This window comes from Levilactobacillus bambusae (genome assembly GCF_003124125.1).
GTDB classification, from domain to species: domain Bacteria; phylum Bacillota; class Bacilli; order Lactobacillales; family Lactobacillaceae; genus Levilactobacillus; species Levilactobacillus bambusae.
The window spans coordinates 27,210-84,880 of record NZ_QCXQ01000003.1 but is presented as its reverse complement, the minus strand read 5'-3'; the positions used below and the strand labels follow the sequence as shown (position 1 = coordinate 84,880).

The 57,671-nt window shown below is 43.2% G+C and carries 60 protein-coding genes and 2 CRISPR repeat arrays (1 of these 62 only partly in view); of the genes, 45 read left to right on the top strand and 15 right to left on the bottom strand.

Going from position 1 to position 57,671, the window contains the following annotated elements:
• The 6 genes from DCM90_RS06900 to DCM90_RS06875 all read left to right on the top strand — a co-directional run.
• Window positions 1-1,383: the 3' portion of a flippase gene (locus tag DCM90_RS06900; RefSeq protein ID WP_109250639.1), read on the top strand. 36 nt of this gene lie to the left of the window's left edge; only the last 1,383 of its 1,419 coding nucleotides appear in the window; its start codon lies off the left edge, out of view; it ends in the stop codon at window positions 1,381-1,383.
• A 283-nt stretch (window positions 1,384-1,666) separates the two neighbouring features.
• A complete protein-coding gene (locus tag DCM90_RS06895; RefSeq protein ID WP_109250638.1) occupies window positions 1,667-2,848 on the top strand; it encodes a hypothetical protein in 1,182 nt (393 codons plus the stop codon).
• Complete coding sequence (locus DCM90_RS06890) at window positions 2,841-3,473, top strand: YveK family protein (RefSeq protein WP_109250637.1); 633 nt, start codon at window positions 2,841-2,843, stop codon at window positions 3,471-3,473. The genes DCM90_RS06895 and DCM90_RS06890 overlap by 8 nt, the downstream gene beginning before the upstream one ends.
• Before the next feature lies 1 nt (window position 3,474).
• Window positions 3,475-4,689, top strand: a complete 1,215-nt coding sequence (locus DCM90_RS06885) for a hypothetical protein (RefSeq protein ID WP_109250636.1) — start codon at window positions 3,475-3,477, stop codon at window positions 4,687-4,689.
• Window positions 4,690-4,731: 42 nt separating this feature from the next.
• Window positions 4,732-5,550 carry a hypothetical protein gene (locus DCM90_RS06880; RefSeq protein WP_109250635.1) on the top strand — a complete coding sequence of 273 codons (819 nt, stop codon included), beginning with the start codon at window positions 4,732-4,734 and terminating at the stop codon, window positions 5,548-5,550.
• 118 nt (window positions 5,551-5,668) lie between these two features.
• The gene (locus DCM90_RS06875) at window positions 5,669-7,999 is read left to right on the top strand and encodes a hypothetical protein (RefSeq protein ID WP_109250634.1); all 2,331 of its coding nucleotides are present in this window, start codon (window positions 5,669-5,671) and stop codon (window positions 7,997-7,999) included.
• A gap of 515 nt (window positions 8,000-8,514) precedes the next feature.
• Here DCM90_RS06875 and DCM90_RS06870 read toward each other — a convergent pair.
• The 4 genes from DCM90_RS06870 to DCM90_RS06855 form a co-directional block, all read right to left on the bottom strand.
• Window positions 8,515-8,961: a hypothetical protein gene (locus DCM90_RS06870; protein WP_109250633.1), complete on the bottom strand. Its 447-nt coding sequence runs from the start codon at window positions 8,959-8,961 to the stop codon at window positions 8,515-8,517.
• Window positions 8,962-9,103: 142 nt separating this feature from the next.
• Window positions 9,104-10,546: a 23S rRNA (uracil(1939)-C(5))-methyltransferase RlmD gene (gene rlmD / locus DCM90_RS06865; RefSeq protein ID WP_109250632.1), complete on the bottom strand. Its 1,443-nt coding sequence runs from the start codon at window positions 10,544-10,546 to the stop codon at window positions 9,104-9,106.
• A gap of 41 nt (window positions 10,547-10,587) precedes the next feature.
• Complete coding sequence (locus tag DCM90_RS06860; RefSeq protein ID WP_109250631.1) at window positions 10,588-11,652, bottom strand: YdcF family protein; 1,065 nt, start codon at window positions 11,650-11,652, stop codon at window positions 10,588-10,590.
• Between the two features lie 283 nt (window positions 11,653-11,935).
• Window positions 11,936-12,205, bottom strand: a complete 270-nt coding sequence (locus tag DCM90_RS06855) for a hypothetical protein (protein WP_109250630.1) — start codon at window positions 12,203-12,205, stop codon at window positions 11,936-11,938.
• Between the two features lie 200 nt (window positions 12,206-12,405).
• Between DCM90_RS06855 and DCM90_RS06850 the strand changes: the two genes are divergently transcribed.
• The 10 genes from DCM90_RS06850 (at window position 12,406) to DCM90_RS06805 (ending at window position 21,459) form a co-directional block, all read left to right on the top strand.
• Window positions 12,406-13,065 (top strand): ABC transporter ATP-binding protein, encoded by a 660-nt coding sequence (locus tag DCM90_RS06850; protein ID WP_165815243.1) that lies wholly within the window; start codon window positions 12,406-12,408, stop codon window positions 13,063-13,065.
• On the top strand, window positions 13,058-13,855 hold the full coding sequence (locus tag DCM90_RS06845) for an ABC transporter permease (RefSeq protein WP_225365998.1): 798 nt from the start codon (window positions 13,058-13,060) through the stop codon (window positions 13,853-13,855). Before DCM90_RS06850 ends, DCM90_RS06845 begins: the two co-directional genes overlap by 8 nt.
• A gap of 80 nt (window positions 13,856-13,935) precedes the next feature.
• Window positions 13,936-14,817 (top strand): oxidoreductase, encoded by an 882-nt coding sequence (locus tag DCM90_RS06840; protein ID WP_109250627.1) that lies wholly within the window; start codon window positions 13,936-13,938, stop codon window positions 14,815-14,817.
• A gap of 205 nt (window positions 14,818-15,022) precedes the next feature.
• On the top strand, window positions 15,023-15,829 hold the full coding sequence (thiM, locus tag DCM90_RS06835) for a hydroxyethylthiazole kinase (protein ID WP_109250626.1): 807 nt from the start codon (window positions 15,023-15,025) through the stop codon (window positions 15,827-15,829).
• An 18-nt stretch (window positions 15,830-15,847) separates the two neighbouring features.
• A complete protein-coding gene (gene thiD, locus DCM90_RS06830) occupies window positions 15,848-16,669 on the top strand; it encodes a bifunctional hydroxymethylpyrimidine kinase/phosphomethylpyrimidine kinase (protein ID WP_109250625.1) in 822 nt (273 codons plus the stop codon).
• Complete coding sequence (gene thiE, locus DCM90_RS06825) at window positions 16,666-17,340, top strand: thiamine phosphate synthase (RefSeq protein ID WP_109250624.1); 675 nt, start codon at window positions 16,666-16,668, stop codon at window positions 17,338-17,340. The genes thiD and thiE overlap by 4 nt, the downstream gene beginning before the upstream one ends.
• A 338-nt stretch (window positions 17,341-17,678) precedes the next feature.
• The gene (locus DCM90_RS06820; protein WP_370738409.1) at window positions 17,679-18,326 is read left to right on the top strand and encodes a sugar transferase; all 648 of its coding nucleotides are present in this window, start codon (window positions 17,679-17,681) and stop codon (window positions 18,324-18,326) included.
• The gene (locus tag DCM90_RS06815) at window positions 18,327-19,106 is read left to right on the top strand and encodes a DUF4422 domain-containing protein (protein WP_109250623.1); all 780 of its coding nucleotides are present in this window, start codon (window positions 18,327-18,329) and stop codon (window positions 19,104-19,106) included. It begins immediately after the preceding gene.
• A gap of 173 nt (window positions 19,107-19,279) precedes the next feature.
• On the top strand, window positions 19,280-20,398 hold the full coding sequence (glf, locus tag DCM90_RS06810) for a UDP-galactopyranose mutase (protein WP_109250622.1): 1,119 nt from the start codon (window positions 19,280-19,282) through the stop codon (window positions 20,396-20,398).
• A gap of 74 nt (window positions 20,399-20,472) precedes the next feature.
• Window positions 20,473-21,459 carry an LCP family glycopolymer transferase gene (locus DCM90_RS06805; protein WP_109250621.1) on the top strand — a complete coding sequence of 329 codons (987 nt, stop codon included), beginning with the start codon at window positions 20,473-20,475 and terminating at the stop codon, window positions 21,457-21,459.
• 75 nt (window positions 21,460-21,534) lie between these two features.
• Here DCM90_RS06805 and DCM90_RS06800 read toward each other — a convergent pair whose 3' ends face one another.
• The 3 genes from DCM90_RS06800 to DCM90_RS06790 all read right to left on the bottom strand — a co-directional run bounded on the left by DCM90_RS06800 (window position 21,535) and on the right by DCM90_RS06790 (window position 23,878).
• A complete protein-coding gene (locus DCM90_RS06800) occupies window positions 21,535-22,335 on the bottom strand; it encodes a hypothetical protein (RefSeq protein ID WP_109250620.1) in 801 nt (266 codons plus the stop codon).
• 11 nt (window positions 22,336-22,346) lie between these two features.
• On the bottom strand, window positions 22,347-23,465 hold the full coding sequence (locus DCM90_RS06795) for a hypothetical protein (protein ID WP_109250619.1): 1,119 nt from the start codon (window positions 23,463-23,465) through the stop codon (window positions 22,347-22,349).
• A 143-nt stretch (window positions 23,466-23,608) separates the two neighbouring features.
• The gene (locus DCM90_RS06790; RefSeq protein WP_109250618.1) at window positions 23,609-23,878 is read right to left on the bottom strand and encodes a type II toxin-antitoxin system HicB family antitoxin; all 270 of its coding nucleotides are present in this window, start codon (window positions 23,876-23,878) and stop codon (window positions 23,609-23,611) included.
• Between the two features lie 240 nt (window positions 23,879-24,118).
• Between DCM90_RS06790 and DCM90_RS06785 the strand changes: the two genes are divergently transcribed.
• The 3 genes from DCM90_RS06785 (at window position 24,119) to DCM90_RS06775 (ending at window position 25,192) form a co-directional block, all read left to right on the top strand.
• Window positions 24,119-24,658, top strand: coding sequence for a sigma-70 family RNA polymerase sigma factor (locus DCM90_RS06785; RefSeq protein ID WP_109250617.1), 540 nt, complete (start codon window positions 24,119-24,121; stop codon window positions 24,656-24,658).
• An 88-nt stretch (window positions 24,659-24,746) separates the two neighbouring features.
• Window positions 24,747-24,947 carry a DUF1659 domain-containing protein gene (locus tag DCM90_RS06780; RefSeq protein ID WP_109250616.1) on the top strand — a complete coding sequence of 67 codons (201 nt, stop codon included), beginning with the start codon at window positions 24,747-24,749 and terminating at the stop codon, window positions 24,945-24,947.
• Between the two features lie 11 nt (window positions 24,948-24,958).
• Complete coding sequence (locus DCM90_RS06775; protein WP_109250615.1) at window positions 24,959-25,192, top strand: DUF2922 family protein; 234 nt, start codon at window positions 24,959-24,961, stop codon at window positions 25,190-25,192.
• A gap of 109 nt (window positions 25,193-25,301) precedes the next feature.
• Here DCM90_RS06775 and DCM90_RS06770 read toward each other — a convergent pair whose 3' ends face one another.
• Window positions 25,302-26,201 (bottom strand): LysR family transcriptional regulator, encoded by a 900-nt coding sequence (locus DCM90_RS06770; RefSeq protein WP_109250614.1) that lies wholly within the window; start codon window positions 26,199-26,201, stop codon window positions 25,302-25,304.
• 164 nt (window positions 26,202-26,365) lie between these two features.
• On the opposite strand from DCM90_RS06770, the gene DCM90_RS06765 reads away from it, so the two are divergent.
• Entirely contained in the window at window positions 26,366-27,202 is an 837-nt protein-coding gene (locus DCM90_RS06765; protein ID WP_133244329.1) for a hypothetical protein, read from the top strand.
• Window positions 27,203-27,710: 508 nt separating this feature from the next.
• Here the strand turns inward: DCM90_RS06765 and DCM90_RS06760 are convergent.
• Together DCM90_RS06760 and DCM90_RS06755 are read right to left on the bottom strand one after the other, a co-directional pair.
• Window positions 27,711-27,971 carry a hypothetical protein gene (locus DCM90_RS06760; protein WP_109250612.1) on the bottom strand — a complete coding sequence of 87 codons (261 nt, stop codon included), beginning with the start codon at window positions 27,969-27,971 and terminating at the stop codon, window positions 27,711-27,713.
• Between the two features lie 124 nt (window positions 27,972-28,095).
• On the bottom strand, window positions 28,096-28,653 hold the full coding sequence (locus DCM90_RS06755; RefSeq protein WP_133244328.1) for a Rossmann-fold NAD(P)-binding domain-containing protein: 558 nt from the start codon (window positions 28,651-28,653) through the stop codon (window positions 28,096-28,098).
• Window positions 28,654-29,582: 929 nt separating this feature from the next.
• On the opposite strand from DCM90_RS06755, the gene DCM90_RS06750 reads away from it, so the two are divergent.
• The 3 genes from DCM90_RS06750 to DCM90_RS06740 all read left to right on the top strand — a co-directional run bounded on the left by DCM90_RS06750 (window position 29,583) and on the right by DCM90_RS06740 (window position 31,775).
• The gene (locus DCM90_RS06750; RefSeq protein ID WP_109250610.1) at window positions 29,583-30,143 is read left to right on the top strand and encodes a TetR family transcriptional regulator; all 561 of its coding nucleotides are present in this window, start codon (window positions 29,583-29,585) and stop codon (window positions 30,141-30,143) included.
• Window positions 30,144-30,573: 430 nt separating this feature from the next.
• Window positions 30,574-31,083 carry a MarR family winged helix-turn-helix transcriptional regulator gene (locus DCM90_RS06745; RefSeq protein WP_109250609.1) on the top strand — a complete coding sequence of 170 codons (510 nt, stop codon included), beginning with the start codon at window positions 30,574-30,576 and terminating at the stop codon, window positions 31,081-31,083.
• A 191-nt stretch (window positions 31,084-31,274) separates the two neighbouring features.
• The gene (locus DCM90_RS06740) at window positions 31,275-31,775 is read left to right on the top strand and encodes a MarR family winged helix-turn-helix transcriptional regulator (RefSeq protein WP_165815242.1); all 501 of its coding nucleotides are present in this window, start codon (window positions 31,275-31,277) and stop codon (window positions 31,773-31,775) included.
• A 587-nt stretch (window positions 31,776-32,362) separates the two neighbouring features.
• On the opposite strand, the gene DCM90_RS06735 is transcribed toward DCM90_RS06740, so the two are convergent.
• Window positions 32,363-32,587 carry a hypothetical protein gene (locus DCM90_RS06735; RefSeq protein WP_109250607.1) on the bottom strand — a complete coding sequence of 75 codons (225 nt, stop codon included), beginning with the start codon at window positions 32,585-32,587 and terminating at the stop codon, window positions 32,363-32,365.
• A 273-nt stretch (window positions 32,588-32,860) separates the two neighbouring features.
• Between DCM90_RS06735 and DCM90_RS06730 the strand changes: the two genes are divergently transcribed.
• The 18 genes from DCM90_RS06730 to DCM90_RS06645 all read left to right on the top strand — a co-directional run bounded on the left by DCM90_RS06730 (window position 32,861) and on the right by DCM90_RS06645 (window position 49,402).
• The gene (locus DCM90_RS06730) at window positions 32,861-33,700 is read left to right on the top strand and encodes an alkaline phosphatase family protein (protein ID WP_109250606.1); all 840 of its coding nucleotides are present in this window, start codon (window positions 32,861-32,863) and stop codon (window positions 33,698-33,700) included.
• Window positions 33,701-33,789: 89 nt separating this feature from the next.
• Window positions 33,790-35,043: a NupC/NupG family nucleoside CNT transporter gene (locus DCM90_RS06725; RefSeq protein ID WP_109250605.1), complete on the top strand. Its 1,254-nt coding sequence runs from the start codon at window positions 33,790-33,792 to the stop codon at window positions 35,041-35,043.
• Window positions 35,044-35,651: 608 nt separating this feature from the next.
• Complete coding sequence (locus DCM90_RS06720; RefSeq protein ID WP_109250604.1) at window positions 35,652-36,962, top strand: NCS2 family permease; 1,311 nt, start codon at window positions 35,652-35,654, stop codon at window positions 36,960-36,962.
• Window positions 36,963-37,038: 76 nt separating this feature from the next.
• Complete coding sequence (rihC, locus tag DCM90_RS06715; RefSeq protein ID WP_109250603.1) at window positions 37,039-37,956, top strand: ribonucleoside hydrolase RihC; 918 nt, start codon at window positions 37,039-37,041, stop codon at window positions 37,954-37,956.
• 158 nt (window positions 37,957-38,114) lie between these two features.
• Window positions 38,115-38,846 carry a 16S rRNA (guanine(527)-N(7))-methyltransferase RsmG gene (gene rsmG, locus DCM90_RS06710; protein ID WP_109250602.1) on the top strand — a complete coding sequence of 244 codons (732 nt, stop codon included), beginning with the start codon at window positions 38,115-38,117 and terminating at the stop codon, window positions 38,844-38,846.
• 18 nt (window positions 38,847-38,864) lie between these two features.
• A complete protein-coding gene (gene noc, locus DCM90_RS06705; RefSeq protein ID WP_109250601.1) occupies window positions 38,865-39,683 on the top strand; it encodes a nucleoid occlusion protein in 819 nt (272 codons plus the stop codon).
• Between the two features lie 15 nt (window positions 39,684-39,698).
• Entirely contained in the window at window positions 39,699-40,475 is a 777-nt protein-coding gene (locus tag DCM90_RS06700) for a ParA family protein (protein WP_109250600.1), read from the top strand.
• Window positions 40,456-41,343, top strand: a complete 888-nt coding sequence (locus tag DCM90_RS06695; protein WP_109250599.1) for a ParB/RepB/Spo0J family partition protein — start codon at window positions 40,456-40,458, stop codon at window positions 41,341-41,343. Before DCM90_RS06700 ends, DCM90_RS06695 begins: the two co-directional genes overlap by 20 nt.
• 17 nt (window positions 41,344-41,360) lie before the next feature.
• Window positions 41,361-41,564 carry a DUF951 domain-containing protein gene (locus tag DCM90_RS06690; RefSeq protein ID WP_109250598.1) on the top strand — a complete coding sequence of 68 codons (204 nt, stop codon included), beginning with the start codon at window positions 41,361-41,363 and terminating at the stop codon, window positions 41,562-41,564.
• A gap of 2 nt (window positions 41,565-41,566) precedes the next feature.
• A complete protein-coding gene (ychF, locus tag DCM90_RS06685; RefSeq protein ID WP_109250597.1) occupies window positions 41,567-42,667 on the top strand; it encodes a redox-regulated ATPase YchF in 1,101 nt (366 codons plus the stop codon).
• Window positions 42,668-42,683: 16 nt separating this feature from the next.
• Window positions 42,684-43,463 carry a DUF1129 family protein gene (locus DCM90_RS06680; protein WP_109250596.1) on the top strand — a complete coding sequence of 260 codons (780 nt, stop codon included), beginning with the start codon at window positions 42,684-42,686 and terminating at the stop codon, window positions 43,461-43,463.
• 211 nt (window positions 43,464-43,674) lie between these two features.
• A complete protein-coding gene (gene croR / locus DCM90_RS06675; RefSeq protein ID WP_109250595.1) occupies window positions 43,675-44,364 on the top strand; it encodes a response regulator transcription factor CroR in 690 nt (229 codons plus the stop codon).
• A gap of 22 nt (window positions 44,365-44,386) precedes the next feature.
• Window positions 44,387-45,577, top strand: a complete 1,191-nt coding sequence (locus DCM90_RS06670) for a sensor histidine kinase (protein WP_109250594.1) — start codon at window positions 44,387-44,389, stop codon at window positions 45,575-45,577.
• Window positions 45,578-45,614: 37 nt separating this feature from the next.
• The gene (locus tag DCM90_RS06665; RefSeq protein WP_109250593.1) at window positions 45,615-46,889 is read left to right on the top strand and encodes a D-alanyl-D-alanine carboxypeptidase family protein; all 1,275 of its coding nucleotides are present in this window, start codon (window positions 45,615-45,617) and stop codon (window positions 46,887-46,889) included.
• Between the two features lie 193 nt (window positions 46,890-47,082).
• Window positions 47,083-47,895: an AzlC family ABC transporter permease gene (locus DCM90_RS06660; protein ID WP_109250592.1), complete on the top strand. Its 813-nt coding sequence runs from the start codon at window positions 47,083-47,085 to the stop codon at window positions 47,893-47,895.
• 9 nt (window positions 47,896-47,904) lie between these two features.
• Complete coding sequence (locus DCM90_RS06655; RefSeq protein ID WP_109250591.1) at window positions 47,905-48,261, top strand: AzlD domain-containing protein; 357 nt, start codon at window positions 47,905-47,907, stop codon at window positions 48,259-48,261.
• A 44-nt stretch (window positions 48,262-48,305) separates the two neighbouring features.
• The gene (locus DCM90_RS06650; protein ID WP_165815241.1) at window positions 48,306-49,160 is read left to right on the top strand and encodes a C39 family peptidase; all 855 of its coding nucleotides are present in this window, start codon (window positions 48,306-48,308) and stop codon (window positions 49,158-49,160) included.
• 11 nt (window positions 49,161-49,171) lie between these two features.
• Entirely contained in the window at window positions 49,172-49,402 is a 231-nt protein-coding gene (locus DCM90_RS06645) for a hypothetical protein (RefSeq protein WP_109250589.1), read from the top strand.
• Between the two features lie 265 nt (window positions 49,403-49,667).
• Here DCM90_RS06645 and DCM90_RS06640 read toward each other — a convergent pair whose 3' ends face one another.
• Window positions 49,668-50,849: a class I SAM-dependent methyltransferase gene (locus DCM90_RS06640; protein WP_109250588.1), complete on the bottom strand. Its 1,182-nt coding sequence runs from the start codon at window positions 50,847-50,849 to the stop codon at window positions 49,668-49,670.
• Window positions 50,850-51,057: 208 nt separating this feature from the next.
• On the opposite strand from DCM90_RS06640, the gene DCM90_RS06635 reads away from it, so the two are divergent.
• The gene (locus DCM90_RS06635) at window positions 51,058-51,924 is read left to right on the top strand and encodes a hypothetical protein (RefSeq protein WP_109250587.1); all 867 of its coding nucleotides are present in this window, start codon (window positions 51,058-51,060) and stop codon (window positions 51,922-51,924) included.
• Between the two features lie 127 nt (window positions 51,925-52,051).
• Here the strand turns inward: DCM90_RS06635 and DCM90_RS06630 are convergent, their stop codons facing one another.
• Window positions 52,052-52,345 carry a HigA family addiction module antitoxin gene (locus DCM90_RS06630; RefSeq protein ID WP_109250586.1) on the bottom strand — a complete coding sequence of 98 codons (294 nt, stop codon included), beginning with the start codon at window positions 52,343-52,345 and terminating at the stop codon, window positions 52,052-52,054.
• Between the two features lie 205 nt (window positions 52,346-52,550).
• Between DCM90_RS06630 and DCM90_RS06625 the strand changes: the two genes are divergently transcribed.
• Window positions 52,551-53,642 (top strand): AI-2E family transporter, encoded by a 1,092-nt coding sequence (locus DCM90_RS06625; protein ID WP_109250585.1) that lies wholly within the window; start codon window positions 52,551-52,553, stop codon window positions 53,640-53,642.
• Window positions 53,643-53,712: 70 nt separating this feature from the next.
• Window positions 53,713-54,405, top strand: coding sequence for a 2,3-diphosphoglycerate-dependent phosphoglycerate mutase (locus DCM90_RS06620; RefSeq protein ID WP_109250584.1), 693 nt, complete (start codon window positions 53,713-53,715; stop codon window positions 54,403-54,405).
• 264 nt (window positions 54,406-54,669) lie between these two features.
• Window positions 54,670-55,183: direct repeats of the CRISPR family, unit length 26 nt; unit sequence GTACTCCCCATGTATATGGGGATGAT.
• Window positions 55,184-55,375: 192 nt separating this feature from the next.
• Here DCM90_RS06620 and DCM90_RS06615 read toward each other — a convergent pair.
• Together DCM90_RS06615 and DCM90_RS06610 are read right to left on the bottom strand one after the other, a co-directional pair.
• Window positions 55,376-55,921, bottom strand: a complete 546-nt coding sequence (locus DCM90_RS06615; RefSeq protein ID WP_109250583.1) for a PadR family transcriptional regulator — start codon at window positions 55,919-55,921, stop codon at window positions 55,376-55,378.
• 63 nt (window positions 55,922-55,984) lie between these two features.
• Complete coding sequence (locus DCM90_RS06610) at window positions 55,985-56,521, bottom strand: phenolic acid decarboxylase (RefSeq protein WP_109250582.1); 537 nt, start codon at window positions 56,519-56,521, stop codon at window positions 55,985-55,987.
• 166 nt (window positions 56,522-56,687) lie between these two features.
• Here DCM90_RS06610 and DCM90_RS06605 point away from each other — a divergent pair, with 166 nt between their 5' ends.
• Entirely contained in the window at window positions 56,688-56,906 is a 219-nt protein-coding gene (locus tag DCM90_RS06605) for a hypothetical protein (protein ID WP_109250581.1), read from the top strand.
• A gap of 155 nt (window positions 56,907-57,061) precedes the next feature.
• A CRISPR array of direct repeats spans window positions 57,062-57,333; the repeat unit is 28 nt; unit sequence GTATTCCCCATGTACATGGGGATGATCC.
• Window positions 57,334-57,671: the final 338 nt, after the last annotated feature.

Sequence of the window (57,671 nt, the reverse complement as noted above, 5' to 3'; positions counted from 1 at the left end):
TATCAGATTTTTATTCTAATAGTGCCTCTTGTAACTACTACTTATTTAGCCCGAGTGATTGGACCAACGGGTGTTGGAATTAATTCATATACAAATTCGATTATTCAATATTTTATATTATTTGGCAGCATGGGAGTTAATTTATATGGTAACCGACAAATTGCTTTTGTAAGGGATAATGAAGAAGAACTAACGGCTACCTTTTATGAAATCTTTTTTATGAAGTTAATAACTGTCTTAATTGCATATTTAGCTTTCTTACTTTTTTTATGGTTAATTGGGAGTTACCGTATATACTATCTTGCTCAATCAGTCTCACTCATTGCTGCAGCGTTTGATATTTCCTGGTTTTTTATGGGTGTAGAAAATTTTGGTGTAACGGTTTTTCGGAATTTCTTAGTTAAAATTGTGACACTTATTAGCATCTTTACTTTTGTAAAGTCATATAGTGATCTAGCTGTTTATATATTAATTTTATCCTTATCTTTGCTAGTCGGTAATTTATCATTATTTCCAAATTTGCATCGATACATTGGTAAATTTAATATCCAAGATCTTCATCCCTTTAAGCATGCACTTCCAGCCCTATCTTTATTTATTCCCCAGGTAGCTACACAAATATATTTAGTTGTGAATAAAACGATGCTGGGTGCAATGACATCCGTAGTTGCATCTGGATATTTTGATCAATCAGATAAAATCATAAAGATGGTCTTAGCAATTGTAACTGCAACTGGGACGGTAATGCTACCTCATGTTGCAAATGCCTTTATGAAAGGTGAAAAAGAAAAAACAAAACAATATTTATATAAAAGTTTTTCTTTCGTTTCAATGTTAGCCATACCGTTAATGTTGGGATTAATTGTCATTGCAGATGAGTTTGTACCATTATTTTTCACTAATAAATTTCTGGAAGTAAGTAACCTGTTGAAAGTTGAGGCCATTGTTATTGTTCTTATTGCATGGAGCAATGCAATTGGTACCCAATATCTACTACCTACGAATCAGACAAAAGATTATACTCGCTCGGTTGTGTGTGGGGCGGTAGTAAACATACTTGCTAATATTCCGTTGATTATAATGTGGGGTGCTTTAGGATCAGCAATTGCCACAGTTCTTTCAGAACTTACAGTTACAATTTATCAGTTTTTAGTTGTTAGAAATCAGCTTGATTTTGGAAAACTATTCCATGACGTGCAAAAATACTTAGTTGCAGGAATAGCTATGGTTGGAGGAATTTTGGTGTTAATACAACGCCTTCCTAGTTCATGGTTATATCTCGGAATAGAAATTCTAGTTGGAATTTTAATTTATTTTATTTTTTTAATCATTCTGCGTGTAGATATATTTAATTCTGCAAAAAAAATATTAAAGAAACTATAGCAAGTTGTGTTCTAAGGTAACTCGTTATCCAAGGTGTAGGGATAACGAGTTATTTAGTTTTAAATGAGATTATGTTGGAGTTATGAATAGAATATTAAGGTTGGCTAATTTAGATGAGATTACCTTGAAATGATAATCTACTTACGATAATGTTAGTTAGGATTATTTTTCAGACTTAATTTTTATTGCTAATTATGTTATACATAAAATTACATTTATAGTTAATGATATTAAAAATAGAACACTGAAATTTATAGTTTGAATATTTAGGGGAAAACTGAGAATGAAAAAAAAAGAAAATGTGTTACGAACCAAACCCAAAAGGCTAAAGATTGTTATCTTTAGCATACTTTTAATACTTGGATCTTTTACATTATATGGATTTTTAATTGGGGATGCACAAGATTCTACGGTGACTATTAGGCAAATTGATGAAGATGGAACGTTAATAAAAACTCCAACAACACTCGTAGGACGTTTTTTACAAAAATTCAGTTTTGATACAACGATTTCAGGGTACTCACCAGTTACACATCAAGAATTAACGATGCGCTACCCCAGAATGAATAAGAAAATGACAAAGGTATACCGTCCAAAAATGACGTACCAAGATATCCAAAAGAGATTATCCGATAGTAAGTTCTTAGGTAGCTATTATGATGTTTTGTCTTCTCAACCAGTAAATGGTGTGCAATTTGATGACACTGACACAAAATATAATCGTATGAGGATTATCACTAGTAATGATGGAAAAACATGGAATAAACTGAATATTAATTATCCTAATGTTCCTGTGCGTGATGATACATTATTATGGACAGGAAAAAAGTTATTTATTTATACTACATATGGCATGTTTTCAACATCTAACTATAAAGATTGGAAAGGAAATGTGTATAGAAATGAAAAACTTTGGGACTCCTTTAAGTCAGTTTGGGCACCGAATGTAATTGACTCCGCTAGTGGTAAAAATTATTTAGTTGTGACGGGAAATGCAAAAAAACAAAGAACAAGAAAGACTTATATTGCGCCCATTAATAAAAGTACTGGAAAAATAAGTGCTGTTCCAACTCGGTTAACCATTGAAAATGGCCCCACAAATGTACAATCTAGTTATGTGAGCTTAGTTGGCCAAACATATTATCTTGTTTTATTAACAACCAAAGGCCATGTCGAATTATTTAAAAGCAATGATTTAATGGGTTCATTTCAAAAAGATGATGAAATAAAATTAACCTCGAAGAAATGGACTTATAGGTCACCGCAGTTATTAAGTGTAAATGGTCAAAAAAGGTTGTACTATACCTTGATTCGCCAACGTGATGGTGCATCTTTGGGTATGCGATATAGGGTTATCAATAATCATCAGATTGGACAACAGAAAAAAGTTTCCAATAATTTTTTAACGCAAAACTTTAATCTAAGGACAAATAATGAAGCAAAAGGAATGAGCCATATTGATTAAAATAGATTTATCGAAAAAAATAAAGCTTATTCGTCAATGGTGGTTATTTGTTATGATGTGTGGTGTACTGGGAGCCCTAATTGGTGCGGGACTAAACTTTTGGATGGTAAAAACAACTTATATGTCTACCATGCAAATGAATATTTACCACCCGCGAGATGAATTTAAAAGTTCTAATGCTTTTCAAAAACAGAAACAACAAGATATTAAGAATATACGTGATTACGGTATCATGATACATTCACCAGGCTTATTGAAAAAGGTTAAAAAAGAAAGCTTATATAACGGACAAAAAGTTAATTTAATTAACTTGTCTCAATCTTTAACTTATAGTATCAAACCCAATACAACAAAGATCAACGTATCTGCAGTATCTACTTCAATCCCAGTGGCCCAAACATCTGTTAAGGCACTTGCTAAACAGCTGATGTACACATTAAAGATGGCAGACAGTAGCTTACAAATTTCTGTTAGATATGGTCGTCATTATAGTTCACCAACAATTAAACATGGAAAGCTGAGTACAATTGCATATAGCACTTTTACGGGGCTAACAATGGGCATTTGTTATGTTATTTTAATGGAATTAGATGTTTTTTCTATACGGTTTAAGAGGGGGCATTAAAGTGCGTAAAATGTTAAATTTAAGTGATACTGGTAATGTTTTTTCGCCGCAAAATGGAAGAATATTATTTTGGATTGCATTCTGCAGTTACGTATTTTTAAGATCTCTTCAAACAACTATGTTTAGTGGATTAATTCCACATATTGTTAGCCCAACTATATCATTGCTAGTTGTAATTTGTATTATAAGCAAAGTCGTGATTTTTGATGAGTTTACTTATCGCCAACTACTTGTTGTTGTATTGTTACTATTTATTACGCTAATTGCATCTAGGACGTCTCAAGTACATAGTATTATCTATGTGGTTTTGCTAATTGTTGGGAGCTTTGGTATCGAATTTCGTAGTATTGTTAAAATATATTTTTGGTTGACGATTATGGTTATTTCAATAGCTGGTATGGGGGCTCTGTTCCATCTGATTCCGAATTATATTATTCATACTACAAAAGGAACTCGATATGCATTTGGTTTTGATTATACGACAGACTTTGCTGCTCACTTATTTTATTTGAGTACGGCTTACATATATTTACGATCATTAAAGATTAATTTGCTTGACTGCTTCTTACTGGTTGGTGTCACATTTTTCATTCAAGTGTTTACACTGACAACAACGGATACTCTAGCTATGATGTTATTATTTGTGGTGGTTGTGATATATCTGAATCAAAATAAAATCAGACGCCATTTTAATTGGTTGACACGGCTATTATCTTTTTCGTATATAAGTACATTTGCATTTGCTGGAGTAATTATAGTGTTAACTTTTTTTTATAATCCATCTAGACGATTTATGGTTCATCTAAATGATATTTTGAGTGGCCGTTTAGGACTAGGACATAATGCGTGGCTGGCCAATGGAGTGTCATTATGGGGACAGCCAATTTCCATGAACGGGTGGGGAGGCGCGCGAAATGACGCAATTCATGGCGTTTTAGAAACCCTTACCTATTTTTATATTGATTCTGCATATATATATGCAATTTTAGTCTATGGTTTTATAATGTTTGTTGTTTTAACATTTGGTTTTTCAGGTAAGATGTATGAACGAATTAATAATCATGATCTGTTATTTGCATTAATAGTTATGGTTATTACATTTAGTGCCATGAGTGATCTACATTTTTTAGATGTTTCCTATAATGTCTTTCTTTTTAGTTTCTTTGCATATTTTTCTAATAAGGTTACGCCAATAACAAAAGTTGAAGAATTATGATTGTTATATGTCGGCTTAGACAAGATAAGGTGATGTCTTTATATGCTAAAGGTAATTAGTAATGCAATTTGGCAGTTTCTAACTAAACCTCTTATTGATAAACCAAGGTTAAATCATCAAACCTCCCAATCCAACAATGACGATGTTTTGTTAGAAACTAAAAATGGGATAAATGAATTTATTTTTGTTAGTCGAAGTGATAAATTTCATTCGAAAAAGAGAAAAAGAAATAAACAGTATAAACGCTGGGTTTTTATGATTGTATTTTTCTTATGTATTATAGTTGGTTCAGTGATTGGTTTTTATCGTTACTCTATAAATATGAATATTACGGATACTCAGCATTTAATTCAGCGAATGTACACCAAAGATAACAGTGATATAACCGCTTATGCCAATGAAAAAAACTTAAATAAATTGAGAACTAGAATAAATAATATGCCAAATAATCGGGCAACTCTGAAAGTGAAAAAAGAGTATACGACTCTTAATAGTATGGTCAACATCACTACACAATATCAAGAATTATTAAATAAAAAGGGAAGATTAGGTCAAACCGTCACTCAGAGAAAACTAAATGATATTTTAAAGCAATTAAGCTCTCAGAAAGTATCAGGCAAACATGATTTTATACTGAAGTATGAAGATAAAATTATAAAAGATAAAAAAATTATCAAACACGCAAATGAAATGCATGATTTGCTACATACCGAGATCAATGAACAAAATTTGAGCTTTATAACAGCAGACCAAATTAATGCGTGGAAAGAATTACTAATCTACAGTAATAAGTCGCAACTAGAACATGATGACAAAATAAAATTGGAAAATCTGCAGGATAGATTAAGTGGAATAGCATAATAGAATAAATATAGTAATGCAATTGATTCAATATTTTGGAAAAGACCAATATTTTAAAATTGGTCTTTTCTTTGTACTAAATCGTAAAAAATTATATTTAAGGTGGTGAAAAGTAAAAATGTTTTTTTCTAAAAAGAAGTATTTTTATCTAGGAGTAGTTTTATTTATTCTCATTGTGTTAATAGTTTCTTTTAAGTTTTCAGGGAAAGGAATAAAACAAAATTATCTAGATACTACATTAGAAATTACTAGTAAACAGGAAATGAAACTTTCTAGTAGCGACCGACAAAAAATTAAAGGGCGGGAAAATAAATACAATAAAACTTTGAAAAATTATCATTTAGCTAAGAGAATTAATGTAAAAAATAATCATGTATGGTTAATGAAGTATGCACAAAAAGGGCATGCAAATAAATATATATATTGGGTTGACACAAACGAGCCGACTGAAATACATATGACAAACAAAGAAAATAAACTGATAAACCTGTGGGTTAGGCCACAACCTCAAATTATTTCAGATAATCAGAAAATTAATATTTCACCACAAGTAATAAAAGTAAACTTTCGCCATGGTTTTGAGGAGGATTCTTCAGCAACTTTAAAAAAGTTAATTAATAGTATTGATCCTAATCGACCAACTACGATTTTATTTAATAAGGGTACATATATTCTAAGCAATAAAATTTTCTTGCACTCTAATTTATCATTGAAAGGTCTTTCACGAAATGAAACGATCCTCGGTGTTAAGGTCGGGAGTCAACCGCTAAATTTTATTTTTCCATCTGCTGTTAACGGAAAAAACGGTGGGATAAAAAATATTACATTCTCAAAATTAAGGTTGGTTGGGGCTATTGGCATGAATAGAAACCAGTCAGATTTTAGAGTGGTTCAAGCTTCGCAATTACCAAAATCGTTGGGTAATAATGAGTCAGCTGTGCACTTACAAGCTAATCATGCTGATGTTCAAAATCGTATTATTGGCATGGCATTTAATAAAATTAATCTCAGTAGTACCACAACTTACACTATACGTGTTAAGTACTTAATTCCACGAAACAGTGCTGCTACTCAATCGCTAATTATTCAACATGGAAATGGACGAAACGATCCATGGATTAATAAAAAATTTTCTATCCAAAATGATGGAAATTGGCATACAGCTAAGTGGAAAATTCGGGGAACTAATGATACTAATATTTACGTTGGACTAAATGGGTTGTTGAATAGAAACATTGAAGGCTATATTGGAGAGGTATCTATTAAAGATGCAGCCGGATCTGAAGTTATGCCAAGTGGTGGAAAAATACAATCAAATAGTAATTTTTATCCTTGGTATAACGGAGCAAATGGGCCAGCTTCGGCATCTATTTCCCTAAGCGTCTTACATGCCCAAAACGTTAAGTTGTATGATTTAACCTGTTCAATGGTGCAACCAATTAACGGTCATTTTATAGATATTGATGGGTCACAGAATGTGGCGTTAAATCATATCTTATTTTTAGGAAATAATCCAGTTGGACGATTAGGTGATTTAAATAAAGAGTTAATTCAAGTAGATTATGCTATGAAGTGGGCACTAAGTTATCAGTGGTCACCAAATGAAATAGATCAAAATGTTTATGATAATTTAGCGTCCAACAATATTTCAGTTAGTAATTCTCAATTCAAACCCATATATAATAGCCACCATGAAATATATGGGTTTAGTGGCTTGCCTATTGGGGAACATACAATAAATGATCAACAATTAATTCATGATGTTAAGTTCATGAACAATGTTATTGTAGACCCCATTCCACAAAATAACATTGGGGTTTGGAATTATTCTAATAACTCTATTATTCATTTTGAAGGTATAAATAATTTAAAAATTAAAAATAATATTTTTCGACAATCTAATAGTGATGAAAGCGTAACTAGTCAGCATTGGATTTCGGTTTTTAAACCATCTACAAGCTTGACGTCTGACTTTAAAAATATTGTCATATCAAATAATAAATTTATTAATACAGCATCAAAATCCTCGTTAATTGATGTTAACGACAATGAATTAATGAATCATACAAAGTTAGGGGCACCATTACTGACTAACGGGAAAATCATTGATAATGAACTAGATTTAAATAAGAGTATGGATGCCTATAATATTTTATCTAGAATAGATAAAGATCAGTGGAAGTTCATAAATAATGACAGAAAAAATAAAATGATAACAAGAAAAAACTTTATAAAAGTAACAGCGCTAATTCAAATTCAAAAACCAAATGGAGTGGTTGCCAAGCAGTATGGTGCAGACACGTACTTTGTAACTGATTTAAATGACCTGGTTGATCAAGCGATCAAACGTTTACCAACGAAGGTACAGACTAAAATCAAAAGTGAAGGAAAAATGCATATTTCCACTAATCAAGACGGTATTCAGATTATATTTACTAGCTCTAAGTAAACACATGAAATAGGTACATTGAAATTTAAGCTTGATGATTATTGTTGTTGGTGTGAGGATCTGGTTTCACTGCTTTTCTCACTTCAACTATCCGGCTACTGATATTGATATTATTGATGAAACACTTAAAGACCAGCCTAAAACTAAATACCGCTTATCAGTTATTATACCGGTTAACGGTCACGGTGCAGCTTAATGACCAAGAATAAATATAATATTGCATATTTTGTTTTAAAAGAAATAACTAGGTAACTTGACCATATTGAATACGTGGATCATACTTTGAAATTCAAGCACTCCAACGGGAATCCATATGAACAAGAAAAAACTAAACTAGGCTACGTATGGCTTCAGTAACTATCGTCTATAAGTTGTTAGTCATGTTCAATTATATAATTAATGCAAAAGGAGACCTTCAATCACTTAGTGATTGAAGGTCTCCGATGTTTTACCCACAACTATTAATAAAGTACATGAATTTTAAAGGGATGTTTTTGCGTGCACCTATTTTGTGTTTACAAGTAATGGGCTTCTTCTAGTAATTTCTTTGATCGATCATCCGCCGGCACGTAGCCTTTATTGAACGAATGTTTAAAGTACATCATATTATATAGGAAACCCCATAGCAGACCAAATACAATGGATGCAATCCCAGTTTCCCAGGCGATTAGCTGCTGTTGGTTAAGGGTCATGAGGGCAATCATCGTTGCGCCCACTTGGACCCCAATCATACAAAACATGTTATACCAATCGGCCCGGAAAATAGCGGGTGCAAATGGGACGAGAAATAGGGCGGAGATTAAGCTGGTCCAACTAAAGCCAACCTTGGCAATTCGCATGTTACCGTCGGATTTATTAACGATGGTTGCGTAATTGGGTGGGATTGGTAAACCATTGGGACCAGAACCGTTATTTTGATTATTGGGGTCTTGGTTGTTCCAATTCCCAAATGGATCTTGCATGTGAACGCCAACTTTCTAATAAAATACTTTATCTTAATTAGTCTACCACGTTTGAAATTTTAGAGCGAGTGACTCATCATTCCCGGTTAGTTTATGGCAAAGAATCCCTCATCGATTATGATCAGGGATTCTTTCGCTATTTTTAACGTTTGGTAAACTTGACCACTGCTTCGCACCGTGCGGTTTGGGGCATCATGTCGACGGATTGAATGTAGTCAACCCGGTAGACGTCAGTGAGCTTAACTAAGTCGCGGGCTAACGTTGAAGGGTTGCAGGAAATATAAGTGAATTTATCTGGAGCGGCGGCTAGAATAGTTTCGATTAGGTTGTCATCTAATCCGGTTCGGGGTGGATCGACCACAATGGCGTCCGGCCGAAAACCGTCAAAAATCCACTTTGGCAATAGTTCCTCGGCGGTCCCAACTTCATAGTGGGCGTTTTGAATGCCATTGAGTTTGGCATTGGCATTGGCATCTGAGACTGCCTCTGGTGTCACATCCATTCCCCGGACTTCGTTCACCTGACGGGCGAACGATAGTCCAATGGTGCCAACTCCGGAGTAAGCATCCACGACGTTGTCAGTCGTGGAAAGCTCCAGTGCTTTGGCGGCTTCGTGGTATAACACTTCGGTTTGAGAGGGGTTAAGCTGGAGAAAAGCCCGGGCCGAGAGGTTAAAGGCTAAGCCGTCTAGTTCTTCGACAATTGTTTCGGCCCCCGCCAGGGGAACGGTTTCATCGCCCCAGACTAAGCTCGTTTCACCAGGGTTAACGTTTTGCATCACGGAGGTTACTTCGGGCAGCTCCGTTGCAATTCGGGCTAATAGCTCCCGCTTTTTAGGCAGTTTTTTAGAGTTGGTAATGAAGACTAGCTGGCAGTCATCAGTGTTAGCGGCCGCCCGCACCACCAGGGTTTTAATAATTCCAGATTTTTCTTCTTCGTTGTAGATCGGAACTTCTAGGTCCTGCAGCATTGCAACGATCTGGCGCATAACGGTCATGGTAATGGGCATCTGAACGGAGCAGGTCGCCATATCGACTAGGCGGTGACTGTTGCGTTCGTACATCCCGGCCCTTACTTGACCATCAAGTTTACGGACCTGAAACTGGGCCTTATTTCGGTATTCATACGGATTTTCCATTCCTAAGGTTGGCCGAAGCTCATAGTGTTCGTAGCCGCGGGGACGATATTTTTCTAGCGATTGCTTGACCACATCGCGTTTGAACCGTAGCTGAGCGGGGTAGCTCATGTGTTCCAGCTCAAATCCGCCCACTTCATCAGCGTAGGCGTCCCGGGGCTCCACCCGATCGGGACTGGTTTTCCGAAGCTTATGAATTTTTCCGCGCAGAAAATTCTTCGCAATGTCCGTTACTTCGACTACGGCTACTTCATTTGGAAGCAGTCCGGGAACAAACATGGTTTTGTGCTTGTAATAGCCAATTCCCTCGCCGTTAATTCCGAGTCGTTTGATGGTTAGGGGAAACCGTTGGCCAACTTCGACCTGGACGTCTTCTTGCTGTTTTTGGGGACGCTCACGGCGGGAATATCGGCCGTGAGATTGATTTTTTTGTTGATAATGGTTTGCCATACTTTGCCTCAATTCTTTAAGTTCTTGGCTATTATACCAGACTAATTAGCCTGCGCCCATGCTAATCCAGCAGCGAGCAAGGCGAAAAAGAGAATGGCTAAAAAATGCCACCGTCTATTTTCCATAAAGATAGCGATGTATTCGCGAATAACCGCATCGGGAATGAAAAACCATGACGTTCTTGCACCAATGCCATCGGCGCGGAGGCCGACTTGGCGGGCCAAGCGACCAGCTCGGTAGGTATGATAATTATTGGAAACAAAAATGACGTTCGGGGCGTCAATCCCGCTCTGATCGATTAATGCCTTTGAATTTTGCATGTTAGCAGCGGTATTTTTCGAAGCTGTTTCAGCGATTCCGTCGGCCGCCGGTAACCCGTGTTGTTCGGCGTAGTTGAGCATGGCTTGACCTTCGGGGATGGTTTCATCGCCCCCCTGGCCGCCGGAAAAGATCATGGTGGGGTGCTTTCCCGTTTTATCAACCTGTTTACGGTAAAAGGCCAACCCGCGCTGAATTCGTTGGGCAAGGAGCGGTGTCACTTGGTTACCGTTCATTAGGCCAGCCCCGAGCACAATGATAAAGTCCTGATTCAGCTTGGGACGGTTAAATTGGTACAGAATAGCAACGGTTAAATAGTTGTAGAACCAAAATAGGACGTAGACTAAGACCAAATCGGAAAAATCAGCGAGAAAAATACCTAAAGTAGTCGGTAAAATGTGGGTTAAGGCGTGCATGATTAAAGGGGTGATTAAGATGGCGAACCCGATTATGAGGGTGAGGGTATTAGCCAGAGTGTGGCTTTCACGCCGCCACATTAAGATCCCGTTCCAGATGAGTAAAAAGGCCTGAATCGAAAAGAGCAGTAAAATAATGAAGAATAAACCAAAAAAGATGAGGAGGGATAAATTAATAAACCATGTCACTTGGGTGCCGATGATGGTCAGGGCTAGACAAAATAGCAGGGAGTAAAAGAACAGGTTAAACCACAGACCGTCACTCAACTTAACCTTAGTGTGCCGGTAACGAAAGAAAAAAATTGCAAAGGCCGCAATTGGAATAATCCAGGCGTAATAAAGTTCTGGCGAAAAGTAGTAAGCAGAATTCATGTGAAGCTCCCCCTTTAGAATAGTTTTACTTTAAGAGTAGCATAATCCCAATAAAAAAGGGTTTGAAATACTAGGTCCGCTTCGCTCAGAAAACATAAATCCGCAGCTTCGCCCGAAGCCCCTCATCCAAAGTACGGATGCCTTCGTGCCGGTAGTTACGTGACATTTGTCAAGCCAAATTAAAATAGGGACCATCCCAAAACACGCGCAAAAGGCGTTCGTATTACGGGATGGTCCCTATTTTGCCAGGCTTAAACGAATAATGTCGCAGCCTTGTTTTGATTTAATTTAGTGCCAGGTTAGCATCATCGTTGTCGATCATCCACCCGGAGTTAACCAGGGCATGACCAATTTTGGTAATGGGCACCCAAATTTCGTTTTTAGCGATATCCTTTAATGTTTGCCAAAACAAATGATCTTGCTTGGATTTCTTGGGGATTGTGACGGTGACAAGCTGTTGATCTTCAGTTATCGCCGTAAGTTCAGTCTTATTAACGGTTACTAAGCGAACCGAAATAATGTCGTCTGCGTGCTTTGTATCATCGATTAACAATGGAGTCACCTCGTTTTTATATTCAAATCTATCATAGCGAATAGATATTATGGATTCCCGAAGAAAATGTTACGAAAGTATGATTATTTGTCCGGGCCTGGTGGCAGAAAAAATGAGCGGAATACTTTGTTTACCCACCAATAACACGTACAATATGGATAGTCCTTTGTAATGATTCTAATTGAGTTTTGGAGGGAAAGATGATGAGCCTAATTGATTTAGAAAACGTCGGCTTTCAAGCTGACGGCCAAACGATACTGAAGGATATCAGCTTTAGCGTAGAAGAGCAAGAAATTGTCACGATTACTGGAGCATCGGGAAGTGGGAAGTCAACCCTGGTCCGGATTTTATCAACGTTACAGTCCCGAACATCTGGGACCATCACCTATAAGGGAAAGTCGATTGATGACTACGATCCCATTCAATACCGGCGGGAAGTTTCGTATTGTTTTCAGCAACCCTCGTTATTTGGGGATACGGTAAAGGATAACCTGCAGTTCCCCTACGACATCCGGAATCAGGCCTTCGATGTCAAACGGGCGCAGGAGGCATTGACCGCGGTCGATTTGAACTCGAACTACTTAGACAAAGCGATTACTGAATTATCTGGCGGAGAACGGCAACGGGTAGCGATGTTACGTAACGTCATGTTTTACCCGCAGGTCCTGATTATGGATGAAGTTACCGCCGGCTTGGATGAAGATAATAAACAAATTATTCATAAAATGATGACTCGGTTTAACCAGAACGACCATATTACGTTAATTATCATTACACATGATCAAGATGAAATGGACCATGCCAAACGGTTGATTACCATTGAGAACGGTCAGTTAAAGGGGGATGAACGTCGTGAATAGTAGCAGCCTACAGATTTCAAATACGTCATTAATTTTGGCAGCGGGGCTAGTCCTCATTGCGTTATACATTGGCTACCGAGAGAAATTAGGCATCGACCGCGATATGATCATCGGCGTTCTTCGTGCCATTGTCCAACTGTACATTGTGGGGTACCTATTAAAGTACGTCATTAAGGTGGACAATATTTTCTTAACCGTTGTGCTGATGTTAATCATTATTTTTAATGCGGGTTACAATGCGATGAAACGGAGCCAGGGAATTCCCAATACCCTGTGGATATCCATTGGCGCCATATTCATTAGTACGGGTGTGACGGTAGGTGCAATGGTTCTAACCCACGCACTAAAGTTCATTCCAGCCCAGATGATTCCCATTACTGGGATGATGGCTTCCCAATCCATGGTAGCGATTGGACTTTGCTACCGCAATTTGAATACTAACTTCCACGATGAACGGCAGCAGGTGCTCGAAAAGCTTTCGTTGGGCGGTAACATTAAACAGTCTTCCATGCATATTCTGCGGGAAAGCATAAAAACGGGGATGCAGCCAACCGTTGATTCAACTAAGACCATGGGAATTGTAACCCTTCCCGGAATGATGAGCGGGTTGATTTTTGCGGGGATTGATCCCGTCTATGCCATTGAATACCAGATTATGATTACCTTTATGCTGCTTGCCGCTACGAGTCTCGGCTCCGTGATGGCGGTGTACTGGTCATATAAAGGGTTCTATAACCGGGAAGACCAGTTAGTCCTGCCCACCTCAGCACCTAAGAAAAAGCACCATTAATTAATCGTGGCTACGGGTGAATCGTGATATGATTAAGTTGGTTTTGTAAGACCTTACATGAACGATTTGGAGGGATTTTTATGGCACAACGTAAAGTAGCATTGGTAACGGGGGCTTCAAGCGGAATTGGATATGCAATTGCAAAGGGCCTCCACCGAAATGGGTTTACGGTATACGCTGCGGCCCGGCACGTTGACCGGATGAATCGATTGGATGATATCGGAATCAATACCCTATATTTGGATGTCACCAACCAGGAAAGTGCAGAAGCGGCCGTTAAAACCATTACGGATCGGGAAGGCCGGTTAGATGTTCTTGTCAATAACGCGGGTTATGGTCAGATGGGTGCCGTTGAGGACGTTTCACTGGCTGACGGGCAAAAACAGTTTGATACGAATCTGTTTGCCGTGGCTCGGATGATTAAGCTAGTGCTGCCCATCATGCGGTCACAAAACTCGGGCCGAATCATTAATATGTCATCGGTGGCCGGCCGGGTTCCGGCGCCCATGTCTGCCTGGTACGTTAGTTCCAAGTATGCCCTAGAAGGCATGAGTGACACGTTGCGACAGGAGCTGGAGCCATTCGGAATTCCGGTCATTCTAATTGAGCCCGGATTTATTAAAAGCAGCTGGAGCCAAATTGCGACCGACTCCTTAAGGGCAACATCTGGTAATGGTCCGTATGCAGACATGGCTCAGCGGGCCGCCGCCTTTTTTGGGGCTGCGGAAGATTTTGCTTCTCAACCTCGCGTGATTGCCCGTCTGGTAGATATGGCGGCAGTCGCTAGAAGGCCTAAGACGCGTTATCATGCGGGTTATGGGAGTAACTTAGTGACCCTCCGTAAGTTTATTCCGGATAAGGTATTGGATAAGCTTACGAAAGAGGCGGTCGACCTGGCCCAAAAGGCTGCGGAAGATGGGGCGACCGTGGGGGAAGTGAACGTTGCGGCAGACCATGATTAATAAGGAATTTAATTAAAAAGCTGAATTTGACCACCCCATAAAAATCGGGTATCCTTGACCTATTAATAGTGCGGCAAGGCGGAATGCTTGTCCGCTACTAACGCATCGTTTAATTGGTTTATATCTAGGTAAGGTCAACGCACGCCGTTAGTCACACGTAGAGCGTGACTAACGGCGTGTCTCTGTTTAGGGGGATCAATTCAAAATGAAAATCGAATTATTAGAAGAACTACGGGAACAAAACCCAGTGATTTTTAACATTTCCAACTTTGTAACGGTTCAGGACGTTGCAAACGGGATTAATGCCATTGGGGCAAGCCCGATTATGTCCGAAGAGGTTTTAGAAGCCGAGGAAATGGTCAAGATGGCGGGTGCTGTTTGCCTTAACTTTGGTGCTTTTACGCAGCCCCAAATTAATCAAATTCGGACGGTCGGGAAGCTGGCCAATGAGTTTCATAAGCCCTTGATCTTGGATCCGGTTGCTGTTGGCGCCGTCAAGTTTCGGCAGGAAACGATTTTTGGCCTGTTATCGGATTTTCATCCGGATATTATTCGGGGTAACGCCGGTGAAATCGCGGCCCTAGCCGAACTTGAATGGAATGCTAAGGGAATCGATGCTGGAGATGGTACCGGCGACCTAACCGAAATTGCGGTGGCCTGTGCCAGAAAATGGCACTGCATTGTGATGCTTTCGGGGACCATCGACTACGTGACGGACGGCCAAACGGTTGTCCGCATTGAAAATGGGACGCCACTCTTTCAACTCCACGTAGGTTCAGGCGATATGGTGTCCAGTATTGTGGCAGCGTTTGCGGCTGTCTCAGCTGACAACTTGTTTGAAGCAGCCCAAACCGGGGGCCTCGTCTTTGCGGCTACCGGTGAATTAGTGGCTAACCATTTGTTAGACGAAGATGCAGATCACTTGCGGCCCGGAACCTTTGCGGTGGAGTTAATGGACATGCTGCATAACGTTACCGTGGCGGACGTTGAAGCCGTTGCTGAATTTGACTAGAAGGCGGGGCGATTCTAAATGATAAATGATTTTCCGCAAACCCTAACGATTGCAGGTACGGATAGCGGCGGCGGTGCTGGAGTCATGGCCGATATCAAGACCATGCAGGAGCGGCACGTCTTTAGTACGGCCGTCATTATTGCGGTCACCGCGCAAAACACCCTTGGGGTTCAAGACTTTATGGCCCTACCGGAGAAGCTGGTCAACGAGCAGTTTAGTTCGGTAGCGGATGATTTTGAGATTAAGGCATGTAAAACGGGGATGCTAGCCGACAGCGCCCACGTTATGATGGCCGTCAACAATCTGAAAAAGTATCATTTTGGCTATCTGACCGTTGATCCCGTCATGATTGCAAAGGGCGGGGCACCCCTATTAGCTGAGGATGCCATTCAAACGGTTCGAGATGAATTACTGCCGTTGGCAACGGTGCTCACACCGAATCTGCCAGAAGCCGAGAAATTAGCCGATATGACCATTCAAACGGATGATGATATGATTACTGCTGCCAAGAAGCTGCAGCAATTAGGTGCAAAGAACGTGATCGTGAAGGGGGGCCACGAGGCTGACCCAGACAAAGCCAGCGATTTTGTCTTACTAGAGGGCGGCAAAAACTTTTGGCTGACCTCGCCCCGAGTGGATACCAAACGGACACACGGTACGGGAGATACGTTATCATCCTGCATTACGGCGGAATTGGCCAAGGGGGCCGACGTTGAGACAGCGATTCGGACGGGGAAGGCTTTTGTTGAAGCGGCCATTAAAAATACGATTCAAGTGGGTCACGGTCACGGCCCGCTTAACCACTGGGCTTATCTACAGGAGGGGGCGGACGCACAATGAGTTTAATTTTCCACCCCAATATGCTACGCGCCTACTTTATTTGTGGGACGCAAGACGTTCCTGATTATCAATTAGATGCGATCGTGTCAGAAGCCATTAAGGCTGGAATCACGGCGTTTCAATATCGGGATAAGGGCAACAGCCGGTTATCCAGCGAGCAACGGTTGGATTTAGGCCAAACGCTCCGGGAGAAATGTCGGGCCGTTGGTATTCCGTTTATTGTTGATGACGATATTGAACTCGCAAAGGCGCTCGATGCCGATGGGATTCACGTGGGCCAATCCGATCAGCGGGTTGAGCAGGTCATTGCCGAGGTTGGCGACCGCATGTTTGTGGGCCTATCCTGCTCCACACTCGCCGAAGTTGATCAGGCTAACCTACTTGATGGGATTGCTTACTTAGGCAGCGGTCCGGTATTTCCAACGCAGTCGAAGGCTGACGCAGACCCAGTAATTGGGCTGGATGGGTTAACCGACTTAGTGGACGACTCTAAGGTGCCCATTGTGGCCATTGGTGGGATTACTGAAGCAAACCTGAAGCAGGTTGCCCAGACTGGAGCTGCCGGGGTTTCAGTGATTTCAATGCTCACCCAGAGTTCCGATATGGATCAAACGGTTCAGCGAATGTTAGCTGCGTTTCCAGAAGATGAAAGTTATAAGTTAAGTGAATAAATGTGTCAATAACTAGGCAACGCTAAGAATTCGATTTCAAGTTAATTTTGAAATCGAATTCTTTTTTGCGTGCTTGTTTTTTTCATTACAAATGTGTAACATTATTTTATGAAAGTCTTAATGTACCAACGGTTGTTAATCATCTTGTTAATTTATGGTCGTAACTATTACCCGATGAAATAGATAATTATGGTAAAATACTTGGGTAGTACATTTTGAAATTAATGGTTAACCAAATATAATGCAATATGAATTTTAGGTATTTTTAAAGAGATAGCGGTTATGTTGATTTAGGGATGTTGAGGAAGATAAAAAATTATTAATAGGGGGGGACTTTTTTGGTAGATGAATTTAAAATGAATAAGGATAAAAGCTTCTATAATGGTGCAAAAAGATGCGTAGATATATTTTTTTCAACTTTTGCGTTAATTTGTTTAAGTCCGGTTTTCTTGGCTGTTAGTATTGCGTACAGTATTAGTAAGGAAGATCACGGATCTATTTTCTATCAGCAAACGAGGATGGGACTTCACGGGCAAACCTTTAAAATCCTGAAGTTTCGGTCAATGGTTGTCGATGCGGATAAAAAATTAGAGGCAAATCCGGTTTTGTATCAAAAGTATATTCGCAATAACTTTAAGTTGCCGGCTGATGAAGATCCCCGGATTACTAAGTTGGGAAAGTGGCTGCGAAAAACTTCATTAGATGAAATTCCACAATTTATTAATATCCTCAGGGGTGAGATGTCGCTTGTGGGGCCTCGTCCCGTTGTGGCTGATGAATTAAAGCAATATGATGATGTTGAAAAGCTGTTATCTGTAAAACCGGGAGCAATGGGACTTTGGCAAGCACGCGGCCGGAGTGAAATTGGTTATCCAGAACGGGCCAACATTGAAATGGAATATGTTGACAATCGGGGCCTATTCTTCGATTTTAAGGTTATTATCATGAATTTAATTAATATTTTCATTCAGCGGGGAGCTTATTAAATGAATGCGAAAATCCTCGTAGCAGCCCATAAGAACGTTAAAATGCCCGTAAATAATCCAATTTATACCCCCGTTTTTGTTGGGGCTGCCCTTCATCCTAATTTGACAACGGATTTTCAACGTGATGATGAGGGCGATAATATTTCCGTGAAGAACCCCAACTTTAATGAATTAACTGCTATATATTGGGCTTGGAAAAATGTGGATGCAGATGTAATTGGGTTAGTGCACTATCGACGTTACTTTAGTACCTCAAGAATGCGTTCCTTAAATAACGTGTTAAATGAAGACGAACTACAGAAGCTGCTTAGTCAGGCTCCCATTATCTTGCCTAAGAAACGGCACTATTACATTGAAACTAATTATTCACATTATATCCACGCTCACCGGCAGGAACCGTTAGATGAAATTAGGCTGATCCTACAAGATCAGTATCCAGAATATGTCCCTGCCTATGATCAGGTCATGAAGCGAACAACGGCGCATATGTTTAATATGTTCATCATGCAGCAGGCCTACTTTCGGGAGTATTGTGAGTGGTTATTTGGGGTCTTGAACTTACTTGAAGATCGGTTAGATACCAGCCTATATAGCCAGCAAGATGCTAGAGTTTACGGGTATATTTCCGAACTGATGATGGATGTATGGCTGCAGACCCGTGGATACACCTATGTTGAAACAAATTGGATTCAATTAGGTAAGCGGCAAACGGTTAAAAAGATGGTGGCCTTCTTACAACGGAAGTTTAGCCAAAAAAAGGAAATTCAAACGCATTTTTAGAGTTATCATTAAGCGAACAGTGGGTAGTGTCATTCCTGATATTAGTAAAGGAATGACTTTTTTTATAATTAATAAAAGTTATTAACCATTATTCTATTTAATAATAAGTGATCGGTTGATAAATAGAAACAGATATGGATGATAAGTTAACCAGAAGGTAAGGAGAAATAGAAATGAACTATTTAGTTGTTGGGTCCGGATTATTCGGGGCGACCTTTGCTTATGAAGCAGCTAAGCGGGGCCACCATGTCACGGTTATTGAAAAACGCGACCACGTTGCGGGGAACATCTATACCAAGGAAGTTGATGGCATTCAGGTTCACGAATACGGGGCCCATATTTTCCATACGAGTAATAAACCCGTGTGGGATTACGTGCATCAGTTCGCTGACTTTAACCGGTACACTAATACGCCAATTGCTAATTATAACGGCGAAATTTACAATATGCCGTTCAATATGAATACCTTCAATAAGCTTTGGGGCGTTGTGACTCCTGAAGAAGCCAAGGCTAAGATTGAAGAACAAAAGGCGTCCGTTAACTTGGGGGACAAAGAACCCCAAAACGTGGAGGAACAAGCGTTATCCCTAGTTGGACCAGACGTTTACAATAAATTGGTGAAGGGCTACACAGAAAAACAGTGGGGACGTAAGGCAACGGAACTACCAGCCTTTATTATTCGGCGGCTCCCCGTTCGGTTTACGTATAATAATAACTATTTTAACGATCCCTACCAAGGAATCCCAATGGGCGGTTACACTCAAATCGTGGAGAAGATGTTAGACAGCGATTTAATCGACGTTCAATTAAACACGGACTTCTTTGATCATAAAGAAACCTACTTAAAGGATTACGACAAGGTTGTCTTTACCGGAATGATTGATCAGTTCTTTGACTACCAACTTGGTGAATTAGAGTACCGGAGCCTCCATTTTGAAACGGAAGAAATGGACGTTGACAATTACCAAGGGAACGCCGTGGTGAACTATACAGACGCCGAGACCCCATACACCCGGGTGATTGAACATAAGCACTTTGAGTTTGGCAAGGGCGACAAGAATAAAACTATTGTGACACGTGAATACCCTAAGGATTGGCACCGGGGGGATGAACCTTACTACCCCGTGAATAACCAAGAAAATAACGGGTTATACGCTCAATATAAGGAACTTGCTGAAAAGCAGGCGGAGAACGTGATTTTTGGCGGCCGGTTAGGTCAGTATAAGTACTACAACATGGATCAAGTCATTGCAGCGGCTTTAGAGACGGTGACCACTGAGTTTAAGAATTAAAGATTTGTGTAAGCTATCAACCTTTTCACTTGTAAAATGGTAAAATAACAGTCAAGGGAAAATGGAGGTTAGCTATGAAACGATCTGATATGAGTCAAAAGCCATCACATAAGTTAAGAAATACGATCTTAACAATTTTACTTGTTTTAATTGTAGGGGGGGGAGCATTTGCCGCCTACAAAGTACATAATGTTAAAAAAGCCATTGATACGAGTTACCGCAGTGCCGGAATTTCTAAGTCGCGGGATGCGGACGGTCAAATTAAAGCCAAAAAGCCGGTTTCCATCTTAATCATGGGGACCGATACCGGGGCGTTAGGCCGGGATTATAAGGGCCGGACGGATACCATGATGCTGGTTACGATGAATCCATCTAAGAATAAAACGACCATCACCAGTATTCCCCGGGATACTGCCGTTAATATTCCAGGGTACGCCAGTGAATCACCTGCTAAAATCAATGCGGCATATGCCTTTGGGAGTGCCGGGACGGCCATTAAGACAACCCAGCAGCTGTTGAACGTTCCGATTGATTTTTACGCCATTATGAACATGGGCGGAATGGAAAAGGTGATCAATGCCGTGGGCGGGATTGACTTAACCCCAACCATCAGCTTTAAGTATGAGGGATACACCTTTACCAAGGGTGAAGAAACTCATATGGACGGTAAAAAGGCCTTAGCTTACTCCCGGATGCGTTATGATGACCCTCAGGGGGATTACGGCCGCCAAACGCGTCAGCGACAAGTCATTACGACTGTGATTGGACAATCGGGATCCATTAATAACTTGTTGAACGAAGACTTCCTCGATTCAGTTTCTAAACAAATGCAAACCGATTTAACGTTTAGTGACTTAACCGGATTGGCACAGAACTACCGGTCCGCAAAGAAAAATGTAGAACAAACTCACTTGCAGGGGACGGGCCACGAGATTAACTACCAGTCTATGGAAGTTATGTCACAGTCTGAACTACAGCGTGTAACAAACTTAAACCGGGAAAACTTAGGCTTATCACAGGCTGATACGGGAACAATTGCGGTATCAGCATCGGGAAACTAAAGTGGTTAAATAAGCACCTCTATCCTTAGGGTAGAGGTGCTTATTTAAGCTAAACCTAAAAGGGTGATATCATTTTTAGTCATTAACACCTGTAATGCCTAGAATGCTTATTAAGCTAGTATCCAGAGCAGCATAGGCTTCTTGTTGAGTAGTTTCTAACGGTTTATAGTTTAGACCACCAATTATTTGTGAATTATTTCTTTCCACATGATATCTTTGATTTGCTCGGTCTAATGTTAGATTCATTTCGGCAACGTTTACTGCACTGTTGTTATTGCTTAAATTGACTACGTCAATGGAAATTTCTGTGCTCTTTGTTAAATCAACGTATTTAATGCCACCATTTCCTAAGTAGGTATAGGAAACTTCCAACTTATTAAACATCATTGTACCGGTTGTAGTTCCAATAGGTGAATCAATCAATGAACTTACGGGGATATATGAACCAACTGCGGAAATATTGCCCGACCATAACGGTGATTTTTGTGCTATTGTACGCCAATAGGTAACTGTTGGAACTTTTCGATCTTGCCCATAATTATTATACATATGCAGCCTATCGACATATTCCTCGCACGCTAATATAATTTTATTGCCGTGCGTATCATAGTAAACGTCGACTGCTAATGCAGATGTATATGGGTTCGTTTGTGTGTTGTCTGTCCAAATATTATACCAGCCGTATCCAAAATAATGACCTGGCTGTAGCGTGAGAATGTCCTTTGGTGAAGACCCCGTATCCGTTCTAGTCATGGTCTCTAATCCGGAAATAAAACCTGAAGTTGCCGAATCTGCTGTTGCATGAACTGCAGAACCAAAATTACCAATATGTTCATCTACTTTTTCGTTGAGTTCATCAAGTGTTAAGTCAGCCATAAGAATACCCCCTAATATTTAAAACTTCTGTCTGTCGCTATGCCAAAACCAACTAGGTTAACTAAACGGGATGAAGTATCAATCGATATTGTAGTTAAACCAGGTAACCCAGATTGGCTATTTGGAAAACCATGTTGTAATTGAATGTTTTTGAAGGTTCCTAAGTCAGCAATGGCTTCTTTATGCGTGTGACCACTAAACACACCGATAAAAGACCGATTTCCCTGTTTGCTAAAGTCTATATTAAGCTTAACTCCCCAGCCAACGCCATAAAGCTCGTTGCGTCTTGTAACGGGAAGCGGATCTAACCAATCATGAATGCTTTTGTCAGACTTATTTATAGAAACGCTTTGGCCGGTGATAAAACCATTAAGTAATTCCCTTAGGACATCAAAATTAATCATTCGTGAACCAGTATCATTCCATTGATAATCTAGCCCGTCACTAAACCACAATGGACAATGGGTGACAATAAGCGTAGTGTAATCTGATGGTACCCCCATTAATGCTTTGTATGAAAGCCAAAACAATGTTTTATTTGTAAGACCATGCCATACCCACCTGGGATATAAAACATGACCATTTCTATCTAAGGTAGTAGGTGGCTCCTCTGTATCCAAGGCTATTAAACGTATTTTATAGGCATCAAAATCTTTGTAGAAGGATAAACTATCGTTATCATAATGAGTAGAAGGTTCCTGGGGAATATTAGCACGAAACCAGCTTTCATCTATGACATCGGAAATACTAGTGCTTGTCGCATTTCCTTTTAAGATGCCTATCGGTGATAAGTCATCATGATTGCCAATTATTGCGCTACGATAACTTTTATTTTTACCAGTAAACCACTTGCGCAAAATATATTGATTTTGTGCCATTCCGCTACGTTGATTATCAATCACGCCATTAATATTATCTCCATTTAAGTGAAGAACATCAGTAAATCCATCTAGTACGTCAATAAACTGCTGCATGTAGGAATCTGATAAGCGTCCTGTAGTATAATTGCTATTCATCTCAGCAAAGTATGTATCCCTTATATCGTAGTGTCCATCTGTAAAAACTGAAATATTAAACTTGCTGTTATCAAGTTTATTTTTATATGTATCCAGCTCATCATGTATATCCATGATAATCCTCCAATCCGTTAATGGTTAAAAGAAAGCGGTTTCTATAGATACTATAACATATATTGCTTCTATAAATTATCGTAAATTAATAGTTAATACAAAAAAGGCCATACAATCCAGTTAGGACTGTATGGCCTTTTTTCTTACCCGTACATCACACGATACTTATCTAAATCAACCGTCACCATTAACACCCGTTGGTCGGGCAATACCTGGAGCTCTTTCAGAGCGGTTGCTTCAGGCAGAGTATCCCGGGTTAATAATTGCTGAGCCATTAATTGGCGGGCGTGGGTGATGGCATCCGTTTCACTAGCCGCCGAGACATTCTGACCGCAAATATCAGGGACGAATACGCTGTATCCAGAAGCCTCGGGTTCTAAAATAACCGGATAGGTTACAAGGTGGTTCACCATTCAAATTCCCCCATATATCTTAATAGGCCTTAGAATACAGGCTTCGTAGGGTTTACGCAAAGAAAACGAATCGTGTAATATACAAATGATGACGATTGAAAACGGTTGAAATGGACCGTCATAAATACCCAAAACTGTGGTTTATCGGCCTTGAAAGCGGGTTCGATTTAGACGTGAAAAATTAGTAAATTAGATATTGACCATAGCGCTATGGATCCGTATAGTTGGGGGAATCCATGAATGGCAAGTTATGAAGCGGCATTTGATTTTTTGTTGGCGGGTGATCATGAAATGGTCATCTATGGTAATTTAAAACGGCTGCATATTGTTCCGCGGGATAATCGGTACGATGATTTTCTTCAGGAGGCCCGGTTGTTGTTTATCAAGGCCTACCAGACTTTTCCGCAGGATCCGACCAGTTATCCCCATCAATTTTTGGCGTATGCCAATACGAAAATTCATTGGGGATTAGTTGATCAATTGCGCCGGGACCAGCGGGGAATGGCTTTAACCACCCCGGATGACTCCGAAACCTTATCGGAACTCAGTCAACCGGACTTAGACTTGGATTGGCGCATTAACGAGAGTGACGTCATCAAAACCGTTTTAAAACGTTGTTCTGATGCGGAACAACGGTATTTATTGGGCATTTTACGGGGAAGGTCCGTGGCTGAAATTGCCCATCAGTACCGCGTTTCTCGGGGAACCGTGTATCAGTGGCGTCACCGGGTAGCAAGAAAAATGCATGACGTTTTGCAAAAAGATTTTCACGTGGGGTAACAAATTAGGCTGCTGATTCGTTAGTAAGGGTGTAAGGGTTAGCGCTAACGACTTACACATCACATACTTGATTAATGGAGGAGTTAACATGAAAAAAGTTTGGAAAAAGACCAGTATCACCTACGGATTGGCAGCCGACGATGAACAGTCAGTGAAGGTAACGGTTCAAAACGTTATTGAAGGCGTGACTGCTGAACAGGTCCAAACATTCGGTGGCGTATTGGCTTCGGTATCAGGCTACCACCTTGTTAATGCGACGGTCAATGACTCACACGTATATACCTACTAGGAGGAAACGGAATGAAGACGTTAAATTTTATGTTTACGAGTAATAAAAGTAATGGTACTCGGTTAACCCTGAAGTACGTTCACGAAGGGATCACACCCGAAGACGCCCGCTCCGCAATCGAAACCATTGCGGGTCTAAAGATGTTCGCTAAGGGGGATGAATCCATCTATGATTCTCCTGTCGCGGTAGACTTAATTGAAACTGAAAAGACGGAACTCGTTGGGCCGGCTAAAATGCTTGCTTAACGCAGCTCCCTGTCAAACAAGCCTAGGACATAAAGTGCTTAGGCCATACTAAATAGGGGCGGCAACTAGGTTCGATTAGTTATTGATCGAATTTGGTTACCGTCCCTATTTAGTTGTGGACCATAATATGATCCGGGTAGAGCAGCTTTACGTAGTCCTGAATCAACTGGATCATTTTTCGCGTTGCGGGCGTGTGAGCTTGGGCCTTGGTGGCAACTAAGCAGATCGTGCGGAAAAACCGCGGTTCAAAGGGATAAACGTTGACGTTGCCGTGGACCTGTTGTAAAGCAAGCGCAGGAAGGACCCCGAAACCCATTCCGGCTTCCACCATTGCGATAATCGATTGATCATCAATGGAGAACCGTAACGACTTGGCTGTAATATTAAAGTGATCGAGGGCTTCCTTTGTATCCTTGTCGTAGTCCCCCTGTTGTAAGATAAAATCCTGTTTGACAATATCTGCCTGGGTGATGGTGGCTTGGTTAGCGGGAATAAACGATTTGGGGGTGACACAGTAAATTTCATCCTTAATTAAGGGGATCACTTCAAGTGACTGTTTAATGGGCAGCGCTGAAAAGCCTAAGTCCAGGTCGCCCGTCATAATCTGATCAATGGTGGTATTAAAATCGCTCTGACTAATGGACACCTGAATCCGGGGGTACCGCCGCTTGAAATTTTGAATAATGGCGGGGATCCAATTGATGCAGACGGACGAGAAAGCGCCCAGGCGGACGGAACCCGAATTAAGGCCGTTAATGGCAGCGACCGCTTGATCAAGGGTCGTTGCATCGACTAACATCGCGTGAATTAAGGGTTGGATTTGTTGACCGTCGCTAGTGAGCTGAATTTGGCGTTTACTGCGGACGAAGACCCGAAACCCGAGTTCCCGTTCCAGAGTGTCAATGGCATGGCTAACGGCACTTGGGGTGACGTGCAGCAAATCGGCGGCCCGACCGAATGAGCGCGCCTTAGTGACTACTTCAAACGTCTTTAACTGGGTTAATTGCATGAGAAATCCTCCAATTCGGTAAATAATGACTTACCTAAATTTTAACTGCTAGGGGAGTAGGGCGCAATAGACCATAATTTCGGTTGCACAACTAACGAAACGGCGGTATATTTCAAAGTGTAACTGATCTAGTCCAATTGATGGTTGATATTTAGGAGGAGTGCATGATGAAAATAGGCACCTATGAAGGCTTTGAACCTACTTTTGCTCAGCAGTTGTACCAAGGTATGACCGTTTCACTTAATGATTTGACTTTACGTCACGTCAGCCGGCGCGTTGCACGGCTGGAACCCGATTGGATGAATTTATTGTTACTGGTCAATCTTAAGGGCCAGCATAGCCCTTATCAGTCGCTGGTTTGGGAGGCAAAACGGGGAATTTATGCCACCAAGCAGTCGACTAACCGGCTGCTGAACCAGTTAGTCGACCATAGCTGTTACACCCGGCAGGAAATTAGTCTGAGGGGGCGGTACCAGCAGCGGCATGGTGTACAGCCATATGTGAGGGGTAAGATGCAGTTGATTCCAATCACGGTTCAACAGCATTCGAATTACACCTGGCTGAGTAATATGACGGCATGGACGTACGGTCCCGAACAGGATGGGGGAAGCACCATTATCTTTGAAACGGGCCTCCGGTTAAAAACGGAATTGGCGTTTCAGAAGGTACGGCACCGAATTAAGACGGCCCAGCAAATAACGGCCGCTCACTACCGGGTGCTTCAAGAGCTTCAAAACGAATTTTCACCCACCGGAGAAAAGATTACCCAATTTTGCCGGTCGGATTCTGAGGCGGTCAAACAGAAAACTTGGTTAACCCGGAATAATCTTTTACGGGCCTTATCCGCAGTAATTGTACCCGAAGCGGATATTTTAGAAGTCGTGGACGTGCTGACCAAACAACTATACGGCCAACGAGTGGCAACGTGGCCGGGTTATCCGCTGCCGGTGAACCAAATTGATCAAATGTGGGATCAGCTGAAGTGGCAAGAATCGGACTAAATGACCTATATGATAGGTAGAAAATGAATAAATTTCGGCATAACAAATAAAAAAGGTCTGGGGTATTAGGTCCGCTTCGCTTAAAAAACGACTCTTGCAACATGATCCGAAAGCCTGTCGTCCTTAACTGGATGCTTTCGGACCAGTTAGTTGCAGGTTAGGGTGTGGAACCGCTCGGTAGATCTTAAGGCTTAACGGGGTCATCGAAAAATACTGATCTTAGGTATTATTCGATGACCTGGTTAACCGCAGAGATCTGAGCGGAGGAACCCGACTAAAAGAGTGTGGAGATTCTCGCTTACTTTTGAGGATTAACGGAGCTCACAAAAAATACTGGGTTTTAGTATTATTTGTGAGCTTGGTTAACCGCAGAAAGTTGAGAAGCGGAACCCGACTAAAGACAGACCACAACCAAATAGGGTAAAGGACCAAATTCGATCAAAATACAATCGGACCTGGTCCTTTACCCTATTTGGCATGGCCTAAACGTCTTAGGTCTCTGCCTTGTTTATTCAGCTTGTGCTTCAATTTCAATGTCAGGTCGATCAATGGTTGAACCAGATTCATCAACGAGCTGTAATTCAGTTTGGCGAATGACAACCAAATCGTCAAAGGATTCAATTTTATCGGTTTCTTTTTTAATCAATTGCTCTGGTTCGACCTTAATCAATGCTGAATGTTCATATAGCTTGGTAACTAGACCGTAGAATGCAGTCGAGAATAGTTCTGTCTTTTCACAGTAGACACGGTCATTAATCTGAAATGTCATGGTTATCGAGCCCCTTAAGGTTTTAGATTACCACATAGGATAAGGGTTCATAGGGTTAATGTCAAGAATAAATCATTCAAATATTCAGATTTTAGGTGAGGGTTGTGAAAAAGAATACTTTTAGTTATTTATCATTTCTCAGTGTATATAACCGAGCTTGCGCACGTAATTCACGAAGCAAGTCGAGTTGATCGGAAACCGTGTGGGTGAAATCTTCTAAGAAGTCCACTTCATAGTCCGCTAACGGGCGTTTTGCGGCTTCTTCCTTAATTCCCTTGTAAAGACTTTCAAGCTGAGTGTTTAAGTCGTTGAGGGCGCCCCCAAGTGCGTTATACTCGGGCAGCTCCGTAATTGTACCATCGATAGGTTGTCCGGTAATTGCGGATGGGGTTGGTACGGCCAAGGGTTGGCCATCTTCACTATAGTAGTAATAAACTTGGCGGGTCTTCACAGATGCTTTTTGAATCCGAGCATCCACTTTCGGCGCTGCTGAAACGGCACCCATGACGACAGATTGTGAAAAACCAGCGTCTTGCAGCATTTGGCGCAGGTCTACTGCACGAATTCCCCGGATCCCAGGGAATTTGGCTTGCGAAATGATAACGGTCTTGGCGTCGTCTTGAAGCCATTCAATAATGAGGTTACGAATTTTAGCCGCTTGGCTATTCTTGGTATTAGCCATCATGTTCAGTCCTTTTATAAAATAATTGTCTTGTAGTGGGTTGTTCCTCAATCACATTACGAAAGAATATCACGAAAATAGCAAAAACTCAATCATAATGCATAAACGTTAGATAATGTTCAACTATTAATCTAACTAATGAGTATTTGATAAATTTTATAATAAAGTTAGACAAATGTTTTAATTGAACTCATATTCACAAGGCGGTTTTCATGAAATGTAATGTCCCCGTGTTTTTTCCTATGGTATAATGATTTACACATAGAGGGTTCATTTGGTGAGACTGGACGGTTCTGTCCAGAGAGGCTGACATCACTATGTCCATAAATAAAGCTTTTGATTATTTGGCCCATGTCGGGTAAATGGCCTAAGTAACTTGGCGTGCAATCGGAAGCTGTATTTTTGGCGATAACGCGGGGGTGAGTGTTGCTCCTGCCGTACATATTTCCTTAGATGTATTGGATTCTATGTAATAAATTTTGATAATTATTAACCTTTAATAGAGGCGACCTTGGGATTGCAACAGATGACGTTTGTTGCAATCCCTTTTTTTAGTGTTAACCTGAGATTATAAAACAATTAATGAACCCGGGGTTAGACAATATTCGTTAAAGATAACGGGGTTAGACGGTAATGCTAGCCGGGTGGCATTATATAACTGTGAGCCATGGTGGCTGGATGAAGAGGGATTATTGGAGTAGTAAAAGCGCTAAGTGACGGTGAAAATTAGACTGTCAGCTTAGCGCTTTTGTCAGCTAGAGAGAAGTTATACTATAAATTGATTTAATAGGAAATTAAAAAGTATCACGTTTTGGCTATTTTGGATAGCAACTAGGGGCCAATTTGTTTGATTTTAAAAATCAGCCCCATATATAATACAAAAGATAGACCCATAATGGTGACAGGTAGATTAGCAAGGAGAGGACGTCATGCAGGTTTCGGATACGGTTAGTAAACTCATTTCGGCACTGTTGGAGGTCGGTGAAACGAAGACGTTTGATCGAATAACGGTAAAGGAGATTACGGAAAGAGCGGATATTCACCGTAAAACATTTTATTATTACTACTCAGATAAGTATGAACTACTCCGAGATGCATACGTAGTGAATGCACTGAAATATTGGGATCGGGACCAATTAACACTGGTTAATTGGGAACGGCAAACGGGGGAAGTATTAAAGGCCATTAAAGAACATTACCGTTTCTACGAAAATAGTATTCATTGGGATGGTGGACTCTGGCACCGAATGACGGTGGATCGGATTGGGTATGTGATTAATAAGACGTTAAATCAGTTTGAACCCGATACTAAGGGAGACGCCCGATTTTCCAACCTTTTTATTAGCGGGGGGATTATGGAGGTTATGAATACGTGGATTGGGCACGGATGTCAAACGGAAATTTCAATTTTGTTATCTAGCTTTAAACAAATGATTGCGGATTTTATGGATATTATCCCAAGGTTAACGAATACCATTCGATTCGAATGAAAAAATAAAGGTAGTCTAATACGTACAACGGTAGGAAAAACGTGCGTATCAGGCTATTTTTTATTGTATACATTTCATGGCTTAATTCAATCGCCTATAAACTGTCACAACAGTATGAACGATTGTTGAGCTAAATGCTTGGCAAATTCAAAATTATATAAACCATTACTTCTCACATTTATATTGTTACTATAAGCGTTGTAATCACTTTGATGGTACGGGTTTCAGAAACCGGTTGCGCAAAACCTAATTTGTTTTTTAAGTATTGACCATAAAATTAAATTTGTCCTAAGCAACCTTGTAATGGGTGAATTATTTTGGCATACTATAACCAATTGCCATTAGGGGAACAGTGTTTTATGGGCTGAAGGATATGGCTATACATTATTTTGTAATTAAATGGTTACTATAGAAACGGAGATTTAATAATATGGAAGCAATCGAAAAGGAACTCCAGGCCAAATTTGTGGATACCTATCTACATACATTTAAGTACTTAGGTGACGCAATGTCGGTTGGTGCAGAAGAACATCAAATTAGTTTTGAAGCTTACCTGTTGCTACACATGATCGGGGAACACGATGCACAATTAACGATGGCCCAAATTGCGGATATCCGTGGGGTTTCTCGGTCAGCAATTGCCCGTCAAATTAACACGCTTTTAAAGAAGAAGTTCATTCAGCAACTCGTTAACTTTGATGATCGCCGGGTCCGTTACTTAAAGATTACCTCTGAAGGAATGGCCGTTGACGAAAACATCACGGAACGTAACGATGCAGAATTTACGCGTTGGCTCAATGTATTTGGAGTTAATGAGGCTAAGGCAGCGTTAGGTTACGTTGAGAACTTTAACGATCGGCTGAGCGAGATGGGTTTGGCAGGATTTGATGCCTTGCATGACAAACGCCACTCACAACGATCTGGTAAAACGTTTGCCTAAGGGTCCATCTGAAGTCAAATAGCATGGCGACTAATTAAAATTTTGATTGACGCAGGTCCCACTCATTGGGTACCTGCGTTTTTTGTTTAGAAAAACCAACGGGCTATGTAAATCCGTTGTTTCTATGGGGTGGGTTTGAGATAATAAAGCATAATTTAAGGGACTCGGTGGTTTAAAGGAGGTTGGCTGCTTTGAAAGAAAATGAAAATCAAGAACTGTACGCAAAATTCGTTGAGACTTACCTCCACACATTTAAATATTTAGGCGAGCTAGTCTCGGCCGGATCTGAAACTTATCAGCTGAGTTTTGAAACCTATCTGTTACTGCACCTCATCAGTCAGCATAGTGGTGAGTACACAATGGGGGACGTTGCAAGGATTCAGCGAACATCAAAATCAGCCGTTGCCAGACAAATTACGACGCTATTAAAGCGTAAATTTGTCATTCAAGATGTTGATCCTACTGATCGCCGGGTCCGCCACTTGCGGATTACACCAGCTGGACGAGAAGCCGATCAAGGGATTACCACCCGAAACAGTGAGGAATTTACCCACTGGTTAACGGTCTTTGGCCGGGAGGAAGCCGTGATTATGCTGGATTATATTGAACAATTCAATCGTCGATTAGAGGATATGGGGATTAATGGGCTTGAAGATTTGCGCCATCAACTACCACCTCACCAGGATGATTAAGTGCATGAATTAAGAGGTAGCGGGATCGAAGAAAATTATTTTCTCGATCCCGTTTTTATAGCCCGAAAACGTTGATATACCAGCGATTATAAAAGTTGAGTGTTAGGGTTGTACTTTTGGTTTGAGGGTGTTACTATATGGGTGTGGAAAGGGATACAACATCAGCTGTAACAGAGTTTGAGTCAGAGTCATCCACAGCATTTGCTTCCTGTTTTGTAAGTAATTGCGAAGTATTGACGTTTGTTACACCGAAGTTAAAGTTCATGCGCAAATATCGTTGTTCGAGTTAAGATTGGTTAACGAGTTAGTTTATACAATTTTGATCGAATATGGTGAGTTTGAACCGATCCCAGTATACCTGATGAATGACAGCAACCATTGGATTTAAGGTTCACCCTAAAATTAGCTCTGTAACACGTGCTTAACGTTTCTGTTAAAGCATCAGCTATCTAGCTTAAAACGCAGTGATAGTGTTCCAGATGGTAGTGTGGGTCAGGTGTGAATGTATCAGAGATCGGTAGGTTCGAAGACAATTTCCACAGAAGTTTGAGTTTAAAATAAAATTTTAGGCGCCGCAGGTCACTCAGCTACGCGAAGATTTCAATAAGGATCGTTTGAGCGTAGGAGATTTCCTGCATGAGCACCTCGATCAACCGAATCAAGTATTGCTGATCGGTTGAGCTAAAAATTGAATAATGAGGCGATTTAGTATCAAGTTTACGAAACAGGGTTTCAGCTGTTACAGCTGCCCTTCCACTAGTTAGGATCTCAAGTAATTTATTAAAATTACTTGAGGTCTTTTTTTGTGTCATAGAATCATCCGGACCAATTTATGAGTGTGCAATTGCACCTAGACCAATTTAGCGATATAGTATAGTTCCTTGGCAGGGGCCGGAATTTGAGGCTTATAAACGGGTGATGACGAAATGTTATCACCCGTTTTTTGACGTCTAAATAACGTTCAAAATTATAACGGTAATTCGGTTTACTGGTCTGGAATTAGGCGTTTACAAGCACAGATAAAACAGGTATATTATTAGTAACTATGATACCGCTTTAATATTGATGGGGGAGTGATTCGATCCATGGCTTTTCACCGAATTTTTATCGTGGACTTTACCGCCCTGGGCATTGGCGAGTCACCGGATGCCAATCGGTATCAGTCCATCGGGGCAGATACGCTGGGCCACGTGGCTGAGGTCTTTGACGGGGAACTTCATTTGCCAACGTTGCAGCAATTGGGACTGGGAAATATTCGGATTGATCATCCACTTCCGGGAATTCCGGCGGTAGATAACCCGATTGGATTCTTTGGGTTAGGTCATATTGCCGCAAACATTAACGGTGAGGCAACAGGGCTGCGCGAAAGCTGGGATTTCACAAACTCCTACCATACCGATAGTGTGTTTGATACGCTGCAGACGGCGGGGTATGAAGTTACGATTGCCAGCCGATTTATCCCATACTTAGAGGGGCAGGCACTAACCAACCGGCATTTGGTGGGGGACAATAAAACGGGATTCAGCGTTTTATATGAAGAACTTGATGCCTTAACTATGAGCGTCGTGTACGTTCAGTTACCGGATTTTAAGTACACGGGGGAAGCCGGTGAAACGTTAGCGTTTGGTCAGCATTTAGTGGCGGCGGATCGGTATTTAGAACAGTTTATGCATGACATGAATGAAAATGATCTGTTGATTATAACGTCCAGTCAGGCAAGCGACCCCATGTTCCAAAGTGTGGGCAGCCATCCCCACCTTACGCGGGAGTACATGCCTATCCTTGTCTATTCACCTACCCGGCCAAACGGCCACTCGCTGGGGATTCGGCGCACACTAGCGGATATCGGCGCTACGGTGATGGAAAACTTCGGAATGGATTATGACACGCCAGGGCATAGCTTTTTAAACGAGATTACTCAGTAGTCTAGAAATCGTGTCATTTTAACGTTGGGTATTAATTGTTAATACTGAAATTGGACTTTACGTCACAGGAAAGAGAGGGTCACGGGTTTATGTACCTGATTATTAATATCATTGGTATCGCTGTATACCTCGCAATTGCTATTTTATTTTCCAAGAACCGGAAAAAGATTAACTGGCGCTCAGTGCTGGTTGTCTTAGTTTTAAACCTTGTTCTTGCTTGGATTTTTACCAGCTTTGGCTGGGGCCGGGCAATCGTTCAGGGTGCCGCAGACGGCTTCAACTGGCTGGTTGACGTTGCTTACACGGGGATCGCGTTTGCCTTGCCAAGCTGGGTTCATGTTAAGCAAATGGACTTCGTTACGAGTAGTCTACTCCCCATTTTATTGATTGTTCCAATGTTTGATATCTTAACTTACATTGGTATTTTACCTTGGTTCATCAAGTGGATTGGAAAGGGCCTATCCTGGGTTACGGGTCAGCCTAAGTTTGAATCATTCTTCTCCGTTGAAATGATGTTCTTAGGGAACACAGAAGCGTTAGCCGTTTCTAAGCTTCAACTGAAAAAGATGAGTGCTGAACGTGACTTGACGTTAGCGCTGATGTCCATGTCATGTGTGACGGCGTCCATCCTCGGGGCTTACACACAGATGGTGCCAGGTCAGTATGTTTTGACCGCCGTACCGCTGAATATTTTAAATGCCATTATTATTACCAATATTCTAAATCCTGTTACGGTAACGCCCGAAGAAGATAAAATTTACGGGGTAACGGACGATCAAAGTCTGACGGAAGAACAACTCCAGAGCGGTGAGGCTGATGCAGCTGTTAAACGGGAACCCTTCTTTAGTTTCTTAGGGGATTCAATCCTCGGGGCTGGTAAACTGGTTTTAATTATCACGGCGAATGTGATTGCCTTCGTGGCCTTAGCTGCCTTGATTGATAAACTATTAATGCTGGTAGCCCCTTGGTTAACCTTGGAACACATTTTGGGAGTTATCATGTTCCCATTTGCATGGTTAACTGGTTTAAGTGTCAGCGACGCCTTCGACTTTGCCCAGTACATGGGAACTAAGATCATCACCAACGAATTCGTTGTGATGCAGAAGATTGCGCCACACATTAACGACTCGCACTACTTTAGCCCTCACTACCGGGCAATGTTAACTGTCTTCTTAACATCCTTCGCTAACTTTGGGACGACTGGGATGATTATCGGCGCCTTCAAGGGAATGGTAGACAAGAAGAAAAACGATTTGATTTCTAAGAACGTGGGTTACATGCTGCTATCGGGAACCTTGGTTTCCTTAATGTCAGCTGGAATCGTTGGTTTATTTGTTTGGTAAGCTAACCGTTCAATGTTACATCTAAGCAGAGCGCGAACCGTTGGGGGAGCGCTTTTCTTATTTATAGGGACAATTTAAATTTGTTTCGGGATTTATGATTCTCAGGATCTAACGAAGCAAGTCACACCTTTAATCAGGTTCACCCCTTCAACTTTTTGTGCCTAGCTACAGATAACCATAATTGCCAAGGAGCAGGCAATTTTGGTCATCTTAGGCTATGCGCGAAAGTTAACCGAAGGGCTTCACACCTTGTTTAATTAGGCTCACCACCTCAGATTCCTGCGGTTAACTACAGAAAGGAAATGTGCCCAGTAACGGCCCAATTCCTTTCTTAGGTTATCCTCAGAATCTCCCGAGGTGGCTCACACTTTGTCTAATTAGGCTCCTTGCTTCAGATCCCTGCGGTTAGCCACAGAAAAGTTTCATGCCAAGAAGCGGCATTAAACTTTTCTTGAGCTAATCCTCAGGATCTAACGAAGCAAGTCACACCTTGTTTTTTCGGGTGCCGACCTCCCCATTTGGGAGTGAAACCCAGCTAAGCGTTTGAGACCGTTTGGTTGCAACCCCGACCAATTTGCAGGAAGTTCTGCAGAAAGTCTGGAATGAATATGAATAAACTCGATCAGGTTAAATTGGCTAACCACTTGGCGTTTAAGGATGTGTTTAAGCATCCGGACGTCCTGAAAAATGAAATAATTGCGGGTATTACCGGGTTCTTTGCAATTTCGTACATCATTGTCGTTAACCCGATGATTTTGAAGGATGCTGGGATCCCAGCAGATTTAAGCGTCTTTGCCACAATTTTTGCATCGGTAATTGGCTGTTTAGTGATGGCCTTCTTTGCGAACGCCCCGATTATCCTCACGCCAGGGATGGGCGTTAACGCTTTTTTTACCTATACCATTGTGGTTAACATGGGGCTTAGCTGGCAGGAAGCCCTCGGAATTTCAGCGGTCGCCAGCGTCATTTATATGGTCATTGCCTTTACGAAGGCAGCGGATGTCTTGGCAGCGGCCATTCCCCAATCCTTAAAGAGCGGAATTACCGCTGGAATTGGCCTCTTCTTAGTGGAAGTGGGGTTGGAAAAGGGGCAGCTGATTACCCGGGGGACCACCTCGTTTGTGGAATTGGCTAACTTGGGTAAACCGGCGGCACTGTTGACGCTATTTGGGTTGGTGTTAAGCGTCATTCTTTACATGAAAAATGTTACCGGTAGTTTCTTTATTGGGATTACCGTCTCATCGATCATCGCTGCGGTATTCGGTATTCATGACACGGCAGCCCCCAACGCTAATTTAGTGAACTTAGGGCAGTACACGAAGCTTATGTTCAAACTGGATTTGTCCCACGTATTCACCGTCCCGTTTGTTTTGGCGGCCTTCTCGATGACGATGATTTTGGTTTTCGAGTCCATGGGGCTTTTGCAGGGGCTATTACCAACCCAGCAAAAGTTCAAAAAGACGTTTGAAGGCAGTTCCGTCACGGCTTTATTTTCCAGCTTGCTGGGAACGAGTCCGACGGTGGCGGCGGCTGAAAGTGCGGCTGGGATTGAAAGTGGGGGTCGGACCGGGGTCATGGCCCTGACTGCTGGCATCATGTTTGCCCTGTCGCTCTTCTTCATCCCGCTATTAACTTACGTTCCGGGGGCGGCCATTGCACCGGTGATTATCATTACGGGTGCCATTATGATGGAGGCCATCGGTGATATTGACATGACGTCGTTTGCGGATTGGTTCTCCGCGTTTCTTATTATCGTGTTGATTCCATTTACGAATAGTATCTCTACTGGGTTAGCGTTCGGATTTGTCTGCTATCCAATTCTAAAACTGGCGATGCGGGAGGGCCGGCAACTACATTGGACGGTCTACTTGTTGGGGACCCTATTTTTACTTGATCTGATTTTAAGTACAATTGTTTAGAAAAAGCGTTTTCTTTTACCGGCAAAACCGGTAGAATAGAGTTAAGAAAACGTTTTACCACTTAGGAGGAACGAAGATGACAACCAAAATTATTATGGATACTGATCCGGGCGTCGATGATGCCGCTGCTTTAACCATGGCAATCAATGATCCGAACCTGGATCTCAAACTGGTGACAACGGTGGCCGGCAACGTGACGGTCGATAAGACAACGATTAATGCGCTGAAGGTGATTAACTTCTTTAACGCTGTAATTCCCGTGGCCGCTGGAGCTGAACAACCCCTGATTAAGGAATTCGAAGACGCTGCCCGTATTCATGGTGAATCAGGGTTGCCAGGCTACGATTTCCCCGAAGACTATGGCAAACCGATTAACAAGACGGCGGTTGAGGCCCTCCATGATGAAATTATGGCTACCGATGGGCAAGTGACTTTAGTACCTACGGGATCGTACACGAACATTGCCTTACTTTTCACTGAGTATCCTGAAGTCAAGGATAAGATTGACCGAATCGTGGCGATGGGTGGGGCACTTGGAATGGGTAACATGACGAGTGCAGCCGAGTTTAACGTCTTCACGGATCCGGATGCAGCAAGAATCATGTACGCTTCGGGCGTGCCCATTGTAATGGTTGGACTGGATATTACAATGAAGGCCCTGTTAACGAAGGAAAGTATTGCTGAACTGCCGGAGATTAATAAAGCCGGTCAGATGCTTCACGACGTCATTATTAATGACGGAGATCATAATGACCGGGGGACCGCGATGCACGATGTGAACACCATCTTCTACCTGCTTCACCCCGAAGCAATTACGACTAAGAAGATGTGGATCGATATCGTTACGGACGGGCCGGCCATTGGTGAAACGGTTGGGGACATCCGGGGAGCTTACCACGACGGCAAGACTAACGCCGATGTTGCGGTAGACATTGATGCCGACGCCTTTAATAAGTGGTTCTTAGAGGAAGTCAAAGCGATTAAGATGGATTAAGACTGAAGGTTTGACTAGCAGGTGCGGAAACGTACCTGTTTTTTTGGTACAATAGTAGAGGAAATTTTGCGAACGGATTTGCGTTTATCCACAAAATAGATTAAAGTAGACTCATCGTGAAACACGGTTGTTTCACAGAAATGAGCGGGAGAAAAATCATGAATCCAGAAGAGTTTAGACGTGCGTTAGAGGAACGCGGCATTTCCTTGACGGACAAGCAAATGCAACAGTTTGCCGATTATTACCAATTGCTGGTGGCAACTAATGAACACGTAAATTTGACGACGATAACAGATGAACCAGACGTTTATTTGAAACACTTTTACGATTCGTTAACCCCAGCATTTTTTGTGACCAAAATCCAAACGGAGCCGCTATCCATTGTAGATGTTGGAGCTGGCGCTGGTTTTCCTTCCATCCCGTTGAAAATTGCGTTTCCGCAGTTACAGGTCACCATTGTTGATTCACTCAATAAGCGGATTACGTTCCTGCAAGAATTAGCGGCAAAGCTGGATTTGACGGGGGTAGCCTTCTACCATGATCGAGCAGAAACCTTTGGGGCCAAAAAATCGCCCCATCGGGAAGCCTACGATATTGCAACGGCGAGGGCGGTAGCGCGGTTATCCGTTCTGTCAGAATTATGTTTACCCCTAGTTAAGGTTGGGGGTCAGTTTATCGCCCTAAAGGCCTCCGCTGCCGGACAGGAAATTCAGGCTGCCGAAGATGCCATTAACACTTTGGGCGGTCAGCTTGTCGAGGACGATGGATTTAGCTTGCCGGATTCGGATGATCCTAGGCATTTGTTAGTCATTGATAAGGTGCGGCAGACCCCAAAGCGCTATCCGCGGCGGCCTGGGACGCCAAACAAGGAACCAATCGGAACGAAATGAGTTCGGAGGTGAGGAAACTTGGCATTCTCTCTATTTGGTAATCGGAAGGGATCCGAAGAAAACGAACTGAATCGTCAGGTTCGTCAGTTATCGGTTTCAGCGATAATTCCCAATCGGTTTCAACCCCGGCAGGTGTTTGATCCAACGGCCATTACTGAGTTAGCCCAAACAATTCAGGAACACGGCCTGTTGCAGCCCATTGTCGTTCGGGAATACGAAGCCGACCGGTTTGAAATTATTGCGGGCGAGCGCCGGTTTCGGGCGGTCAATGAGCTAGGCTGGACCAGCGTTTCCGCCATTGTCGAAGATTTAAACGACGATGAAACGGCGTCAATGGCGCTCATTGAAAATTTACAGCGTGAACAACTAAGTGCCGTGGAAGAGGCCGACGCCTATCATCGGCTGATGACGTTAAATAAGCTGACCCAGACTGAATTAGCGAGCGCCATTGGCAAGAGCCAAAGTTTCGTGGCGAATAAACTCCGGTTATTAAAGCTGACTGACCCAGTCAAAGCGGCCATTATGACGCATCAGATTACGGAACGGCACGGGCGGGCCCTGCTCCGGGTGCCAAATAATCAACAAGCCGCCGTTTTAGATCAAGTTATTGCGGATCAGCTTACCGTTAAGGAATCGGAACAACTGATTGACAACTTGGGTAAAACGCCGAAGAAAAAAGCCAAGCCGCGGGCTGTCTCAAGTGACACCCGGGTGGCGGTCAATACCATTCAACGGTCGGTGAAAATGGTGACGGATGCAGGGATTCAAGCAACGAGTAAGAAGGAAGATCATGACGAATTCGTTCGGGTGATCATTGATATTCCAAAACAGAAATAGAAGGTGGGAAGACAGATGGGAGTCATTATTGCGCTGGCAAATCAAAAGGGCGGCGTGGGCAAAACCACGACCGCTGTTAACCTCGGGGCGTCGTTAGCGGACCTAGGCCAAAAGGTCCTGCTTGTGGATACCGATGCTCAGGGTAACGCCACGAGTGGCGTCGGGATTCAAAAGTCCACGATCAATAAAGAAATTTATGATGTGTTAGTTAACGAAGAACCGGTGGCCGAGGCAGTGTTGCATACGGAACATCCGAACCTGGATATTATTCCGGCGACCATTCAACTTTCGGGGGCTGAGATTGAGTTAACGCCCCAAATGGCCCGGGAAACCCGGTTAAAGTCGGCCCTGGCCGACATTCAGGATCAGTATGACTATATTTTGATTGATTGTCCGCCATCGTTAGGACTTTTAACGATTAATGCCTTTACGGCTAGTGATTCCATATTAATTCCGGTGCAATCGGAATACTATGCTTTGGAAGGGTTAAGCCAGTTGTTAAATACCATTAAGCTGGTTCAAAAGCACTTTAACCGGGAACTAAGGGTTGAAGGCGTTCTTCTCACCATGTATGACGCTCGTACCAATCTGGGTAAACAGGTGAATGAAGAAGTTCAAACCTACTTTAAGAATAAGGTTTACCAAACGATTATTCCCCGAAACGTCCAGCTGGCGGAAGCGCCAAGTTTTGGTCAGCCCATTATTGATTACGCGCCTAAGTCAAAGGGTGCAATTGTCTACACAGATCTCGCAAAGGAAGTGTTAGCAGCCCATGGCAAACAAGAAAAGTAAGGGACTCGGGCGCGGGTTGAACGAACTCTTCGCTGATAACGGTGTCAATACGGATGAAGAAACGGTGGTTGATTTAGACCTGAATGTTTTACGGCCTAATCCCTACCAACCCCGCCAAACCTTTAACGAAGACGCCCTCGTTGATTTAGCCAATTCAATTGAAAAATCAGGGGTATTTCAACCAATTATTGTCCGGGAGGCGCCTGATCAAGCCGGCCATTACGAAATTTTAGCGGGTGAACGCCGGGTGCGGGCTTCTAAACGGGCCGATCAATCTCAAATTCCGGCCATTGTCCGCCAAGTGACGGAAGAGCAAATGATGGAAATTGGGGTGCTCGAAAACCTGCAGCGAGAGGATTTAACACCACTAGAGGAAGCCGAGGCCTACGATATGCTGATGACTAACCTGCAGTTAACGCAGGCCCAAGTCTCCGAGCGGCTGGGTAAAAGTCGGCCGTACATCGCAAACTACCTTCGTTTGCTGGGGCTGCCTAAGGCCGTTAAGGATATGTTGCAGGATAATCAGTTATCCATGGGACAGGCTCGGACGCTGCTATCCCTCAAGGATAAGAGCAAGTTGGGGGCCCTAGCTAAAAAGGCCGCCGAAGAAAAAATGACGGTTCGGGCTTTAGAAGCCGAAGTCAATCGACTCAACGGCAAGGCGAAAAAATCAGTTAAGAAGCCGTTAAAACGCAAGAAGTCACCGTTTGTCCGTTCAACCGAAAATCAGCTTCAGGAGCGGTTTGGAACGCAGGTCAGTATTAACGAAACGGCGGGGAAGGATCACAAGGGGAAGATTGAAATCGACTTTATGTCAAACGACGATTTGAATCGGATCTTGGAACTGTTAAAAATTAATCAGGACTAAGAAAGGAGCACCTCGGAATGTATGATTTAGGCGATATTGTTGAAATGAAGAAACCGCACCCTTGCGGCACGAATCGTTGGGAAATTACCCGAATGGGCGCAGATATTAAGATTAAATGTACGGGTTGCGGCCACCGAATTATGCTGCCGCGGCGCGAATTTGAAAAACGACTGAAAAAGGTATTAGAAACTAAGGCGGTAGAGCCGGAAAAGAGGAACTAAGGATGTCATTAACTGCTGGAATTGTTGGCCTGCCTAACGTAGGAAAGTCAACGCTGTTTAACGCCATAACGAACGCGGGTGCCGAGATGGCTAACTACCCGTTTGCAACCATTGATCCAAACGTTGGGATGGTGGAAGTCCCCGATAATCGGTTGGCCCGGATCGATGAACTGATCCCCGCTAAGAAAATTGTCCCAACAACCTTTGAATTCACGGACATTGCCGGAATTGTGAAGGGGGCTAGCAAGGGTGAAGGCCTGGGTAACCAATTCTTAGAGAATATTCGGCAAACGGATGCGATTGTGCACGTTGTCCGGGCGTTTGACGACGATAATATTACCCACGTTTCTGGCAAGGTTGATCCCATTGATGACATTGAAACGATTAACCTCGAATTGATCATGGCCGATCTCGACGCCGTTAATAAGCGGCTAAGCAAGGTTGAACGGGCAGCCAAGGGAAACGATAAAGAGGCGAAGGAAGAGTTATCCGTTCTAGAAAAAATCAAACCGGTTTTGGAAGACGGTAAGCCCGTTCGCTCAATTGAATTTGACGAAGAGGAAGCACCAATCGTAAAGGGCTTCTTCCTATTAAGTTCTAAGCCGGTACTGTACGTTGCCAACATTGCCGAAGAGGATATGGTTGACCCAGACAGTAGTCCCTACTTCAAAATGATCCAGGACTATGCAGCGGGTGAAGGTGCTGAAGCCATTGCCGTAGCGGCGGAGACGGAAGAAGAAATTGCTGAAATGGATGATGAAGATAAGCAGGAATTTTTAGAGGCCGAAGGAGTAGAGGAACCCGGGTTAAACCGGTTGATTCGGGCTGCATACAAGCTGCTGGATCTAGAAACCTTCTTTACGGCCGGCGGTAAGGAAACGAAGGCTTGGACGTTCCGTAAGGGAACCAAGGCCCCCCAAGCCGCCGGAATTATCCACTCGGACTTTGAACGTGGGTTTATCCGGGCTGAAGTGATGTCGTTTGACGCCCTCGATGAACTTGGTTCCCAACAGGCCGTTAAGGATGCCGGCAAACTGCGGGTTGAAGGCAAGGATTACGTCATGCAAGATGGCGACATAGTTGAATTCCGGTTCAACGTTTAGGAGTGAATATAATATAATGAGCGAAGAAAACCAGCGTAACGAAAAGAATGCGGCCAGCAACCAACAGGTGGAAGGTCTGGAGAAGGATGCAGAAAAACGCAACGCCGGCGTTCAGCAGCACCGGCAGAAGGCCACGCAAAGCGGCCGGGCAGCGTTTGATGGCTTAGGCTTGACTAAACGGAATGCCGACTACATGTTCCGGTTTAGTAAGGCCCTAAATGACACTAAGTTATCAGCCGATAAAAAGTCCCAGGCAATTAACGACATGGTGGCAGAATTAGTGGAGGGCCAAAAGAGCGGTAAGACGGCTAAGAACTTGTATGGTGACGTTGCCGACCGCGTGAAGTTTGTGGTCACGGGCGGACCTAAAAAGCAGGGGGTCCTAACGAAGGCGGATTACTGGCCTAACGCCGTGTATAACGGTCTGACCTTTATTGTCTTCTTTACCTTAATCTTTGGGGTCATGTACCTCTTTAGTCCTAACCTCATGAAGAGCAGCCAGCCAGTCGGAATCGTATCGATTCTAGTGAGTGCCGTATTGGCGGGGGCAATGCTTCCGTTGCTTCCCTACCTCTTTAACCGCAGCGTTAAACACCGTTTTGGGTTAACCGTTCGGGTTACCGCGGCGGTGGCTGGGTTCCTGGTCTGGTTCGGATTGTTCTACTTTAGTAACTTTTTGCCCACTTATCTGAACCCAGTTCTGCTGCCAATTCCTAGTATCATAGTTGGATTACTTGGAATTGCCGGCATGTTCTACCTCAAGCGGCACTACCCAATTCAAAACGCCATTTTCTAAATTTTGTTAAATAGGTAAGTTAGCCGGTACGTTCAAACCTTGGCTGGCTTGCCTATTTTGGCATTATTCACGTTACTTTTGTCTGGAACCAAACTAAGGTAAAATAAAGAAAAGGTAAAACCTGTTAACCATCGCTAAAGTTATTCGAACGGGCGTGCAGGGACCATACTGGTTTGATACACTCATCCTATAGACAAAGAGGAGAATCGCCATGAAAATTTTAGTTACAGATGATGATAAAGATATCGCACAATTAATGGAAATTTACATTCGTAACGAAGGCTATGAACCGGTCATTGCTAAGGATGGACGGGAAGCCCTGTCCAAGCTGCACACGGATCCCGGCATTGCCCTGATGATTTTAGATATGATGATGCCTGGAATGGACGGCATCGACGTCATTAAAGAGGTCCGCAAGGATAGCCAGCTGCCAATTTTAATTCTTTCGGCTAAGACGGCCGACATGGATAAGATCCAAAGCCTGATTACCGGTGCGGATGATTACGTCACCAAACCGTTTAACCCCCTTGAAGTGATGGCTCGGGTGAAGTCGCTCCTGCGTCGGAGCAGCGATCAAACGGCGGGTTCCGAACCTGATATTTTGGATATCGGGACCTTGGTGATTAACAAGGACTCCCACGAAGTGAAGACCATTGACGACCGCAACATTAACTTAACGGCGTTGGAATTTGGAATTCTCTACCTGCTGGCTAGTCACCCCAACCGGGTTTTCTCGGCTGACGAAATCTTTGAGCGGGTGTGGAAACAGGAAAGTATTGTTTCCGCGAAGACGGTGATGGTGCACGTCTCCCACTTGCGGGATAAAATTGAAGAGGCCACGAACGGTGAAAAAGTCATTCAAACCGTTTGGGGCGTCGGGTACAAAATTGAAGTTCATTAAGAATTAAAGTAGGGGGCACAACTTGAAGTTAACCACACGGGAGAAAACCGCCCTGTTATTTGAGGGGATTGTTACAATTGTGCTGCTGCTCCTGTTAAACCTAGCCCTATTGGTCCTGCTCCTGCAGTCGGTTCAAAGTAATCCGGGCTTAAGGGACGGGATTTTCATTATTAAACGATCAATTGTGATTGGTCCCATGCACTACCAGCTCTGGAGCTGGGAGAATGTGTTTATCACGATCATGGCCATTGTGGACGTGATTGTCCTCTGGTGGCGGTTGCGGCGGCGGTACCACCAAATGGAGCTGCACCATATTATTGATGAACTGCATTATATTGCGGAAGGCCACCTTGACCACCGAATTCCGTTCACCCTAAAGGGGGATACCCAGCGGGTGGTTGATTCGGTCAATCACTTAGTGGATTCAGTGATTCAGTCCCTCCAGGATGAGCGGGACATTGAAAAGTCGAAGGATGATTTGATCACGAACGTCAGTCATGACATTCGAACACCGCTAACCTCCATCATCGGGTACCTCGGGCTCATTGAGGAAAAGCAATACCATTCAGAGTCGGACCTCTTGAAGTACACGCATACGGCGTACATGAAGAGTAAGCAGATGAAGTCACTGGTTGATGACCTATTTGAATATACGAAGGTCCGGCAGACGGATACCCCATTATCCATTAATCCGATTGACATCGTGGCGATGATGGAGCAAATTGCCGCTAGTTTTGAATTGGAAGCGGAGAAGAAACGGATGACCATCACGGCAAAGAGCAACGTGAAGAGCTTGAAAATTGAGGCGGACGCGGAAAAACTCAGCCGGGTATTCAATAATTTGATCGGCAACGCCTTAAAGTACGGTAAGGGAGCCGACCGAATCGTACTCAAAACGACGCAAATCGATGAAAATGACGTTGAATTGCGGTTCTCAAATAACGGAGAACCGATTCCGAAAGAATCGTTAAAGGCCGTCTTCGAACGCTTTTACCGGGTTGAAGGGTCACGCTCTAAGGAAACGGGGGGGACCGGCCTAGGTTTAGCGATTGCGCAAAGCATTGTGATTTTGCACGGGGGCTATATCTTCGTGGAATCGGACCCTCAGTGGACGACGTTTGTAATTCACCTGCCAATTCATCACGATCATCCGCTAGTTGATGAAAAGGAGGCCCGTTCCGGCAACCTCAGCTTATCTCAGCGTGAAGGTTAGGCGGCTCCAATTGAGTAAAGACAGGAAGGAAAAGAACATGAAGTTTTTGCACCGGATTATTTTATCCCTGATGACCGTGGTGATGGTGGCAACCAGTACGAGCAGTGTGCCCGTTCAGGCAGCAGCTAACCCGGACTTGAAGGTGAAGGCAGCCGTTGCGGTGGATGCTGATACCGGTCAGGTGCTGTACGACAAAAACCGAAACCAGACCCTCCCGGTGGCGTCAATGTCAAAGCTGCTATCCGTTTACATCGTGCTGCAGGCCGTTCACACCGGTAAGCTGCACTGGGATCAAAGGGTGAAGGTATCAAAACCAGTTGCTAAGTTAAGCCAGAACAGCGAATATACGAACGTTCCTTTGACGGCGGGGAAGACGTACACGGTTCGTGCCCTCTACCAGGCGGCCTTAATCTACTCGGCGAACGGGGCAATTGAGGCACTGGCGGCGGCCGAGGCCGGTAGCTCACGTCAGTTTGTCAGTCAAATGAAGACTTCAGCAAAGCAGTTAGGCTTCAAGGACGCCAAGATTTATAACGCCTGCGGGCTGACGAGCGGTCAGGTGAAGGGATTAGGCTACCAAAAGACTGCTAATGCCGCAGAAAACGCCTGGTCGGCGACGGATACCGCCCGGTTGAGCATGGCCCTGCTAAAACGGTACCCGGAAATCCTTAAAACAGCCAGTGTTAAACAGATGTGGTTTGCTAAAGGAACCAGTGATCAGACTGAAATGACGAACTGGAATTGGATGTTGCCGGGCGGTTCGGCTGCGGATGCTAACTTACCCGTGGACGGCCTCAAGACGGGAACGTCCGATGCGGCTGGAGCCAACTTTGCGGGAACGGTTAAGAAGTCGGGTCATCGACTGGTGACGGTGGTGATGGGTGCAGCGCATCAAAGCGCTTCTGATCCAGCCCGGTTCACCCAGACCAGGTTGCTGCTCAACCACGTCTACCAAACGATGCGGCCGGTAACCCTGAAACGGGGAACGGCCCTCAATACCGTTCCAACCCACGATGGCAAACAAAAGACGGTGAAGGCGGGGCTGTCGCAGCCCACTACCGTTTGGCTGACGGCTGATCAAAGTTGGGCGGACATCAAGGGCACCGTGGACCTAGCGCCTTCGGTTAAACGGGCCGGAGCATTGGAGGCCCCGGTTAAGCAGGGACACGTGATTGGCACCGCCCACTTAACCATTGCCGGCCAGCCAATAACGACCGTTCGACCTTCCACTTTGCAGGCAATGACGCTCCAGCCGGTGGAAAAAGCCAATTGGTTTGTAAGAACCTGGCGCAACCTTGTGAATTTATTTTAACTAAAATGTTCGATAACTAGCCGCTTGTGACAAGTTATCGAACATTTTTTGGGAATAAACCAACCTGTAAGCGCTTTGGAGTGATTTGATTGTATTAAAAAGGTAAAATTCATGTTAAAATGTTGTCGTTGAGTTTTTTTGTGAAAAGATAAAAACGAGTTAATTGACGAAGCTTTTAAATTGATACAGTCTGATGGAGGCATCATTTTTGAGTAAACGAACGCGAAGCCCCAAGCAAGTAGTCGATCCAAACGAACCCGCTTGGAAAACGACCCTACGCGTGTCCATGCCGCTTAATATTAGCTATATTCCCATTGGATTAGCCTGTGGGATACTGCTGCATGCGGCGGGGTTCAATACGTTGTTAACGGGATTGGTTTCAATCCTAATTTTCTCTGGCGGTGCACAATTTTTAATTGCCACAATGCTGACGATTAATTCGCCGCTGCTGTCGATTGTGCTAATGCTTTTCTTCTTGGAATTGCGTTATGCCTTGCTGAGTTCGAGTCTATCACCTTACCTGCGTGGTAAATCAACCCGCTTCCTGTTTCTTTTTGCCGTTTCATTGAACGACGAAAACTACGCCGTGAACTACTTAAAGTTTGCCACGGATAAGAAGTGGACCCCTCACGATGCGTTACACGTCGAACACTATTCACTGTTGTTCTGGACCGTTAGTAACCTGATTGGAAGTCTGATTGGGAGTGCCATTAAGATTGATCTCGGGGTCGTTAACTTTGCCCTGACAGCCCTATTTCTTTACATGATTGTGATGCAGCTGAAAAACCGAATCACCGTGCTGATTGCATTGGTGGCTGCGTTTTTCGCCGTTGTGTTCATGTGCTGGACAAAGAGCACAATCGGACTGGTAATTTCGACCCTGGTAGCTTCCTTTATTGGCTTCCTGCTGGAATCGACGCTAAGAAAGCGGCTGCCGGAAAGTCATTGGTTATGGAAGTTACGGACTCATGCGGGTGAACCGTCCGAGTCTGACGGAAACGAGTAGGAGAGGCACATGAACGCTGTTAATACTTGGAATAGTACCCAACATTTTTGGTTAATCATTCTTGGGTTCTTCGTGGCCTTTGTGCCCCGGTTTGTTCCCTTAATGTTATTTACCAAACGGGAGATCCCCGAATGGTTTAATGAATGGATGAAATTTGTTCCGGTGTCGCTGTTTACGGCACTGGTCGTTAAAGATATCTTTATTGATAGTAAGACCTACGCCTTTACAATGACTGGCAAACTGCCAGAAATGATTGCTGCGGTTATCGTTATTATTGTGGCCTACCGGACCCGGTCAATGGCAATTTCCGTCGTGGCAGGGTTGGTCGCTGTGTTCTTACTATCACTGGCCTTCGGTGGCCTATAAGCAAAGCTCGCCTGGTGCGGGCTTTTTTGCTAGGAGGAATGGAGATGAAACATTGGGGAGCATTAGGATTGGTTCTGCTGGTAACGGGGGTGCTGTGGTGGACTCAGACATCTAGGAGCGAGGCCCAAACCGTCGTCACGCTGAATCCCGTTCAAAAAACGCCTAAAACCACGTATTACCGGCGGAACTTAACGGATGGCGAACTTTATCAGTTTGTTACCCGGCAGAACCAAACCGTGTACCAACCAGTCCATCACTATCTCAGAAATTACCCGGACACCCAGTGGACCTCCACTAAGCGAATGGACCTGGTCGATGAAGCCGGCGTACCGAAAACCTATGTTTACCTCTCAAATGGGCGGGGAATTTCCGGCTGGATTAACCTGGCCTATGTTCATACAAGGGTAGCGTTAGCGGTACCCAATTTGCGGCAGCGGCCTAAGTACCCCACGGGGTGTGAGGCAGTGGCTACAACGATGATGCTGCAATATGCCTGGGCCCCGGTGACAACGGATCAGGTAGTCGCCGAAATGCCACGAACCAAGACTAAGAACGGAAATCTTGGTTTTATAGGCGATCCAACCAAAAAGACGGGCTGGTGGATTTATCCGCCGGCCTTAATGGGGGTAGTCAGACAGAATACCGGACGGGCCAGAAACCTGACGGGTAGTTCCTTTACTCAGCTTCGGCATCAATTGGACCGGGGGCGTCCCGTAGTCGTTTGGATTTCAGGGTGGGGCGGACCCAAAACGCGGGTGAACCATGCGATTACCTTGACCGGCTACGATTCCCGGAATGTCTACTTTAACGATCCGTGGAGTGGCAAGTCCAAACGGATGCTGATTACCAAGCTGCACGAGTACCGGCGCCGGGATGGATTTAGGGCGTTGAGTTATTGAGGAGAAAATAAATGGAACAACTTATGATGGCACTTAGTGGCGTTTGTGCTTGGCTGACAGCCATTGCGACCACCTATGGGTTCATGCAAGAAGCGTTACCAGCGTTACGAGACGGTTGGTTTTGGCTCGTTGTTCTTGGTTTGACGGGATTCGGACTAGGGGCGAATCGGTTTCGGGTTTCAGAGTCTCACCGGGATCGTTATTTAAAGCAGGTCCAGAAACATATTAGGGAAATTAAATAGGCCGGAATCTCTTTTAGTGGATGCTAAAAATTCAATAGGGATGTGAGGGATGGTTCAACCTTCTGTGGCTAACAAATAGCCCCTACTATGCCAAAGAATAAGCATAGTAGGGGCTATTTATTAGTCCTTAGGATCAGGCGATTTAGCTCTCACTCTCGTAAATGTGTTCCCTAGGTCAGACTTCTGCGCCTAACAAAATATCCCTTACCATGCCAAAACCAGGCATAGCAAGGGATATTACGTTAGTGCTCAAAGTCTAAACGACCTAGCTCTCACTCTCGTAAATGTGTTCCCTCGTCATCGGTAATCCTTTACCGGATGCACCCTTGGTGAGGAGGAACTGCATGACATCGATGTTGCCTGACTTGAAGGAGGCAGCACAGGCTTGTAAGTAAAGGTCCCACATGCGGACGAATTGGTCGTCAAACATGTTTTCAACTTCAGCTCGATGTTCGTTGAAGTTGGCATCCCAGATTTCGGTCGTTCGTTGGTAGTGACGGCGTAAGGTTTCGAGGTCGTCCAATTGAAGACCGTTTTCGATAATGTGTTGAATGTTTTCAACTAATCCGGGTACGTAGCCACCAGGGAAGATCCATTTGTTTAACCAACCGTTGTTGGCACCGCCCTGCTGACGGGTAATTCCGTGGATGAGGGCCACCCCGTCATCCTTTAAGTAGTGGTTGATGCGTTCGAAGTATTCCCCGAGGTTTTCTTCGCCGACGTGTTCGAACATTCCGACTGAGGTAATGTAGTCCCATTGCTCGTCGCCTAATTCACGGTAATCTTCGTAACGAACTTCGGCCACATCCTGTAAGCCTTCGTCCTTAATCCGTTGGTTAACCAGGTCGTACTGTTCGTGGCTCAGGGTGATACCCGTAACCTTCAAACCAAATTCTTTGGCGGCCGTCAGCATTAATGTTCCCCAACCACATCCAATATCCAGCAAGGTTTTACCTGGTTGGGGATCTAACTTCTGGATAATGTGGTGAACTTTGTTGATCTGCGCCTGTTCCAGGGTGTCATCTTCGTGTTCGAAGTAGGCGGCCGAGTAAGTCAGGGTTGGGTCCAGCCAAAGTTCGTAGAAGTCATTCCCAACGTCGTAGTGTTTGGCAATGTCATCCTTGCTTTCTTGGATGGTGTGCTTTTGTTTGGGTAGGAATTTGATAAACTTAGAGTTATGGAAGAAACTGTCGGCCGTTTCGTAAGCTGAGGTCAGTAAGTCTTCGATACTCCCGTCAATATCAATGGTTCCGTCCATGTAGGCTTCCCCGAGTGCGATAGAGGCATTCTTGCGGATGTCTTTGATTGGTACTTCTTTGTGGAAGGTAATGGTGACTTGCGGATCTCCGTTACCGTAAACGTCACTCGAACCATCCCAGTAGTTGACGCGAATGGGAATGTTGAACGAGCGGCTTAAAAAGGTCTTGTAAAATGTTTTTTCAAGCATGTAAGAAATATCCTTTCTCCGAATCATATGTCAAATAAGTTAACATAATTCAAAAATATACAGTGTTTATTATACGCCTCTTTATTTTAGATTGTGACCACAAACGCTATAAAAATTTAAGGGGTGAAAATTCAATTTGATTGCCGCTTTCGGTTTTACATTAATGTTATAATATAGGGTACATGCAAACTTGCTGGGAGGGCTAATTGTGAAGAAATGGGTATGGGCAATTGTGACCGCAATTGTCGTGCTATTAATTGGGGGCTACGCCATTGCAGTCCACCATGTAACAGAGCAGGATTACGCTGCCGCAATGTCAAGGGGGCGGACAGCAGTATCCGATAAGAAATACACGCAGGCGGAAACCGATTTTGAAAACGCCCTGCGTCGGAAACCAAACGATCAGACGGCGAATACCTATCTGAAGCAAACCCAACATTTTGTGGGTGGGCAGTCCGCTATGACAAACCAAAAGTTCGAGTCGGCCAGCGATAACTTCAAGGCGGTTAAGGATGCCAAACACGGTTCTAAAACATTGGTGAACCGGGCTAACGCCGAACTTAAAAAGCTTAAGACCATTGAATTAAACGAACGCCAATACCAGAAACTATACGATAAGGCCAAAGCCGAAAATGAGGCGCAGGAGTATGCACAATCTAGTAACACGGTAGCTGAACTGTTAGACAGCTCATCAATTAAGCAGCCTTACTACCAAACCATCTATGATAAGGCCACTGCGTTACGCAAGGCTAACGATCAGGCGCTAGCTAACGAACAAACAACGCCAACGGCACCCAAAACACCGGTTTATTTGGATCCCAACGCACAGTCTGCGTCTTCAAATCAGGAACCAACGCAGGGCGGTCTATCTCAATCGGATTTGAACACGGCGAAAAGTGCACTTCAAAGCAGCCAGTCCATTCCGAAGGGTGAAATTGATGAGGTTCGTAAGATGATTGATTCAGCCGGTGGCAACGCGAATTCAATGAGTGATCAAGACATTAAGAATGCCATCACTCAGGCGACCCAAAAGCAGGAATCCATTCAGGAATACGCCTCGAAATATTTGAAGTAGATCGGGTAAATCGATTAGTCCGTTAGGGGACTGATCGATTTTTTGTCTAGGCAAGCGTAATGTGGTAATAGTAACCTTTAATGATAAAAATCCCGTTTACTCGATAAGTAAACGGGATTTTTAACTATTAATTTAATTGAAGTCGTTCGATTTGATTATATGTTTCACCGCGTTTATTTTTAGCATTACGAATATCCACGTCATTTTGCAAATTCAAAAAGTAGCGGTCAGATACTCCGAAAAAGCGACCTAATCGAACTGATGTATCAACTGTAATCTTCCGCCGATCATGTAGAATGGCTTGAATGCGGGAGGTAGGCACCCCAATTCGACGTGCCAAGGTATAAGCCGATAGATTAAATGGTTGCATAAACTCTTCATTTAAAATCTCAGATATTTTTGGTGTGGGAATATCAGTCATTCCAAGTCCTCCTCATCAACAAAGTTAGCGATCATGACAACATCTTCTTTTGCCTCTTTTATGGCTGCTATTATACACGTCATAGTAGGGAAATGTGTACAGCGCAATATGGATGATGCTTATTATTTTACGTTTTGACTGTCTCAAATTCACCGGAAAGTGTATACTGCCATGTAGTTAGTGAACATACGGGAGGGCTTTATTCATGACACTTTGGCAACGTTTTGTCCGAAACGTCCGATTAAGACGGTTTGTCGTTTTGGCCGTTATTATTTTTGTTTTATGGCTGTTACGTGGCGAAATGAACACGATTTTGCTGACGTTTATCTTTACCTTTTTAATGTTACGGTTGATTCATTGGATTCATAAGTACGTAAATATTCCGTCGTGGTTGATCGTCCTCTTAGTTTATGCGGGGGTGATTGCGTTAGCCTATATAGCCGTTACCACTTACCTTCCAAAACTGATTGATTCGTCATTGAGTACAGCAAACGAGCTTTACCGGTTCTACGAAAATCCGCATAACGATGCGAACGGGATGATGACTTGGTTGTCCTCCTACCTTAATAGTTCAGATCTATTGGGGCAGCTTAAGGGTGGGGCAACGGTGGTCTTGAAGTACTTGACCACCATTGGTTCGTTTGGCGTAACCCTGTTCATTTCCATGATGCTGAGTTTCTTCTTTACCATTGAAGAAAAACAGATGGCCCAGTTCTCGGAGCTCTTCTTGGTGAGTGATTTTGACTGGTTCTTCCAGGACATTTACTACTTTGCCGTTCGGTTCGTTGAGACTTTCGGGGTGGTACTGGAAGCGCAGTTCTTCATTGCCATTTGTAATACGGTAATCACCACGATCATTTTGGCGTTTATGGGGATGCCGCAGCTGGCGACCTTAGCCATTATGATTTTTATACTGAGCCTGATTCCCGTGGCCGGCGTCATTGTTTCCGTAATCCCGTTGAGCTTGGTCGGCTATTCCGTGGGGGGGTGGAAGTACGTAATTTACATTCTAGTAATGATCGTACTCGTCCACTTCCTGGAAGCCTACGTCTTGAATCCTAAGTTCATGTCATCCCGGACCCAGCTGCCCACGTTTTACACACTGGTCGTGCTAATCCTTGGTGATTGGCTGTTTGGCGTATGGGGGCTGATCGTTGGGGTCCCGATTTTCACCTTCTTCTTGGACATTTTAGGGGTCAAACCGATTGGTAATTCGTACCCCAGAGTTGACATTCAGAAACTGCGGGAACGGACGAAACGATATAAGAAGAGCGAGGACCACGACAGCGTGGAATAAGTGTGAAAATTTTCATTAGATGCGGTATAATAATGGGAGTTAAAATTAATGGAAAGAGGTCATTAAACCTATGGCAAAATTAGTTCTTATTCGTCACGGTCAAAGTGAATGGAACCTTGAAAACAAATTTACTGGTTGGGTTGACGTTGATTTAAGTGAAAAGGGTGTTGAAGAAGCTAAGGGCGCTGGTAAGCGGATCAAAGACGCTGGCTTAGAATTCGACTTTGCCTACACTTCTGTCCTCACTCGGGCAATCAAAACGTTACACTACGTTTTGGAAGAATCTGACCAACTCTGGATTCCAGAAACGAAGACTTGGCGTTTAAACGAACGTCACTACGGTAAGTTACAGGGCCAAAACAAGGCTGAAGCTGCCGAAGAATTTGGTGACGATCAGGTTCACATCTGGCGTCGTTCCTACGATGTTTTGCCACCATTGATGTCCCCAGATGACGAAGGTTCAGCATCTAATGACCGTCGTTACGCTAACTTAGATCCACACATCGTGCCACAAGGTGAAAACTTGAAGGTTACTTTGGATCGGGTTATGCCACTTTGGGAAGACCAAATCGCCCCTAAGCTTCTTGACAACAAGAACGTTGTGATTGCTGCCCACGGTAACTCACTCCGGGCCCTTTCAAAGTACATTGAAGGTATCTCAGATGACGATATCATCAACCTTGAAATGGCAACTGGTGAACCCGTTGTGTACACGTTTGATGACAAGTTGAACGTAACGGACAAGACTAAGTTAGGTAAGTAAGTTACTCGCTTAGACCTATAACATGACTTAAATGAAGTGCCCCGTCTCTGTAAGGGAGAGGGGGCACTTTTTGTATGGCGTTTAGAATCTTCAAAATTATGAGTGGGTGTGACCGGCAGCTAAACCGAATCAGGCAAAAATATGTTGACTATTTAGGCTGTTGTTTAACAAATTCATTCCATCCGTTGGTGCGGCTTTGACCAAACTCATGAAAAATGGTAACCTGCTTATATTGAAATGGCGTTAAGTCGGGATTTGTTTAGTGTACTCCCCATGTATATGGGGATGATCCTGAGCGTCACTGGCCCACTGCCAGGCATGCCGCGTACTCCCCATGTATATGGGGATGATCCTGGTATTCAGAATCGTTTGACCTAAGGCGATGAGTACTCCCCATGTATATGGGGATGATCCTAATTCTTGTTCGATTTCTTGTATGGTGATCTTGTACTCCCCATGTATATGGGGATGATCCTACCAACAACATTGCGGAAGCGGCTATATCCAGGTACTCCCCATGTATATGGGGATGATCCCAGAGGCACCATTACGAGCCATCTCAGTCATGGGTACTCCCCATGTATATGGGGATGATCCCGTAGTCACCTACCTTAACTGAAATATCACCATGTACTCCCCATGTATATGGGGATGATCCTCTCTAAGTAATCCTTCCCATCATTCACGGGTGGTACTCCCCATGTATATGGGGATGATTCTGTCAATTTGAGATTGCATGCGGTTAATTAAATGTACTCCCCATGTATATGGGGATGATCCTGATGGACGAGACACCGAAGCAGTTTTTGATGTGTTACTCCCCATATATATGGGGGAATTCCAGTGGCAACTTATTTCTGATGAAATTGATTAAGCGTCATAGGCCATTAGTGTCGATAAAAATAGACTAAGCTCAAGTAATGATTATTTGGGCTTAGTCTATTTTTATTGTTATTAGTGGGATATTCAATCAACCATCTAGTTGCTTCAGCATGGTTTCAAGCCACTGCAGGCTGTTAGTCTCCCGTTCAATTGCCCGTTGTAAAATGAGGTAATGACCGAAATTAGCAGTCTGACAGGTCTGATGGTCAAAAAGGGTGGTCATCCGCTGGGTTAAATGTGTCAATTTCGCTTGATGAATTTGTAACTCTTGCGTTAGTAATTGGTAGAGGATCGGACTCGACTGATCCTGAATAAAAAAGACTTTTAGCGGAAATTCATCGTCCGTACTTGGGGTTAAGGGTTCAGTCAGCCAATTTTGTAATTGGTGCTCGCCTGCAGGTAACAGATGGTACCATTTTTGTTTCCTGTCCTGACTGCTGGTTTCTTGTCCAATCCATTGATCGGCCACCATCCGTTTTAACTCTGGATAGATTTGGCTGTGGGTGGTTTGCCAAAACTCACCGATTTCATGTTGAAATTCGGCGTCAATTTCTGAACCTGTCATTTGTGAATTTAACTTAAGAATACCCAAAATAATATAAGGAAGAACGCGTTTCTTGGGGACGATAGCCACCTCCGAATGGTTTTACTTCATTCTATTTCTCCCCAATTTAAATTGCAAACGCAAAAAGTCCAACTATTTATTAATTCGGTGATAATGGGCGTCAAAATACCGGCCTTCACGAATGTCAGATGGCATGCCTTCGTAGGGAGCCTCACTGATAACGTCATTATTATCCTGACCAGCCATACCAATATAGGTGATTTTTGCAAATTCTGGCACCACTAGTTTAGGATAGGTGGCATACTTTTCGCGTGAATCATGCATTAAATCAAGGTGTTCATTTTGATAGGTAACCGTAATTTCAGGATGCTCTTCAACCCACTTTGGGAAGAAAATGGTGCCGTGTAGCTTGTCTTCGTTTGGTAAGAAAACTAACGCCACATCGGTTCCCGTTGGTTCGGTCCAGTCAATTTTATAAATTCCTTCGGTTAGCATCACGATATTAGCTTCCTGATCCGTTACCCATCGTCCAGCCACCATGCCACCGTGGATACGGTAGTCAACCGTATGATCATTTTTGGCGTACCATTCGTATTCCCATCCGTTGTCATACGTATAAATGAAGTGGGTTCCTAAAAAGTCATCTAAAGTTTTGAATTGAGTTGTCATGGTGTTTATTTCTCCTTTTTATGTTGATAACGACAAATATTATAATAAGTCGTTATCAACATAAATGCAAGGCTAGATTAAAATGAATTAAATTAATTTGGCCTTAAAGCAAAAAAATATGTTATCATATTATACGAACATGCGTTCTTGAAGGAGGTAGATAACTGTGACGAATTTTAAAACTTTATCGAGCCGTGAACTTTTGGGAGTTGAACGAATGGCAATGGCGGCAATTGCTGAGTCACCGTTAGAACAAGAATACATAAAACGGAAAGTATTGTTAGAAGTTGATTGCGCACCACTACTGGAAGAAGCTCAGCATGAAGCTCATAATGATAAGTATATTAGAGCGCTAGCGACAGAATTGAAAAAGCGGCGGATTTAATTGTAGTTCGAATATAGAAATACGCTTATATAAATATCGTTAAGTAATTCTATTAAATGTTAGAATAGCCTTAAAGCAATATGTACTTCTACCAAACTCATGAAATTTTGAATTATTGCATTTTGTAAACGCTGATTTAACGGGATATATTTAGTGTATTCCCCATGTACATGGGGATGATCCCAAATGCAAGGTCCTGCATTGTAGTCATCCTCTGTATTCCCCATGTACATGGGGATGATCCTTTTCGTGCCCGTTTCTCACCAACCAGAAAGCAGTATTCCCCATGTACATGGGGATGATCCCAAGGTCAAAAGTTTGCCACAGCTTATAAAAGAGTATTCCCCATGTACATGGGGATGATCCTATTGAGTCTGATGGGGCGCTCATGCGGCGGTTGTATTCCCCATGTACATGGGGATGATCCAGTTAAAAAATCTTGGTCAGCTTCTATCACGGTGTATTCCCCATGTTAATGGGGCGATGATTCTGGGATTCAAATGTATTTTGAGTTTTTCGTATGTCATTACATACACTACTAATTTCCATAATTTCAGGTCTTAAAATTCTGCTAAAATTTCCGCGCTAAAGCGCTTCAATAAAAACTTACCCGTTTTTATTGAAGAAAGTTGGCTTATCCCTTCTAAAATCGGATATTGCTTACTTTAAGTTATACACTTATGGTACAGTGTATAAAGAAATTGCTTTGGAAGGGGAAATAGCAAGGATGAAGACGACTGCAATTAACTCTGCTCTGCTCTGCTC

Bases quoted from the DNA above. Each gene is read 5' to 3' on its own strand.
- thiE (WP_109250624.1), top strand. From the start codon at position 16,666: ATGAGTTTAATTTTCCACCCCAATATGCTACGCGCCTACTTTATTTGT.
- DCM90_RS06795 (WP_109250619.1), bottom strand. From the start codon at position 23,465: ATGGATATACATGATGAGCTGGATACATATAAAAATAAACTTGATAAC.
- DCM90_RS06895 (WP_109250638.1), top strand. From the start codon at position 1,667: ATGAAAAAAAAAGAAAATGTGTTACGAACCAAACCCAAAAGGCTAAAG.
- DCM90_RS06765 (WP_133244329.1), top strand. From the start codon at position 26,366: ATGATGAAAATAGGCACCTATGAAGGCTTTGAACCTACTTTTGCTCAG.
- DCM90_RS06725 (WP_109250605.1), top strand. From the start codon at position 33,790: ATGTACCTGATTATTAATATCATTGGTATCGCTGTATACCTCGCAATT.
- ychF (WP_109250597.1), top strand. From the start codon at position 41,567: ATGTCATTAACTGCTGGAATTGTTGGCCTGCCTAACGTAGGAAAGTCA.
- rsmG (WP_109250602.1), top strand. From the start codon at position 38,115: ATGAATCCAGAAGAGTTTAGACGTGCGTTAGAGGAACGCGGCATTTCC.
- DCM90_RS06760 (WP_109250612.1), bottom strand. From the start codon at position 27,971: ATGACATTTCAGATTAATGACCGTGTCTACTGTGAAAAGACAGAACTA.
- DCM90_RS06680 (WP_109250596.1), top strand. From the start codon at position 42,684: ATGAGCGAAGAAAACCAGCGTAACGAAAAGAATGCGGCCAGCAACCAA.
- DCM90_RS06840 (WP_109250627.1), top strand. From the start codon at position 13,936: ATGGCACAACGTAAAGTAGCATTGGTAACGGGGGCTTCAAGCGGAATT.
- DCM90_RS06870 (WP_109250633.1), bottom strand. From the start codon at position 8,961: ATGCAAGATCCATTTGGGAATTGGAACAACCAAGACCCCAATAATCAA.
- DCM90_RS06800 (WP_109250620.1), bottom strand. From the start codon at position 22,335: ATGGCTGACTTAACACTTGATGAACTCAACGAAAAAGTAGATGAACAT.
- DCM90_RS06755 (WP_133244328.1), bottom strand. From the start codon at position 28,653: ATGGCTAATACCAAGAATAGCCAAGCGGCTAAAATTCGTAACCTCATT.
- DCM90_RS06665 (WP_109250593.1), top strand. From the start codon at position 45,615: ATGAAGTTTTTGCACCGGATTATTTTATCCCTGATGACCGTGGTGATG.
- DCM90_RS06745 (WP_109250609.1), top strand. From the start codon at position 30,574: ATGGAAGCAATCGAAAAGGAACTCCAGGCCAAATTTGTGGATACCTAT.
- DCM90_RS06630 (WP_109250586.1), bottom strand. From the start codon at position 52,345: ATGACTGATATTCCCACACCAAAAATATCTGAGATTTTAAATGAAGAG.
- DCM90_RS06610 (WP_109250582.1), bottom strand. From the start codon at position 56,521: ATGACAACTCAATTCAAAACTTTAGATGACTTTTTAGGAACCCACTTC.
- DCM90_RS06700 (WP_109250600.1), top strand. From the start codon at position 39,699: ATGGGAGTCATTATTGCGCTGGCAAATCAAAAGGGCGGCGTGGGCAAA.
- DCM90_RS06655 (WP_109250591.1), top strand. From the start codon at position 47,905: ATGAACGCTGTTAATACTTGGAATAGTACCCAACATTTTTGGTTAATC.
- DCM90_RS06735 (WP_109250607.1), bottom strand. From the start codon at position 32,587: ATGACACAAAAAAAGACCTCAAGTAATTTTAATAAATTACTTGAGATC.
- DCM90_RS06640 (WP_109250588.1), bottom strand. From the start codon at position 50,849: ATGCTTGAAAAAACATTTTACAAGACCTTTTTAAGCCGCTCGTTCAAC.
- DCM90_RS06880 (WP_109250635.1), top strand. From the start codon at position 4,732: ATGCTAAAGGTAATTAGTAATGCAATTTGGCAGTTTCTAACTAAACCT.
- DCM90_RS06850 (WP_165815243.1), top strand. From the start codon at position 12,406: ATGATGAGCCTAATTGATTTAGAAAACGTCGGCTTTCAAGCTGACGGC.
- DCM90_RS06780 (WP_109250616.1), top strand. From the start codon at position 24,747: ATGAAAAAAGTTTGGAAAAAGACCAGTATCACCTACGGATTGGCAGCC.
- DCM90_RS06620 (WP_109250584.1), top strand. From the start codon at position 53,713: ATGGCAAAATTAGTTCTTATTCGTCACGGTCAAAGTGAATGGAACCTT.
- DCM90_RS06730 (WP_109250606.1), top strand. From the start codon at position 32,861: ATGGCTTTTCACCGAATTTTTATCGTGGACTTTACCGCCCTGGGCATT.
- DCM90_RS06690 (WP_109250598.1), top strand. From the start codon at position 41,361: ATGTATGATTTAGGCGATATTGTTGAAATGAAGAAACCGCACCCTTGC.
- DCM90_RS06625 (WP_109250585.1), top strand. From the start codon at position 52,551: ATGACACTTTGGCAACGTTTTGTCCGAAACGTCCGATTAAGACGGTTT.
- DCM90_RS06695 (WP_109250599.1), top strand. From the start codon at position 40,456: ATGGCAAACAAGAAAAGTAAGGGACTCGGGCGCGGGTTGAACGAACTC.
- DCM90_RS06645 (WP_109250589.1), top strand. From the start codon at position 49,172: ATGGAACAACTTATGATGGCACTTAGTGGCGTTTGTGCTTGGCTGACA.
- DCM90_RS06785 (WP_109250617.1), top strand. From the start codon at position 24,119: ATGGCAAGTTATGAAGCGGCATTTGATTTTTTGTTGGCGGGTGATCAT.
- rihC (WP_109250603.1), top strand. From the start codon at position 37,039: ATGACAACCAAAATTATTATGGATACTGATCCGGGCGTCGATGATGCC.
- DCM90_RS06650 (WP_165815241.1), top strand. From the start codon at position 48,306: ATGAAACATTGGGGAGCATTAGGATTGGTTCTGCTGGTAACGGGGGTG.
- DCM90_RS06875 (WP_109250634.1), top strand. From the start codon at position 5,669: ATGTTTTTTTCTAAAAAGAAGTATTTTTATCTAGGAGTAGTTTTATTT.
- DCM90_RS06860 (WP_109250631.1), bottom strand. From the start codon at position 11,652: ATGAATTCTGCTTACTACTTTTCGCCAGAACTTTATTACGCCTGGATT.
- DCM90_RS06805 (WP_109250621.1), top strand. From the start codon at position 20,473: ATGAAACGATCTGATATGAGTCAAAAGCCATCACATAAGTTAAGAAAT.
- DCM90_RS06775 (WP_109250615.1), top strand. From the start codon at position 24,959: ATGAAGACGTTAAATTTTATGTTTACGAGTAATAAAAGTAATGGTACT.
- DCM90_RS06660 (WP_109250592.1), top strand. From the start codon at position 47,083: ATGGAGGCATCATTTTTGAGTAAACGAACGCGAAGCCCCAAGCAAGTA.
- DCM90_RS06720 (WP_109250604.1), top strand. From the start codon at position 35,652: ATGAATAAACTCGATCAGGTTAAATTGGCTAACCACTTGGCGTTTAAG.
- thiD (WP_109250625.1), top strand. From the start codon at position 15,848: ATGATAAATGATTTTCCGCAAACCCTAACGATTGCAGGTACGGATAGC.
- glf (WP_109250622.1), top strand. From the start codon at position 19,280: ATGAACTATTTAGTTGTTGGGTCCGGATTATTCGGGGCGACCTTTGCT.
- DCM90_RS06770 (WP_109250614.1), bottom strand. From the start codon at position 26,201: ATGCAATTAACCCAGTTAAAGACGTTTGAAGTAGTCACTAAGGCGCGC.
- rlmD (WP_109250632.1), bottom strand. From the start codon at position 10,546: ATGGCAAACCATTATCAACAAAAAAATCAATCTCACGGCCGATATTCC.
- croR (WP_109250595.1), top strand. From the start codon at position 43,675: ATGAAAATTTTAGTTACAGATGATGATAAAGATATCGCACAATTAATG.
- DCM90_RS06750 (WP_109250610.1), top strand. From the start codon at position 29,583: ATGCAGGTTTCGGATACGGTTAGTAAACTCATTTCGGCACTGTTGGAG.
- DCM90_RS06815 (WP_109250623.1), top strand. From the start codon at position 18,327: ATGAATGCGAAAATCCTCGTAGCAGCCCATAAGAACGTTAAAATGCCC.
- thiM (WP_109250626.1), top strand. From the start codon at position 15,023: ATGAAAATCGAATTATTAGAAGAACTACGGGAACAAAACCCAGTGATT.
- DCM90_RS06790 (WP_109250618.1), bottom strand. From the start codon at position 23,878: ATGGTGAACCACCTTGTAACCTATCCGGTTATTTTAGAACCCGAGGCT.